The sequence below is a fragment of the Bradyrhizobium sp. Arg237L genome, assembly GCF_029990105.1.
Classification (GTDB): domain Bacteria; phylum Pseudomonadota; class Alphaproteobacteria; order Rhizobiales; family Xanthobacteraceae; genus Bradyrhizobium.
On the sequence record NZ_JAQMIL010000009.1, the window covers coordinates 57,013 to 114,001 of the forward strand.

Genomic DNA, 56,989 nt, shown 5'->3' on the forward strand with positions numbered 1-56,989 from the left:
GGGTGGACCGGAACGCGTAACCCGGGACGCCTGTGTCCGCATTGTGAGCGGCCCCGGGTTACGCTTTCGCTTCACCCGGGCTACGGCAGCGGCGGCTTCACGCCACCTTCGGATCGAGCTCGCCCTTGGCGTAGCGTTTGGCCATTTCCGCCGTGGTCAGCACCTTCTTGATCTTGCTGGCCTGGCCGGCGGTATTGAACTCCTGCAGCCGCTGCTTGCACAGCTTGGTCATCGCTTCCATCGCGGGCTTCAAATATTTGCGCGGGTCGAACTCTTCCGGGTGTTCCTTGAACACCTTGCGGATCTGCCCGGTCATCGCCATGCGGTTGTCGGTGTCGATGTTGATCTTGCGCACGCCGTTCTTGATGCCGCGCTGGATCTCGGAGACAGGCACGCCCCAGGTCGGCTTCATCTTGCCGCCAAACTCGTTGATGATGTCCTGCAGGTCCTGCGGCACCGAGGAGGAGCCGTGCATCACCAGATGCGTGTTCGGCAGCTTGCGGTGGATCTCCTCGATCACCTTCATGGCGAGGATGTCGCCGTCCGGCTTGCGGGTGAACTTGTAGGCGCCGTGCGAGGTGCCCATCGCGATCGCGAGCGCGTCGACCTTGGTCTCCTTCACGAACTTTACGGCCTCGTCCGGATTGGTGAGGAGCTGGTCGTGGGAGAGCTTGCCTTCGGCGCCGTGGCCGTCTTCCTTGTCGCCCATGCCGGTCTCGAGCGAGCCGAGCACGCCGAGTTCGCCTTCAACCGAAATGCCGCCGAGATGGGCCATGTTCGTGACCGTCCTGGTCACGCCGACATTGTAGTCCCAGTCGCCGGGCGTCTTGCCGTCGGCTTTCAGCGAGCCGTCCATCATGACAGAGGTGAAGCCGGCCTGGATCGCGGTCATGCAGGTGGCGGGCTCGTTGCCGTGATCGAGATGCACGCAGACCGGGATCTGCGGGTAGATCTCGGTGAGGGCGTCCATCATGTGCTTGAGCATCACGTCATTGGCATAGGCGCGGGCGCCGCGGGAGGCCTGGATGATGACGGGCGCGTCCACGCTCGAGGCGGCCTCCATGATCGCCAGCGCCTGCTCCATATTGTTGATGTTGAAGGCCGGCACCCCGTAATCGTGCTCAGCCGCATGGTCGAGCAGTTGCCGCAAGGTAATGCGAGCCATCCGGATTCTCCCTGTATTGACAGCGCCTGCGCGCCGGCTCCGATAAAATTAGCGGATCTTCAAGACTTCGACGCCCGGCAGCGGCTTGCCTTCCATCCATTCAAGAAACGCGCCGCCGGCGGTCGAGACATAGGTGAAATCGTGCGCCACGCCGGCCTGGTTCAGCGCCGCGACGGTGTCGCCGCCGCCTGCGACCGAAATCAGCTTCTTGGCTTTGGTGCGTTCGGCGGCGTGCTTGGCGGCCACCATGGTGCCGCGATCGAACGGGGTCAGCTCGAAGGCGCCGAGGGGGCCGTTCCACACCAGCGTCGCCGCATCGTCGATCGCGGCATGGATGCGCGCGATCGATTGCGGGCCGACGTCGAGGATCATGCCCTCGGCTGGGATCGCGTCCAGGCCATAGGCATGCGACGGCGAATTGGCCGCGAAGTGGAAGGCGACGACGGCGTCGACGGGAAGGATGATCGCGCAATTGGCGGCCGCGGCCTTGTCCAGGATGCGCAGCGCCGTCGCGGCGAGATCCTTCTCCGCCAGCGACTTGCCGATGCCCACGCCCTGCGCGTGCAGGAAGGTGTTGGCCATGCCGCCGCCGATCACCAGCGCATCGACCTTGGTCACGAGATTTTCGAGGAGGTCGATCTTGGTGGAAACCTTGGCGCCGCCGATGATCGCGATCACCGGCTTGGTCGGCGCTTCCAGCGCCTTGCCGAGCGCGTCGAGCTCGGCCTGCATGGTGCGTCCGGCATAGGCCGGCAGCTTGTGGCCGAGGCCTTCGGTGGAGGCATGGGCGCGGTGCGCCGCCGAGAACGCGTCATTGACCCAGATGTCGCCGAGGTTTGCCAATTCCGCGACGAAGGCCGGATCGTTCTTCTCTTCCTCCTTGTGGAAGCGGGTATTCTCCAGACAAAGGATCTCACCGTCATTCATCGCTGCCACGGCCTTTGCCGCGGGCTCGCCGATGCAGTCGTCGGCGAAAGCGACCGGCTTCTTGATCACCTTCGAAAGCGCCTCGGCGACCGGCTGCAGCGATTCCTTGGGATCGCGTCCCTTGGGGCGGCCGAAATGTGCGAGCAGGATGACCTTGCCGCCCTTGTCGGAAAGCTCGGTGATCGTCGGCGCGACACGCTCGAGCCGTGTAGTATCGGTGACGCGGCCGTTTTCCGTGGGCACGTTGAGGTCGACGCGGAGCAGCACGCGCTTGCCCTTCACATCGACGTCGTCGAGGGTGCGGAATTTGTTCATGGCAGGGCTTTCTCCGTCATGGCCGGGCATAGCCGTCCAAAGGACGGCGTCGCTTTCGCTCGCCTATGTCCCGGCCATCCACAAAGGCGTGGATGCCCGGCTCAAGGCCGGGCATGACGACAAACAAATAGTTACAGCAGCTTTCCGATCGCGACCGCGGTGTCGGCCATGCGGTTGGAGAAGCCCCACTCGTTGTCGTACCACGACATCACGCGCACCAGCGTGCCGTTCAGCACCTTGGTCTGGTCCATGTGGAAAGTCGACGAATGCGGATCGTGGTTGAAGTCGATCGAGACGTTGGGCGCGGTGGTGTAGCCCAGGATGCCCTTGAGCTGCTGCTCCGAGGCACGCTTCATTGCCTCGTTGATTTCCTTGGCGTCGGTCGCGCGCTTGGCGACGATCTTCAGGTCCACCACCGAGACGTTCGGGGTCGGCACGCGGATCGCGACGCCGTCGAGCTTGCCTTTCAGTTCGGGCAGCACCAGTCCGATCGCCTTGGCTGCGCCCGTGGAGGTCGGGATCATCGACATCGCCGCCGCGCGGCCGCGGTAGAGATCCTTGTGCAGCGCGTCCAGCGTCGGCTGATCGCCGGTATAGGCATGGATCGTGGTCATGAAGCCGGTCTCGATGCCGACGGTGTCGTTCAGCACCTTCGCCACCGGAGCGAGGCAGTTGGTGGTGCAGGAGCCGTTGGAGATGACCAGGTGATCCTTGGTCAGCGTGTCATGGTTGACGCCGTAGACGATGGTGGCATCGGCGCCGTCGGCCGGCGCGGAGACCAGCACGCGCTTGGCGCCGGCGGTCAGATGCGCGGACGCCTTGTCCTTGGCCGTGAAGATACCGGTGCATTCCAGCGCGACGTCGACGCCGAGTTCTTTCCAGGGCAGCTTGGACGGATCGCGCTCGGCCGACACCTTGATCTTGCCGCTGCCGACGCTGATCGAGTCGCCATCGACGGTAACGGTGCCGGGGAAACGGCCGTGCACGGAGTCGAAACGGAGCAGATGGGCGTTGGTCTCGACCGGGCCGAGATCGTTGATGCCCACCACTTCGATATCCTTGCGGCCGGACTCGGCGATGGCTCGAAGCACATTGCGGCCGATGCGGCCGAACCCGTTGATCGCGACCCGGATTGCCATGCTGTTTCTCTCCTCTAATAGCTGATGCCATCCCCGCTGGCGCGCGCCCAGCGGAGGTGTTACGGCGGATCGCCCGGTTCGGCCGGACGAGAGCGGACTATATGAGGGATTACCTAGTCCTTTTTGCGGATAAGCTCAACCGCTAGCCAACGCGCTTCAGGGCAGCGTTAACGGCGGCCTCGGCGGTAATTCCGAAGTGCTTGAAAAGGTCCTTCGCCGGCGCGCTGGCGCCGAAACCGTGCATGCCGATGAATTCGCCGTCTTGGCCGATCACGGCATCCCAGCCCCAGCGCACGGCCGCCTCGATCGCGATCTTGACCGGCGCGTTGCCGATGATGGCCTTTTTCCGATCTTCCGGCTGCGCCAGCAACAATTCGAGCGAGGGTACCGACACCACCCGCGACGGGACGCCGCGTTCCGCGAGCTGTTTCTGCGCGTCGACGGCGATCTCGACCTCGGAACCGGACGCGAAGAATGACACTTTTGCGTCACCTTGGGCCGCGACCAGCTCATAGGCACCATGGCTGCACGGATTATCGGCGGGCGTGGTGGTTCGAAGCTGCGGCAGGTTCTGTCGCGTCAGCGCCAGCACTGTCGGGCCGTCGATCCGGTTCAGCGCGAGCTCCCAGCATTCTGCAACCTCGACGGCATCGCAGGGGCGGAACACGCGCATGTTGGGAATGGCGCGCAGCGCCGAGAGATGCTCCACCGGCTGGTGTGTCGGGCCGTCTTCGCCGAGCCCGATCGAGTCGTGCGTCATGACGTAGACGACGCCGGTGCCCATCAACGCCGCAAGTCGCATCGCCGGCCGTGCATAGTCGGTGAACACCAGGAAGGTGGCGCCGTTCGGCGCAAAGCCACCGTGCAGGAAGATGCCGTTCATCGCCGCCGCCATGCCGTGCTCGCGGATGCCGTAGTGGATGAAGCGTCCCTTCGGCGTCTTGGCGGAGAAGTTGGTCGCCGATTTCGCCTTGTTGTTGTTGGAGCCGGTGAGGTCGGCCGAGCCGGCCAGAAACTCCATCGGCATCGCGGCGGCGATCACCTCGATCGCGGCCTCCGATGATTTGCGGGTCGCAACGTTGAGTGGGTTTTCGAGCAGCGCCTTCTTGTGCCCCTTCAGCGCCTTTGCCAGTGAAGCCGGCCGCTCGTGCCGCAGCCGGCGCTCGAATTCGGCGCGCTTGCGGCTGCCGAGCTCGGCGAAGCGCGCTTCCCATTCCTGGCGCTCCGCGGCGCCGCGTGCGCCGGCGTCACGCCAGGCCTTCAGCACGTCATCTGGCACCGAGAACGGTTCGAGCGAGATGCCGAGCTTTTCCTTGGCACCTTTCAGCTCGTCGGCGCCGAGCGCCTCGCCATGGACCTTATTGGTGCCCGCCTTGGTCGGCGCGCCGTAGCCGATCGTGGTCTTGCAGGCGATCAGCGTTGGCTTGCTCGATTTCTGCGCGCGCGTGATTGCATCCGCGATCGCTTTCTGGTCCTGGCCGTTGATGAGCTCAGCGGCCCAGCCCGCCGACTTGAATCGCTTCACCTGGTCGACGGAGTCGGCAAGCGACGTCGGGCCATCGATCGAGATGCCGTTGTCGTCATAGAGCACGATCATTTTGTTGAGCCGCCAGTGGCCGGCGAGCGCGATCGCTTCCTGCGACACGCCTTCCATCAGGTCGCCGTCGGAGGCGAGCACGTAGGTGTGGTGGTTGACGATCTTCTTGCCGAACTCGGCGGCCAGCATCTTCTCCGCCACCGCCATGCCGACCGCGGTCGAGATGCCCTGGCCGAGCGGGCCGGTGGTGGTCTCGATGCCCTTGGTGTGGAAGTTCTCAGGATGTCCTGGCGTCAGCGAGCCCAATTGACGGAAGTGCTTGAGCTGGTCGAGCGTCATGTCCTTGTTGCTGCCGGTGAGGTACAACAGCGAATAGAGCAGCATCGAGCCGTGGCCGGCCGAAAGCACGAAGCGGTCACGATCCGGCCAGGCGGGGTCGGCCGCATCGAATTTCAGGAACTGTGTAAACAGGACGGTCGCGACGTCGGCCGCACCCATCGGCAGCCCGGGATGGCCGGATTTCGCCTTCTCGACCGCATCCATTGCGAGCCCACGAATGGCGTTGGCCATACGGGTGTGATCGACCTGCGTCATGATGAAAATCCGTCTGAAATGAGAGGCTTGGCTTGCATGCGCGCCGCCCGGAGGGCCGCCATATGCGGGTGGTAGGCACGGAGAAGGGCTGGATAGCACCTCAATTCCGGAAGTCCAAGGGAAGTCCAAGGCAAGGAAACGCGCTTTCGGCCGCAAAGTTGCCTCCGGTGTGTCCGGCCGACCGGGGCCTGAACCCGCGCGAGCCGCCGGTTTCCCGAGCGGAAGGGGAGAAAGGACCCTTGGGTAAACCGACAGGTGCGGGGCCCGGGGAGGCTCCATCTATCGGTGCATAGTTTACCGGCGGCGTTGCGCCGGCCTCGCTCACCACGTAAATTTCATCGCCTAAGCGCTTGCCGAACCGCAAGGATTCGCGGACGGCCACGCCATCGAGGATGTACCTTGTCTCGTATGAGCGATCGTTCCACCAACGCGGCTGCCAGTGTTGAGCCCGCTATCGCCGACGTCGACGCCGCCACACGACGGCTGATGGCGGCGCTCGATGCTCTGGAAAGCGCCGTTGAGCGGCGGCGCGAGGCTGACCGCGACGAGAACGAACTGGCGAGCCGGATCCAGGCGCTCGGTGCTGATCGCTCGCGGCTTGCGGACGAGCTCGATAACTCATTGGTGAAGACGCGCAAGCTCGAGCGCACCAATCGCGAGATCGCCGAGAAGCTGGATACGGCGATCGGCACCATCCGCGCCGTGCTTGATGGCGAGGAGAACACGCGATGAGTCACATCAACGTCACCATCAACGGCCGGCAATACCGGATGGCGTGCGAAGAGGGGCAGGAGGTTCGTCTCTTGAAGCTCGCGGAGAACCTGGAAACGCGCATCGAATCGCTGCGCGGCAAGTTCGGCGAGATTGGCGACGCCCGTTTGACGGTGATGGCGGCGCTCACCGCCTGCGACGAACTGGTCGACGCTGGCGCACGCATCCGCAGCCTGGAAGAGGAAGTCGAATCCTTACGCAACTCCGGAGCCGCCGCGGTCGATCGCGCCCGCGCCACGCAAGTCGCGATCTCGAACGCACTCAACGCCGCCGCCGAGCGGATCGAAAAAACCACGCAGGTGCTCAACCGCACCATCGGCGGCGGTATCGCGATCGGTTAGCTCGCTGTCTCACCCTCTGAAAGGGGAGGGTCGACGCGAATGAAATGAGCGGCGGGGAGGGGTCACAGTCTCTCCGTTAAGACGGTGCCGAGTGGAGAGAGTTGACCCCTCCCCGTTTCGCATTTCGCTTCGCTACATGCGAACCGACCCTCCCCTTTCAGGTGAGGGTAAAGTCCACCCGAAATCCATTCCCGCTGGCGGAACGCCGCAGTCGTCGCTACATTACCCCTGCGAAGCTGCGTTGCGCGTCAGGAGCTATATATCCCCGGGGCCTTATCGATCCTTTAGGGAACTGTCCCTGGCCGGGTCCGTGGACCCGGACATATGGTGCCCACCTACTTTCGTAGGGAACTCCGGGATCGAACGCTTCAACGGCCTCTGCGGCTTCGCGCTCTGTTTTTTACTGTTGATGCCGGCCGTCGTGTCGCGGCGGTTAGGTTGTGTATTGATGTCATCACTCCGCGAAGGCGGGGTATCCAGTACGCTGCGGCCTCGCCGTCAAAGTACCAACGTCTCTGGAATACTGGATCATCCGCCTGCGCGGATGATGACAGCGCAACAGGGGTAATCGCATGCGCGCCATCTCTCCGAAGGCTGAGCTCCGCAGCGCTGCGCTCACCCGACGTGATGCGCTGAGCGAAGAGGAGCGGACTGCGGCCGCTGCGAAGATCGCCAAGCGCGGCCTGCCGTTTGAGATCGCCCCGGGCACGGTCGTCTCCGGCTATTCACCGATCCGCAGCGAGATCGATCCGATGCCGCTGATGCTTGCGCTTGCCGCGCAGGGCGCGCAGCTTGCGCTGCCGGCGGTCACCGCGCGCGGCCACTCCCTGCTATTCCGCACCTGGGCCAAAGGCGACCGGCTGACGCTTGGCGCGCTCGGCATCCCCGAGCCGTCGCCGGCCGCGGCCGAGCTGGTCCCCGACATCATGCTGGTGCCGCTCGCCGCCTTCGACCGGGTCGGCCACCGGATCGGCTATGGTGCCGGCTATTTCGACTTCACCTTCACCCATCTGCGCAAGGCCAAGCACGTGATCGGCATCGGGCTTGCCTTCGCAGTGCAGGAAATCAAGGCGGTTCCGGCTTTGTCGCACGACGTCGCGCTTGATTATGTGCTAACGGAGCGCAAGACGTTCGATTTCCGGGAGTAGCCTGATTTGCGTATTCTCTTCGTCGGTGATGTGGTCGGCAAGACCGGCCGCACCGCCATCTCAGAACATCTTCCCCGCATGATCCGTGACTGGTCGCTCGATCTCGTCATCGTCAATGGCGAGAATGCCGCCGGCGGCTTCGGCATCACCGAGGCGATCTACCAGGACTTGCTGGATGCCGGGGCGGACGCCATCACGCTCGGCAACCATGCGTGGAATCAGAAGGAAGCGCTGGTGTTCATCGAGCGCGCCCCGCGCCTGATTCGCCCGTTGAATTTTCCGCGCCACGCGCCGGGCCGCGGCGCCACGCTGGTCGACACAAAGAACGGCAAGCGTGCGCTCGTCATCAACGCGATCGGCCGCATCTTCATGGAGCCCTCCAACGATCCCTTCGCCGCGGTCGAGCGCGAACTCGAGGCCTGTCCGCTGCGGCAGGCGGCGGATGCGATCGTGGTGGATTTCCACGGCGAGGCCACCTCCGAGAAGCAGGGCATGGGCTTCTTCTGCGATGGCCGCGTCAGCCTCGTGGTCGGTACCCACACCCATGTGCCCACCGCCGATCACCAGGTGCTTCCCGGCGGCACCGCCTATATGACCGACGCCGGCATGACCGGCGATTACGATTCCATCATCGGCATGCAGAAGGAAGAGCCGCTGCAGCGTTTCCAGACCGGCATCCCCTCCGGCCGCTTCGAGCCGGCCGCCGGCGAAGCGACGCTGAGCGGGGTTGCGGTCGAGACCGACGACGCCACCGGCCTCGCGCTCCGCGTTGCGCCGGTGCGCGCCGGTGGTCGGCTCGAGCCGGCCGTGCCGGGGTTTTGGGTGAGCTAGTTCAGGAACGCGCGTCGACTGCGAACGGGTCGCGCTGACGTGCGCGATACCGCCTCTTCGACCTGATTTCGTTTGTACGATCTCACCCGAAATGTTGCATCCGAATTGATGGCTCGGCTTTTCACGCATACGGCGTGACATTGCCTCACGGTCGGGAGGGGTCCGTCGCATTGCGCGGAGCGATCCCGGCCAGGGAGGCGACTATGAAGTTCGATTGGATGTCGGACAGCATCCGGCTGCATGATCAGCCGCTCCATTATCCCTGGGATGATGGAGATGGCAGCAGCTATGGTACCAAGTTCTCGCCGGCTCGTTTGCATCATCTCGCGACCGATGGCCATGACGACGCCGGCGGCTCCTCGTTCGGCTCGCCCTCTCATGCGTCCGTCACGTCTCTCGATTCGACTGGAGATGGAGGCGGCAGCCTTCATGGCAACGCGGATGTCCACCAGCCCAACAAGGCGCAGGCCGATCAGCTCGGCGGCAATGGCGGCGGCGACAACGCGGCGGGCGGCGGCATTCCCGCACACCAATCCAATTCCGGCAAAAGCGACATCGGGACAATCGATACGGGGGCGAACGAGGCCGGCAACGGCGGAGACGGATTTTTTTATGGCGGCATCATTCATGCCTCCCTGGTGATCTATCAGCCGATCAACATCGCGGTATCCGTGGGATATGGTTCAATCGCCATCGCTGAGCAGACCAACGATGTGAATATCAACCAGTCCGCCCTGCAGATGGCCGGCATCGGTGGACATGGCGGCGACGACAACATTGCCGCCGGCGGAAACGTCGACCTCTCTTCCTCCGGCTCCGGCGGGATCACGACAGGCGACAATCACGCCGGTAACGGCGGCGACGGTCATTTCCTTGGAACGCTGCTGGACGCGCCCGTTGTCATCTACCATCCCGTCAACTTCGCGTTTGCGGCTCCCGGTGGCAGCGCGCACGCCAGCCAGTCGAACACGGTCGAGATCGATCAGTCCGCCGTGCAGATCGCGGGGGTCGGCGGGCAGGGCGGAAACGGCAATGCCGCAAGCGGCGGCGACGTATCCGTTCACGGTCAATCCAGCGGCGGTGGAAGCGGCGCGAACCAGATCGACACCGGCGGCAATCAGGCCGGCAACGGCGGCGACGGGCAATTTCATGGTGACCTCGTCCACAAGTCCGTCGCCGTCTATGATCCCGTCAACATCTCGGTCGCGGGATATAATTCCACCAGCCAGGTGTACCAGCTCAACGACGTGCATCTGGATCAGTCCTCGTTCCAGATGGCCGGTGTCGGGGGCGACGGCGGCAGTGGCAATGTCGCGGCGGGCGGCAGCGCCGGGATCATCTCTGCACTCCTCGGCGGTGGTTCCGATGCGATCGCAACCGGACACAACAGCGCGGGCAATGGAGGCAGCGGCCACTTCTCCGGCAGTCTCATCGACGTCAGCGTCGCGATCTATGCTCCGATCAACATCGCCATCGCCGGGCCGCATTCGACAGCCGAGGCGGACCAGATCAACAATGTCCATATCGATCAGAGCACGGTTCAGATCGCTGGAATCGGCGGGAACGGCGGTCACGACAATCTTGCGCTGGGCGGCGATGTCGCGATGCATCTGTTGTCCGATCTCCATTTAATCGGATAGGGCGCCGAATTTCGACAGGGCATGTAATCCTTTCGGGCGTAGTCTGCTGAACCGAATGACATCCCATTTGGCATCTATCGCGCGCACGTCGACGGGAGACAAACTCGCATCGCGCATCCGCTTCCAGGACAGGGAGGAATGTCGCGCGAGGTAAACTCACCACGGAGGCTCAAATGTCGAAAGGCAAGGGATTTTTCAAGGTGTCCGATTCGATCGATTTCAAGTCGATCGACACGGGCGGTCAGAGCGTCGGAAACGGCGGCGACGGCTATTTCAAGGGAAGCATCAGCAATTCACCATCGATCAAGTTCGATCCATCGAACAAGGCTGAAGGCTCTGACGTGCACGTCAAGACCGGCGATTACGTCAGTCAAAAGGCATCCTGGGATGCCGACGCCGGCGACGCGAAGGCGTCGAAGTACTCGAAGGCTTATGGCGGAGACGCTAAGTCGAACGGCGATCAGAGCTCGTCCAGCGGGTACGACACCTCCAAGGTGTATGCCAACACGACGGCGCATCAGTCGAACTACCTGAAGGCGGACATGCATCAGGAAGTCGCCGCGGGCATCGGCGGCGATGGCGGGAGTGACAACCTCGGCATGGGCGGCGACGTTGACGTCCATATTGGTTAGTACGTTCTGATCAGCGGCCTCATTGAGGCGGCTGAGGCCGGCGGTCCGTGCCGCCGGCCTCAGATCTCCCGCAAAACGATCCGCGCAAAAGGTCAAGCCTTGAAGCTCTGGCGGTGACGATCATGCTGGTGCCGCTGCTTCGGTTAAGTCTGCTGCAGACGCCCTGGACGCCGTTGCAGGCGGCGCTGCGGACCTGCGCAGGCTCGCTCGGGATCGTGTTCGCCTATAGCTGCAGTTACAATCTGCTGCTGTTCGCTCCCTCGATCTATCTGCTCCAGATCTACGACCGCGTGCTCCCGAGCCGGAGCAATGAAACGCTCCTGTTGCTCACTTTGATCGTTGCGCTCACGGTCGTGGTGGGCGGGGTGCTTGACGCGCTACGTCGCTCCGTATTGGGGCGCTTGGGTGCCTGGCTGGAAGAGCGGCTTCGTCCCACCGTGCTCTCCGCCTGCCTCGACCATGCTTTCCGCAACGATTCAGCGCGCGCTTCGGATGCCTATCGCGATCTCACGGCCGTGCGTCAGTTCGTTGAATCCGGCGCGTCCCTGACGCTGCTCGATGCGCTCTGGATCCCGCCGTTCCTCGCCGTGCTGTTTTTCGTGCATCCCCTGCTTGGAGGCATTGGCGCCTGCAGCGTGTTGTTTCTGTTCGGCCTCACGGTTGTCGGCGATCTCCTCACCGAAAACGCGCTGGCGAAATCCGCGATTGCCCTGTCCAGAAGCTACGGCCGCCTTGCGACGGTGGTCGGCAGCGTTCACCTGATCCGCAGCATGGGAATGCTCGACGACGTGGCACGCCGCGTCTACCTGGATGCGCGCCATGCGCAAAGCGAGTACGACCTGGCACAGCGGCGGAACGAGATCATCATGCTGATCGCCAAGCCGACGCGTTCGCTGGCGCAGGTCCTCATCATGGGCGCCGCCGCGTGGCTCGTCCTCGACCACGGCAAGAGCGCGGCGATCATCTTTGTCGCGATGCTGATGTTCAGCCGCGCGCTGGCGCCGGTCGAAGGCGCCGTTGCAAGCTGGAAGGCGCTGAAGAGAGCGCTGGATGCCTATCAGCGGCTGACCAATGTCCTTGCCGCCGTTCCACCTACGACAGAAAACACGGACTGTCCGCCGGAACAGCCGAGGGGCGATCTTATCATCGACAATATCGGCGCGAAGGTTTCGGAAGGCGCGTGGTTTCCCATCAAGACCGTCTCGTTCCGTCTCGCGCGCGGAGAGTGCCTCGGCATCATCGGTCCGTCCGGCTCCGGCAAGTCCACGCTCGCAGGCATCATTGCCGGAATCCTGTTGCCGGGGCAGGGGCGCGTCCTCCTCGGTGAGACCGACATCTCGGTCCTGCGCGGAGGGCGGCAGGGCCGTTACCTCGGCTATCTGCCTCAGGATATCGATCTCGTCGGAGAAACGATCAAGGATATCATCGCGCGGCTGGACGACGCCGATCTGCCAAAGGTCATGCATGCCGCCAAGCTCGCCGGGATCCATGAGAGCATCCTGCGGCTGCCGCTGGGATACGACACGGTTGTCACCAATGGTGGGAGCGTATTCTCGCGCGGATTTCGCCAGCGCCTGGGGCTCGCGCGGGCATTTTTCGGAGAGCCACGGCTGGTCGTGCTGGATGAGCCGAATGCCAGCCTGGACTACACCGGCGAGCGCGTGCTGTTGGATGCCATCGAACAACTGAAGATCGCCAGCGTCACGGTGGTCATCGTCACGCACCGGATGGGCATCCTCGCGGCGACGGACAAGATCGCTATCATGCAGGACGGCGCCGTCACGGCGTTCGGTGAGAGCGACGACATCTTCGAGCGGCATTTGAGCCGGCCGCAAGTGGCTTCTCAAGTAGCTTCGCAGGAGACGGCTGTCCCGTGATCGCAAATCTACGAGCCCTCGTGCGGTTACCACCCGCCATCCTGCCGAAGCGCGAGACCGGGGTGGTGATCACAGCGATTGACGAATTCGAGCGGCGGCAGTTTCCGTGGTGCGCGGAGCCGACGCAGGCCTCGCCGCGCTACAGGCTCGGCCGCGTCACCCTGGCAGGCAATCTATTGGTCGTCGGCTTTGTGCTGGGTCTGGGAATCTGGTCGGCCTTTGCTCCGCTTGAAAGCGCGGCGATCGCGTCCGGCGTGGTCGAATCGGAATCGAGCCGGAAGACGATCCAGCACCTCGAGGGCGGCATCATCAGGAAAATTTTGGTTGCCGACGGCGATGCCGTGAGTGCGGGACAGACGCTGATCGCGCTCGAGGACACCAGGGCTCGCGCCGAGGTGCAAAGCCTGCAGGGGCAGTTGTGGGATGCGGCCGCGCGTGAGGCAAGGCTTCTGGCCGAGCAGCAGGGGCAGGAGCTGATCTCGTTTCCGGTCTGGCTCGACAGGATCCGAAGCACGAGCGGTTCGGTCGATTCCGTCCTGACCGCACAGCAAAACATCTTTGAAACACGCCGGCAGGTGTTCCAGTCCCAGGCGACCATCCTCAGGGAAAAACGGCTTCAGGTCGCAAAGGAGATCGAGGGGCTCAAGGCGCAGGAGGACGCGGTGGCGCAGCGCGCCGCGATCGTGCGCGAAGAGCTCGACATGGTGACTATCCTGGTCAACAAGGGACTCGAGCGCCGTCCGCGCCTGTTGAACCTTGAGCGGGAGCTGGCCGATATCGAGGGACGGCGGGGCGAGATCATTGCGCATATTTCGCGCGCCAAACAGGTGATCAGCGAATCGCAGGCGACGCTCCTGAAGCTGGAAAGCGACCGGCAGAACGAGATCGCACAGTCATTGCGCGAGGCGCAGAACCAGGGATTTCAACTGCGCGAAAAATTGCTGGCGGCGCAGGACCAATTGGCCCGAACGGAGGTCAAGGCACCCGAGGACGGGGTGATAACCGACCTGCGGGTTCATACGCCGGGCGGTGTTGTCGGGGCCGGCGCTCCGCTGATGGATCTGGTGCCCCGGCAGGACAGGCTGGTCGTGATCGCACGCCTCAAGCCGGAGGATATCGACGTGGTTCATCCGGGGCTGAACGCCGACGTGCATCTCTTGCCCTACAATCAGCGTCGCGTCCCGCGTCTCAAGGGAACGGTGATGCATGTATCGGCCGACCGCCTGCTCGACAAGCGCACCGACCAGCCCTACTACGCGACGAAAATCCGCGTCCAGGATTCCAAGATCGTCGAGAATGGCTTGAAGATCATTCCGGGAATGCCGGCCCAGGTGTTCATAACAACCGGGCGCGGCACCGTGGCGATCTACGCTTTGAGGCCCCTGCTCGACAGCTTCCACACCGCCTTCAGCGAAGATTGAGCTGCGGGACAGCCAAATCAGGATGACGAGAATGCACCGGGCTCCGGTCCACGGTGACCGGTCGATCTTGCGCGCCAGCGCAGCACTGCCTCGGTGCGATTGCGAGCGGCACATTTCCGCATGATGTGGTGAATGTGCATCTTCACCGTGTTTTCCGAAAGCTTCAGTTTGGCGGCGATCAGCTTGTTGGGCAGGCCGAGTTCCAATTCCGCCAGCACGTGTTGCTCGCGAGGGGTGAATTCGATCTGCTCCTTGTTCGCCAGATATATCGGCGCCAACGGGCCAGGGTAGATCGGCTCGCAGCTAGAGGACCCGTCCTGCCCTTCAATTGAAAGCGGCCTGTAGACCCCGCCGGCGAGAACAAGACGCAAGCCGGCGACAGCGAGCTCGACCGGGATCGAGGTTGGAAAGAAGCCTCTGATGCCCCGATGCAGGGCCGCGAGCGCGGTGGCTTCGTCGTCCCGGTTACAGAAGATGCCGATCGAGGCGTTGGGGCAGCAATCGGCGAGAAGCGCGAGATCGCCGGCGACGGAGGGATCAGCCACCGACTTGTCCCCGATGCTGAGCGTCGCCAGCCGAACGTCTCGTCCCGTCGCGCAGCCGAGAGTGTCGGTCGTGGCCATTTCGACGATTTCGAATCCGATCAGCTCCTGCCTGAGAATGTGCAGAATGCAGGTCCGCGCCAGCGTGAGCGGATCGATGATGAGCAGGACCGGCAACGGCAGCGATCCGTTGAGCCGCTCTGCAGCAGAGACAAGGTCGTCCATAATATCCCCAATTGAAGGAATTGCTGCCCTACCCCAATCATTTCCATGCCAATGACTAGAGCATGATCCGGAAAAGTGGAAACCGGTTTTCCCCCGCGACAAACGCGAAGCGTTTGCGCAGGAAGATCATGCTCAAACAAGAGATGAGATCATGATCCGATTCCGTCTAATCGGGTCATGATCTAGCGTCGCGCAACCGGCCCATGGCATAAGCCTTTCGCCGATCGAGCGCGCATGTAGGTCACCGGTATCCGCTTTCCCGGTGTCACGCCTCAGTTACAAATATTCCGATATGCGATCGCCGCGGCTGAGTCCGCTTTGCCGTCGACGACGTAGACGTCATCCTCCTTCACGAGATACAGAAATGGCTTCTCCCCGGTGTCCTCGCCCGACGCCTTTTTTCCCCTGACATGACCGCAGATCGTGTCCACCCGCCGCCCCAGCGTATTCTTCCTGATTGCCCGCTTCGCGTCGGTGAACTCGGCCGACTCCGGATTTTCCATTTTTGCGGCGACCGACATCTTCGCCTTGCCCAGGACGGCCTCGGACGTCTCAGCAGCGGGGGCGCGGTCCGCCATCGCCTTCGGCGGCGGGTTCTTGCCACGCGCGACCCGTGTGTCCCGGCGGGGTGGTGATCGCTTGTCGGGCTTCGTCGCCGTTGCAGCCTTCGTTGTCTTCGCCACAGCATTGGGCGTGGGCGCGCTCGCCTTCGGCTCCGTTGCAGGAGGCGCGCTCCCATCGAAACAGATTTTCGACCCGCACATCTGCAAGTTCGCCTGGGTGGACACAGGCATGCCATAGCCGATCAGCATTCCTGCCACCAAGCCAATGAGAAGCAGTCCCATGCAATCCCCCTCCTCGGGGTAGGGCAGACTTCCACTCGCACTTCTTGCGACTTGATTTTGCGCTGATCCTCTATGTGTCCCGCAAAAGCGTTAAGCGCGCATTAAGCGTCGAACCATTGTTCAGCCGCGCTCCTGCATGGTTAACGCGGCGAGGACATATGTCCGGAGCGAGCAGGCACAAAGCGCATGATCTGCTGCACAAGATCCGTGGGACGTTTGATCAGGATCTGCGCTCTGGGCGCTGGGCCCGTGATGCTGTAAAGCCGATCGTCATGCCAGACCTTGCTCAACTCGCCCTCTACTTCGCCGCGGCATTAGTGCTCGCCGTCACGCCCGGTCCGGGCATCTTCTACGTCGCTGCACGCACGCTCGCCGGCGGCCGTGCGGAAGGCGTGGCCTCCAGCGTTGGCACCGGGTTGGGTGGCATGGTCCACGTCGTCGCGGGCAGCTTGGGCGTTTCTGCCATCGTGCTGGCGAGCGCGGAACTGTTCACCGCGCTGAAGCTGATCGGTGCCGCCTATCTGATCTGGATAGGCCTTCGCACTTTCCTGTCCGCCCGCCGGGACACGTCGGCGGGTTTGAACGGTGGAACCGTCGCACCGCCGATCGGACCGCGGCGGGCGTTTCGTGAAGGCGTGCTGGTCGAGGCGCTGAACCCGAAGACAGCAGCCTTCTTCCTTGCCTTCGTTCCGCAGTTCGTGGACCCGGCCGAAGGCCACGTCGCTGTGCAGTTCGTCGTGCTTGGCTTCGTGTCGGTTGCGCTCAACACCCTCGCCGATATCGTGGTCGCCTTTGCGGCGAGCCGCATCCGCGAAGGCGCAGCAACACGTCCCGCGTTGATCCGCCGCCTGCGAGAGGCGTCGGGAGCTGCGATGATCGCTCTCGGCATCGGCCTCGTTCTGGCGAAGCGCCCAGCCGACTGATTGCCGGGCTGCGCTGCTTTCACGACCTGCCACCGCTCGATGGTCTTGTAGCGCTTCCTGGTCTAGCATGAAGCCCGGGGCGGGATCTCATCCCGTGGACGGTGATCGTGCGGTCCGACCGTGAAGCTCCAGCGCATACAAGGGGCGGAGCCATCTCCCTCGGCGGCGTCGGGTCCCCGTGGCGGCCATGGGCCGTGCTGGCGTGGGCCGCGCTGCTCTCCGCGCTGTTCTTGGCAATTCTCGTGTCGTTCAGACCGGCGGTCCCGGTCATCTGGGGCGACACGCCGCCCTTCGTGGAATCCGCGCTGCGCACGCTCGAGGCAGGACAGCCGACCGTGGCGGGTGGGCGCGATCCGGGCTACCCGACATTCCTGGCCATGACGTTCGCGTTCGGAGGCGACCTCGGAACAGTGGTGCGTCTGCAGCAGGCGGCCTGGGCCGCTCTGATGCTGGCGCTTGCGATAACCGCGCAGACGGCGACGCGCAGCGCCGTCGGGCTGGTGCCGATCATCCTGGTCGCGATCTATCCGGGCCTGCTGCTGTTCACGAACGTTCTCACCGCGGACCTTCTCTTCGCGGTCTTCCTCAATCTGGCAACGGCCGGATTGCTCGTTGCCGCCTGCGTCGATGGAGCGGCGCGATGCTGCGCGGTCGTTGCTTCCATCCTGTGCGCGGCGGTCGCGGCGTGCCTGAGATCGCAGGGACTCCTCGTTCCGATCGCTGCCATCCTGGTAGGCGTGCCTCTCGCGCGGCCGGCCACGCCCGCGCGCCTTGCGGTGATGGCCGTCTCCGTCGCCGCAGCGCTGGCGCTCCTCCTCGCCGGCTCCCGGTTCGGAGCTTCCAACTCCGACCAGGCCTCGGCCGTGTTCGTCCCCAAGACACTGTTCTGCAATCACCTGAACATCGTGCTTGCAAGCGACGCCGCGCGACGCGAGATCGTATCGGCGGCGGGCGACCGCGCCGATGCCACGATGGAGCGGCTTGCCGCCGACTTCGCCGCGGAGCCGGGCCGCTGGCCCGTGCTCGGGTTCTTCGGCGACGCGTGCCTCTTCGACACCGAACCGGATCGGGATCTCGCCGATAACACCGGAAATGCGGTCAGTGCGGCGGCAGCCTATTGGCGCATCTTCCTGGCCGCCCTGCGCGACCGGCCGCTGGCCTACGCAGGCAAGTTCGTCCGTCAGATGGCCTATGGCCTCGCGTCGGCATGGCCGCCTTATGCACTCGAGCCTGTCATACCGGTGTCCAGCGACGACGTGCCGCACGTGTCCGAGATCATGGCGCGGCACGGCCGGGCGCCCGAGCAAATCGATCTGCAAGGCGGATCAGTTCGGATCAGCCTGTTGTCCGATTTCCCGGGCATCGCCACCTATCTGTTCAAGGCATTGTCCGCTGCCTTCGTTATCGCCGTCATATTCTGGACGGTAGCCGCCGTGCGGCGTCGGTGCCCAGCTTTCGTGACGCGCGCAGGCATCGTGGTCGTGATGGGGGCGGCTTCGATCGCGACCGCCGCCGCCGCTCACACTCTCGACGTCTCGCGATATCTGATTCCCGCAGTGCCGATGGTGGGCCTCATGCTGTCCCTTTTCGCCGTCGAACTGACCGAGACGATAGGAGCTGATCACGCGGCCTCTGTTCGCGGATTCCCGTAGCCCGGGTGGAGCGAAGCGCAACCCGGGGCATCTCTATCAACATCTACCGGCGGTCCCGGGTTACGCTGGCGCTTCACCCGGGCTACGGCACAAGGCTTATTGCGCCGTCTGCTGGCGCAGCTCCGCGACATCCTTCGCGGTGAGCTTCGAGCCCTTGGCGCCGAAACGGGCAGTGACATAGTTGGCAACCGCCGCGATCTCGTCATCCGAATAGGCGTTGCCGAACGCCGGCATCGAGAGCGCGCCGTCGGGCGTGGTGCGCTTGGTGCCTGACAGCACGATCTGCGCGACGTTGGTGGCCGCCGGATCGTTGACCGCCCACGAACCGGTCAGCGTCGCCGTCGGCGACACCAGGCTCTCGCCGGTCCAGCCGTGGCAGCTTACGCAGGCGCCCTCGAACACGATTTTGCCGCGGGCATCCGCGGTCACGCCTTCCTTGTGCGAGGCGGGCGCGGCAGGCGCCGTGGTCGCGGGCAGGTCGGGCGAGGGCTGCGGCGGCACGCTGCGCAGGTAGACGGCGATGGCGCGGACGTCTTCCGGCGCGAGCTGGCTCAGGCTGTTGTCGACTGCTTCGCCCATCGGCCCGGAAGCGGCGCCGTGGCCGAGCGCATGGCCGGTCGAGAGGTAGGAGACGAGCGCCTCATCGCTCCAATTGCCGAGGCCGGTGGCCTTGTCGGAGGAGATGTTGAAGGCGCGCCAGCCCGCCGTCACGGCGCCGGCAAATTTCTTGCGGTTGTCGAGCGCGAAGCCGAGATTGCGCGGCGTGTGGCACTCGCCGCAATGGGCGAGCGCCTCGGCGAGGTAGGCGCCCCGATTCCATTCCGGGCTCTTTGAGGTGTCGGGCGCAAAGCGCGTGTCCGGGTTGAACACCGCCGACCAGAACAGCATCACCCAGCGCTGGTTGAACGGGAACGCCAGCGTATTCTCCGGCGCCGGCGCACGCACCGGCGGCAGGCTGAACAGATAGGCCTTCACCGCTAGCACGTCCGCATCCGTCATGTAGGTGTAGGACGCATAGGGCATCGCTGGATAGAGCATCGCGCCGTCATGGCGCTTGCCGCGCTGGACCGCGTTCAGGAAATCCTGGTCGCTGTAATTGCCGATGCCGGTTTCCTTATCGGGGGTGATGTTGGTCGAATAGAGCGTGCCGAACGGCAGCTTGAAGGCCAGCCCGCCGGCATATTCCTTCTCGCCCGGCTTGGTGTGGCAGACCATGCAGTCCGCCGCCTTGGCCAGATATTCGCCGCGCTCAACCTGGCTCGCTTTCTCCAGCGCCACTGGCGCGCCGGTCGGCTTGCCGGCGCGGTAGTCGGCGACGGCCACCTTGTTGCCACCGGAGAAATCAAGCGGGCCAGGACCACGGACGATCCAGACGCCGACCGCCACCGCCGCGATGACGATCACGGCAAGGCTCAACAGGATACGCATTGCCGGCCTCATGCCTTCTTCCCCACGGCGATCAGCGAACGGTCGATCGGCATCCGCCGCAGCGCTACGCCAGTTGCGGCAAGAATCGCGTTGCGCAACGCGGGCGGTCCGGCATTGACACCGGTCTCGCCGATGCCGCCGGGCGGCTCACCGCTCTTGACCACGTGCACCTCGATCTTCGGCATCTGGTCGATGCGCAGCATGCGGTAGTCATGGAAGTTGGACTGCTGCACGCGGCCCTTGTCGATGGTGATCTCGCCATAGAGCGCTGCCGTCAGCCCGAAGATCAATCCGCCCTCGAGCTGCGCCTTCACGGTATCAGGATTGACGGCGATGCCGGTATCGACCACCGAGACGACACGGCGCAGCCCCACTTCGCCCATCTCGTCGATCTCGGCCTCGACCACGGTCGCGATGAAGGTCTCGAACGACGGCTGCAGGCAGACGCCGCGGCCGACGCGCGGCGGCAGCGGCTGGTCCCAATTAGCTTTCTCCGCGGCGGAGTTGAGGACCGCAAGTGCCCGCGGCTTGCTCGTCAGCATGGCGCGGCGGAATTCGACCGGGTCTTTGCCGGCCTTGCGCGCCAGCTCATCCATCGCGCATTCGACCGCGAACACGTTGTTGTTCGGGCCGACGCCACGCCAGAAGCCGGTCGGCACCGCCGGCGGCTCGACACGGACATATTCGACACGAAAATTCGGGATGTCATAGGGCGCATCGACGGCGGCATCGATCGCGTCGATGTCGATGCCCTTCTGGAATGCCGGCGGTAGCCAGCGCGCCAGCACCGCCGAGCCGGCGACCTTGTATTTCCATGCCGCCACCTTGCCATCGACCAACGTCGCGGTGACGGTGTCGCGATAAACAGGGCGATAGACGTCGTGCTGGATGTCCTCCTCGCGGGTCCACACCACCTTCACAGGGTAATCGACCTGCTTGGCGATCCTCACCGCGGCAACGACCATGTCCGGCTCCAGCTTGCGGCCGAAGCCGCCGCCGAGCAGGTGGTTGTTGACTATCACCTTCTCGACCGGAAGGCCGGCGGCCTTCGCTGCTTCCGACTGCACCCGGCTCACGATCTGCGTGCCGGTCCAGACCTCGCAAGAATCCGGCTTGACATGGACGGTGGCGTTGATCGGCTCCATCGACGCATGCGCCAGGAACGGCATCTCGAAGCTGGCTTCGAACTTGTCACCGGTCGCAAGCCCCTTGGCGATGTCGCCGACCGATTTCGCAACCGCGCCGTCCTTCTCGCTGGCGGCGCGCAGATGCTGCCAGATTTCCTTCGAGCCGATCTTGGCGTTCGGCCCTTCGTCCCATTCGATCTTGAGCGCTTCGAGGCCCTTCTTCGCCGCCCACATGTGATCGCCGATCACGGCGACCATATCGTCGAGCACCACGATCTTGCGCACACCGGGGACTTTCGTCGCGGCGGTATCGTCGACCTTGGCGACCTTGCCGCCGAACACCGGGCAGGCGGCGACGGTCGCAAACTTCATGTCCGGCAGCAGCGCATCGATGCCATAGACAGCCTTGCCGTTGACCTTCTCCGGCGTATCCAGCCGCTTCAAGGGCTGGCCGATATAGACGAAATCCTTGGGGTCCTTGAGCGGGACGTCCTTTGGCGGCGTCTGGCCCTGCGCGGCGAGCGCCAGCGCGCCATAGCCGAGCTTGCGGCCGCTGGCGGCATGGGTGACCTCGCCCTTGGACGCCGTGCAGCTTGCAGGATCGACCTGCCATTCCGCGGCCGCGGCCTGCACCAGCATGGCGCGCGCAGTGGCGCCAGCGGTGCGCAACGGCTTCCACCAGGCGCGGATCGAGTTGGAGTTGCCGGTCACCTGCAGGCCGAAGGTGGGGTTGCCGTAGAGCTTGTCGTTCGGCGGCGCGTGCAGCAGTGCGACCTTGGTCCAATCGGCATCGAGCTCCTCGGCGAGGACCATCGAAATCGAGGTGTAGGTGCCCTGGCCCATCTCGACCTGCGGCATGATCAGCGTGGTATTGCCGGTCTCGTCGATGCGGATGAACGCATTCGGCGCGAACTTGCCCGCGGTTACATCAGGCGGCTGCACCGGCTCGTTCATGGCATAGCTCGCCGCGCGCAGCGGCAGATGGAAAGCGAGCAAAAAGCCTGTGGTGAGCCCACCGGTGAGGAGCGCGCGGCGCGAGACGCCGCCGGTGCTGTTTTCCTGGTGGAGTTTCTCTGCTGTCAGCATGATGAGCCTCCTACGACTGGCGGCCGGAAGCGGCTTGCTTGATCGCCTCGCGGATCCGTACATAGGTGCCGCAGCGGCAGATGTTGCCGGCCATCGCCGCATCGATATCGGAATCGTCGGGGTTCGGCGTCGCGGCCAAGAGCGCGGCTGCCGCCATGATCTGGCCCGACTGGCAATAGCCGCACTGGATCACTTCGAGATCGAGCCAGGCCTTCTGCACCTTCGCGCCGGCAGGCGAATTGCCGACCGCCTCGATCGTGGTCACCGCGCGGTCGCGCACCGCGCTCACCGGCAACACGCAGGAGCGCACCGCCTTGCCGTCGATATGCACCGTGCAGGCGCCGCATTGCGCGATGCCGCAGCCGAACTTGGTGCCGGTCATCCCTAAGATGTCACGCAGCACCCAGAGCAGCGGCATTTCGGGCGGCGCATCGAAGGATTTCTGTTCGCCATTGATGGTGAGTATCGTTGCCATAAGCATACCCCAAATTCAGCGGCCGCGGACAGCGGACGCGTCAACGAAACCGTATCGCATCGCGACGAGCTAGGAAGCGAAGACATATTCCGCAATGCTAATTCGCGCTGACGATATATAAAATGACGGTCGTCATCACATAATCGCGTGCGTCATTCTAGGGGATGGAGGCGACAATCGATCCGGGCCGCACGAAAGAACCGTGCGTTTTGAAAAGACTGCGTGAAGTTCCGGGCAGTGCAGTGACTGCCCAGAAAAGCGGCCGTCAGAGCTTGTACGCCGTGCGGAAGCCGCCCCAGTGCCGGCCGCGCACGCGGACAGGCACGTCGATCTCGCGCATCATCACCGTGGTGCCGTTGCCCATGTCGCGGGCGTAACTCTGGATCAGATAGGCGCGCTGGTTGCGCCCGGCGGCGAGCCCCGCTGCATCGTTGAAGATGCGACGGTTGCGGCTGTTGGCGGCGTTGAAGGCGACATCGCCCGGCCGCTGCGGGTGCGAATAGATCTTGTTGTGCACCGGCAGATAGCCGTTGCGGTCGATCATGGCGCAGAACGCCAGCCGCGGATCCTTGGCGAGGAAAGCCTCCTGAAACGGCGGCAGCGCGCGGTCGGCCCAGTCCAATATTCTTGTGCGGTACTGCACCGGATTGGTGCCGGACATCTCGACATAGTCGGTGTCGAACATGTCCTCGATCGTGATGGCGCCGCTCGCGATCCCGTTCTCGAAAATCCTGGTCAGCGCCACGCCGGCTTCCATCGCGCGCATCACGAACTCGGTGTTCTCGTCGCGGATCGCCCACAATTTGTCTTCGATCTTTTCGAGCAGCCCCAAGGTCAGCGCCTCGAAGCGCGCCTGCGCGCCGGCCTTGGTCTTGTCGGCGATCCGGATCTTGACCGCGCCGACATCTTCAAGCGTGGCGGCAAGGCTCTGGTGCAGTTGCAGCCGTTCGGCCTCCGGTCCTGAGATCAGGATGCCGTCCATGGATATCTCATAGACCGGCGCGGTGATGATGCTGCCGCGCGCTTGCATCTCGAGCTTGAGGCTACAGGGCAGCCGCTCGCCCTTGCGCGGGTCCTCGCGCTCGCCCTGCCGCAGCAGCACCGCGCAGCGCGATTTCAGTTTTTGCGCAAAGCTGGTCACCGCCCGGCCCGCTTGGGCGACATCCTTGCCATGCGCTTCGGCTTCCCTGGTTGCATGATCGATCTCGGCGGCGCCGTCGCCGACCGCGACGATGAAGCTCGAGGCGGAGGAGGCATTCTGCGCGATCTCGCCGGTGGTCTTGCGCTGCTCGGTCACCGCGCCGCGGACATGCTCGAACACCGGGCGGATCGCCTCGATCGACTGCGCGATGCGGTGCACGGCATCGGCCGAGCCGGCGGCATCCCTCTGCAGCGCCTCGATCTTCCTGGTGATCTCTTCGGTCGCGCCCTGGGTCTGCACCGCCAGCGCCTTCACTTCGGTCGCAACCACCGCAAATCCCTTGCCGGCGGCGCCGGCGCGCGCGGCCTCGATGGTCGAGTTGAGGGCGAGCAGGGTGGTCTGCCGCGCGATCTGCGCGATCAGGTTGACGACATTGCCGATCGCGGCGGAGGATTCGCGGAGGCGGTCGACATTGGCGCGGGCTTCGCGCGCCGCGGCTCCGGCCTCGTCGGCGAGCCGGCCGGCGTCGCGGACCTGCGCGCCGATCCCTTGCGCCGAATCGGTGAACTTGTCGGCGGCCCGCGAGAAGGTCTCGGCCGTGGTCTGCGCCGCGTTGGTGCGGCCGGTCAGCGCATCCGTGCGCTCGCGGATGGTGGCAAGCGTCGCCGCGGTCGCCTCGGCCCCGCCGGCCACCGATTGGGCGGCGCGCTCGAGCTGCCGGATCATGCCGCCGAGCTCGAGTTCGAGCAGTTCCAGGATCTCCTGGGCCGAGCCGGTATCGGGGGAGGTGTTATCCTCTGGCGCTGGCACCGTTGCGGCCGGAACTTTCGGTTCGACAGCCACCACCGGCTCCGGCACTCGCTTGCGAAACAAACCGAACGCCGCCATTTGGGTTCTCTTGCAAGTTGAAATGGACTGTCCGATTCTCTCATTCGTAGGTGAAGTCGTGGTTAACGGCTGCCTGATTTTCCGGCAGACGGCACGGCCGGCATGCCAGATCACGCCGCAAGTCTTTGATTTTGGCCTGTCGGGGGCCTATAACGCCGCGCCTCATCCCCTTTTTCGAAAGACGATTCCCAAGGGACCTCGCATGGCCGGCCATTCCCAATTCAAGAACATCATGCACCGCAAGGGCCGGCAGGATGCCCAGAAGTCGAAGCTGTTCGGCAAACTGGCCCGCGAAATCACCGTCGCGGCCAAGCTCGGCACCCCCGACCCCGCCATGAACCCCCGGCTGCGCGCCGCGATCGTTGCCGCGCGGGCGGAAAACATGCCGAAGGACAATATCGAGCGCGCCATCAAGAAGGCCGCCGGCAATGAGGGCGAGAATTATGACGAGATCCGCTACGAGGGCTATGGCCCCGGCGGCGTCGCCGTGATCGTCGAGGCCCTGACCGACAACCGCAACCGTGCCGCCTCCGACATCCGCTCCTACTTCACGAAGTCCGGCGGCAATCTCGGCGAAACCGGCTCGGTCGCCTTCATGTTCGACCGCACCGGCATCATCGAATATGACCACAAAGTCGCCTCGGACGACGCGATGCTGGATGCCGCGATCGAAGCCGGCGCCGACGACGTGGTGTCGAGCGAAAGCGGCCACGAGGTCTACGCTTCGCAGGAATCCTTCCGCGAGGTCGCCAAGGCGCTGGAAGGGAAATTCGGCGAGCCGCGCAAGGCGGCGCTGACCTGGAAGCCGCAAAACACCATCGCCGTCGACGACGAGACCGGCGAGAAGCTGTTGAAGCTGATCGACCTGTTGAACGAGCACGACGACGTGCAGAACGTCTTCGTCAATTTCGAGATCTCGGACGCGCTGATGGCGAAGATGGGCGGCTAACTTCATCTCTCTCGTGATGCCGTCATGGCCGGGCTTGACCCGGCCATCCACGCGTTTCCACGCGTGCTGAAGGACGTGGATGCCCGGGACAAGCCCGGGCATGACGGGGTGGGTGTGGTCGTCGCTTTCCCCGTGCATGACCTCCCCGTTTGTGTTTCGTTCTCGAAACGCAGCGGTTATCACTACTCCATGACAGTCCAGCCGATTCGCAAGCCCACCCGCATCCTCGGCATCGACCCGGGCCTCCGCCGCACCGGCTGGGGCGTGATCGAAGTCGAGGGCAACCGGCTGGTTTTCGTCGGCTGTGGCTCGATCGAGCCGTCGGAACGGCTGCCATTGGCGAGCCGGCTGCTCGCGATCCATGAGGGGCTGGCTGCCGTGCTCGGCGACTACAGCCCCGAAGAGGCCGCGGTCGAGCAGACGTTTGTCAACAAGGACGGCGTCGCGACGCTGAAACTCGGCCAGGCCCGCGGCGTCGCCATGCTGGCGCCTGCAATGTTCGGCATCGAGGTCGCCGAATATGCGCCGAACCAGGTCAAGAAAACCGTCGTCGGCGCCGGACACGCCGAGAAGAACCAGATCGCCGTGATGCTGAAGATCCTGCTTCCCAAGGCCGAGCCGCAATCGCCCGACGCCGCCGATGCACTCGCGGTTGCGATCACGCATGCCCATCACCGCCAAAGCACCGCGCTGCGGCTGAGAGTAGCCAGCCTATGATCGGCAAATTGAAAGGCCTCATCGACTCCTACGGCGAGGACTACGTGATCCTCGATGTCGGCGGCGTCGGCTATCAGGTGCATTGCTCGGCGCGCACGCTGCAGGCGCTGCCCTCGCCGGGCGAGGCCGCGGTGCTCTCGATCGAGACCTATGTGCGCGAGGATCAGATCAAGCTGTTCGGCTTCCGCACCGACAACGAGCGCGAATGGTTTCGCCTGTTGCAGACCGTGCAGGGCGTCGGCGCCAAGGTCGCGCTCGCCGTGCTCGGCACGCTGCCGCCTTCCGACCTTGCGAACGCGATCGCGCTGCGTGACAAGGCGGCGGTGGCGCGCACGCCCGGCGTCGGCCCGAAGGTCGCTGAGCGCATCGTCAGCGAGTTGAAGGACAAGGCGCCTCAATTTGCCAATGTCGATCCCGCAGTGGTCCATCTCGCCGGCGCCATCGACAATGAGCGCGCGCCGCGTCCGGTGACGGACGCGATCTCTGCCCTCGTCAATCTCGGCTACGGCCAGCCGCAAGCCGCCGCCGCCATCGCCGCCGCCTCGCGCAGCGCAGGCGAGCACGCCGAGACCGCGCAACTGATCCGGCTAGGCCTGAAGGAGCTCGCGAAGTGAATGCTCAGACCGTAGGGTGGGCAAAGCGGAGCGTGCCCACCATCAACACTCCGCTCGTCATGGTGGGCACGCTTCCGCCTTCGCTCTTCGAGCTACGGCGGACAAGTCGCTTTGCCCACCCTACGATCGTCACGGAGCAGGCGACATGAACCCGCCCTCCCGCATCGTCACCCCTGAGCGTCGCGCCGATGATGTCGGCGACACGGCGCTGCGTCCGCAATCGCTGTCCGAATTCGTCGGCCAGGCGCAGGCGCGCAAGAATCTCTCGATCTTCATCGAGGCCGCGCGCAAGCGCGGCGAGGCGCTGGATCATGTACTGTTTGTCGGGCCCCCGGGTCTCGGCAAGACCACGCTGGCACAGATCGTCGCGCGCGAGCTCGGCGTCGGCTTTCGTGCCACCTCCGGCCCGGTGATTGCAAAAGCCGGCGATCTCGCCGCGCTTCTGACAAATCTCGAAGAGCGCGACGTCCTCTTCATCGACGAGATCCATCGCCTGAGCCCGGCGGTGGAAGAGGTGCTCTATCCGGCGATGGAGGATTTCCAGCTCGACCTCATCATCGGCGAGGGCCCGGCCGCGCGCTCGGTGAAGATCGAATTGGCGAAATTCACCCTCGTCGGCGCCACCACGCGCGCCGGCCTGCTCACCAATCCACTGCGCGACCGCTTCGGGATTCCAATCCGGCTGAATTTCTACACCGAGGAGGAGCTGGAGAAGATCGTCACCCGCGGCGCCCGCGTGCTCAACATCGGCATGAGTCCTGACGGTGCCAACGAGATCGCCCGCCGCGCCCGCGGCACGCCACGCATCGCCGGCCGCCTGCTGCGCCGGGTCCGCGATTTTGCGTCCGCAGCCGACGCCACGTCGGTCGACCGCGCTATTGCCGATCACGCGCTCTCCGCGCTTGAGGTCGATGCCGCCGGCCTGGATGCGATGGACCGCCGCTACCTCAGCACCATCGCGATGAACTATGGCGGCGGGCCGGTCGGGGTCGAGACGATGGCGGCGGCGCTGTCGGAGCCGCGCGATGCGATCGAGGACATCATCGAGCCCTATCTGATCCAGTGCGGCTACCTGCAGCGCACGCCGCGCGGCCGTCTCCTCACCTCGCACGCCTTCCGCCATCTCGGCCTCGCCGAGCCCTCGCGCGATCCCTCGCAGTTCGGCCTGTTCGGCAACGACGACGATTGATTTTGCATTCCCGTAGCCCGGGTGGAGCGGAAGCGTAACCCGGGGCCGCTCGTAAACGTTGGCGCAGGAGTCCCGGGTTGCGCTGCGCTCCACCCGGGCTACGGAATCGCGCGTTCACATCCTCGTGCAGGACAACCCCTGACAATCTGCACAAACGCACCGCAATTCCGCTCCAATCGGACCCCATCAACGAGGGGCATCACCGATCATCCCCATGTTCTCACGGCGTCAATTTTTCAGATCCATCGGCGGCCTCACCGCCCTCACTGCATCGACCTCGGCCTATGGCTTTGGCGTCGAGCCGGTATTGCGGCTCCGCGTCACGCGTTATCATCTCACCCCACCGCGATGGCCGGCGGATTTCCCGCTGAAGATCGCCGTGATCGCCGACCTGCACGCCTGCGATCCCTGGATGTCGCTGGAGCGCATCGAGACGATCGTCGCGCGCACCAACGCACTTGAGCCCGACATCATCGTCATGCTCGGGGACTACGTCGCCGGCCACCGCCATGTTACGCGCTTCATTCCAGCAAGCGAATGGGCCGCGGTGCTGGCGAACCTCAAGGCGCCGCTCGGCGTGCACGCGATCCTCGGTAACCACGATTACTGGGACGACAAGACCGTGCAGCGCGAGGGGCAGGGGCTGACGGTGGCCCATCGCGCGCTCGAAGCGAACGGCATTCCGGTCTACGAGAACGATGCAAAGCGCCTGACCAAGGCCGGCCGCCCGTTCTGGCTCGCCGGCCTCGGCGATCAGCTCGCCTATATGCCGGCACGGCGTTTCCGCCCCGTGCGCCGTATCGGCGTCGATGATCTCGGCGCGACGCTCGCGAAAGTCACCGACGATGCGCCGGTCATCCTGCTGGCACACGAGCCTGACGTCGCGCTGCGCGTCCCCTCACGCGTGGCGCTGCAATTGTCCGGCCATACCCATGGCGGCCAGGTCCGCCTGCTCGGCTGGTCGCCCGCGGTGCCGCTGCGGCAGGGCGTCGAGCTCGCCTACGGCCACCTGCGCACCAATTGCGACGTCATCGTCTCCGGCGGCCTCGGCTGCAGCATCATGCCGTTCCGCATCGGCGTTCCCCCGGAGATCGTGCTGGTGACGCTCGGCAAGGCCGGACCGGCGGTGGCGTAAGCTTATATTGGTTGGTCCCTGTGCAGTTGTGACGCAAGCTGCTAGCATTGGCGTCATGAGTTTGACTGGCGAAGACACCGAGAAGCTCCGCGCTCTCCGAGCGGCGATCGACGAAGGGATGGCCGACGTCGAGGCTGGACGGGTTGTCCCCTGGGATTTGGAGGAGTTTCTGGAGCAGGCTCGCGAACGCGCGGCGTCGAGTTCAAAATGAACGTTTCCCTCGACGGCGAGGTCCGCGACGGCCGCCATCACATGCAGGTCCGCGTCTATTACGAGGACACGGATTTCCCTGACTGGACGTTGTCGTATTAGGCAGTACTCATCGTTCCTGTTTTGTGGCGGTCTCCTGAGAAAAGCTTCATGCTGAAAAGGGCAGCGGCATTCAGGTACCGTGTGTATTCGTAGGGCATCCGCTTGCGCACCGGATGCACTATAATGCAGTCGACCAAGTTACGGAAAGCGTCCCTCATCTCGGCCATCATCACCAGGACCGCACCCGACGGACCGATCACCGGCTCGCCTTCAGCGCCTGGACGATCGACGCAATCATCGTTGGGTCCGCACCACGACCGGCCAGAGTTTCTAAGGTAGCGCGCATGACCGTCCGTTCCCGACGCGAAGTCGTCACCTTCAAGAACTCTTTCCGGATCAGGGGCATCGATAGACTGTTGCCCGCCGGCGCCTATGAGGTCGTCATCGACGAGGAGACGATCGAGGGGCTATCGTTCGAGGCGTTCCGCCCCGTCGCCACCATGATCAAGGTGCCGGTGGAAGGCTCGCGCGGGTTGGCGATGCAGGTGGTCTCGATCGGCTCTGTCGATCTGGCCGACGCCCAACGCATCGACGCGAGCGCATCCGATGGCTGACGAACCGCTCGATCTCGACAGTCACCGCGGCGTGACGGCGCAAAAGGCAACCGACATCCGCCGTGCGCTCGCGGAGGTCGAGACCCATGCACGGGAACTGCGCGAGCGCCGGGCCGAGGTGGAGGACCATCTGTTGTCAATTCCCGCCGCGTCATGGCCGGAGGCGGCCGCCAAGGCGCGCTATATACTCAAGCTGTAGCCGCGGGCCTGCCGCCCGAAGACACAAGGCACCGCGATCTCGTCGCAGCCGTGCTTGAGGATTTTGTCCGGCTTGCCGAGCAGAGCTGAGTCGGGTACCGCGGCACGCTTATGAAGGAGTGGCTGACATGACGCTCACGCACGGTCGCTTCATCGCTTACGAATACGACAGGATGGTCGTTCTGTTCTCGATGCTCGACGGCGAGAAGGAGATTCCCTGCGCGGTCTCGACCTCCGCCATGGATGAACTGGAAGGTGTGGTGCGCGCGAGAGCGGGGTCAGCGTGAGGCACAGGAGGCTGAATACCGAATACTCGGTCGGATGCTCCGCGACGCAGCCAGGCACGAGAAATATGCCACGATCGTGGACATCTCTCGCCAGCTCGCGCTGACCGGCTGTCGACGCAGCGAGATGATCGGCTTGAAATGGACGGAAGCGGACACCGAGTCGAGTTGCTTGCGGTTGGACGACAGTAAGGAGGGTGAATCCATCCGCCCCATAGGGCTGCCAGTCGTCGAATATCTCGAGCGACGGCGCCCGGACAATGTCTGCACACACGTCTTCCCGGGGCAGGGCGAGGACAACGCATTCGGCAGCTTCCCGAACCATTGGAAGCATCTCTTCGAGGACTCCCCGCTATCCGATATTACTCCTCACGTCCTACGCCACAGCTTCGCGAGCATCGCCAACGATCTCGGCTTACCGAGGTGACCATCGCGGCGCTGGTCGGCCATGCCAAGGGTTTGGTGACAAGCAAGTACATCCATACGCTTGACACGGCGCTCATCATGGCTGCGGATACGATCTCTGGCTATATTCAAGGGCTCCTTGACGGCATCGAGTTCAAGCAAACCGCCTACGCGTTGGACCGCGATTCGCGAAAGGCCGCGCTGGCTCGCTTTCTGAAGAGGGCTTCGGGCGCCGATTCGATCGAGGCCGAAGAGGCGGGCCGCTTGGCTGCCTAGGTGCCGTTGGCCAACATCAACCATGACGCAATCGCTTTGAGGCGGCGAGTATCTTCGGCCGCTAAGGGGAATACCATATGGTGGCCCATCTCTAGCCCGTCGCGTAGCGCAGTGCTGTCATCAAATCCGGGAGGGCTGACCGGATGCGTGAAGAGCGGCTACGCGTCAGAGTGCGAGCGCGTCCTCATTCGGCGGTGTAGTCAAGAGCGGACGTCGCCGGAGATCCCAGAAGGACTAAACGGCGAGATGTCAGGCACACACGTCAAGGTCGACCTTGGCAGCTACGAACCGTGGACGCGCGCGCCGCTGTAGCGACTGGTCAGTGGAAATGGAGTCTTATCACCGACCGAGATTTAGAAGCCACAGTCTCTGTAGTCCCTTCTGGCAAGCCGGAAATGCGAGCCGACAGCAATGAAGTCAACATCCAGACATTGATTTCCTCGACGATATTGGCCCAAACCGTCGCATCGAAGGTATTCGAGATTGATCCGCCAGCGCTTCTCGTGCGGAGAGTAGGTTGCAAAATCATTCTGGGCGCTCGGAGGCCCCTTGCAGATGGCCGCGATATATTGTCGAACTTCGGCAGGTAGATCGTCGATATGATGAGGATTCCAAGGATCATTCTTGGTGACGGCGCTGCCCATGGAAGCAGCCGTCGCCACACTGCAAAGCAGAAGGAAAAGGGCCAACAACGAGGTTCGCATTGTCATTCGGCACTCCTCTGTGAGTGGCTAACAATCCGACCGAGGCAAATGGGCTGGTCTACTACTCTGACCGTGCGGTCTATTGCTCCCTGAGATCACGCGTCCTCGGCATAGACAATCCTCATCCCGACGAAACTATGGATCTCGCCGCAGGCGTCAGCGCGCGAAAGCGACCGGTGCGAGATAGCTATCGCGCGCTCCGGGCTTCTCGGCCGGGAAGGGCGGGAAGGGACTGGCGCGATGAAGCAGTTCGAGCGCCTCCCGGTCGAGCACTGTATTGCCTGACGATTTGGATATTTCGCTTGCGATCACTTCCCCCGCACGATTCAGGCCGAACCGCAGCACCGTCGTTCCCGAGGCACCATGCGCCGCCGCCGGGTACCTTTTGAAGCGTTGTAGATGACCGAACACGAGGGCGTTATAGGCCTTCGCGCTTGCCTGTGAGAACTGACCGACATGCTCCGTCTTCGGCGGCGCGCGCGTCTCGGGCGCGGGCGGCTGTACCTGCGGCTTTGGCTCCTCGATTTGCTTTGGCGTCTCTTGAGGCAGGGTGACTTCGGCCTGTGCTTGCGGAGGTGGCGGCTGTTCGACCTTCTCGACTGGCTGCTCCTGCTTGGGCTGCTCCTTGGGCGTCTCCTCCGCCTGTTGCATGGTCGGGCCGACCGCGATGTCCTGGTTCTGGACCTCGGGCGAACTAGCTTCGATTGGGGCGAGGGTCACGCTTATCGCAGGAATGATGTTTGGCTCGACGGGCCTGCGGGAATACCACAGTGCAATGGCGGCCACGATTGCGGCATGCGCGAGCAGGATTGCCAGCGCCGCTAGCATCCAACGTGATAGGCCGCGATTGTCAGGCAGATGCAGGGCGTGGGCGTTCATGGCTTCGTCGCCGGCGCTTCAAGCCCAACCAGGGCAAGCTTGAGATAGCCGGCGTCCCGTAAGGTGTTCATAACCTCGATCAGCTCGCCATAGCTCAGCGACTTGTCGGCTCGGACGAAGATCGTTTCGTCCTTGTGGTTGTTGGTGGCAGTATCCAGCGCACGAGCGAGGGCTTCGCGCGCCACAACGTTTTCGCCGACGGCAATGGTCTGGTCCGTTTTGATCGTGACGAAAACCGGCTTGTCCGGGCGAGGCTGCTCGGGTGCCGTGCTCGCGGGAAGGTTTACGCCGATGTCGACGGTCGCAAGCGGCGCGGCTACCATGAAGATGATAAGCAGCACCAGGATCACGTCGATAAAGGGCGTGACGTTGATCTCGTGCTGGATCTCGAGATCATCGCCGTTCGAACGAGAACCAAGACGGACGGCCATGGCGATCACTCCGCAGCGCGTGGCAGGACCACATCGCGGGGCTGCCCGCGGCTGATCAGAAGCAGGAGCTGCGCCGAGGCGTCACTCAGGAGCGCGCGATAGCCGGCGATCACGCGGGCGAGATGGTTGTAGATCACGACGGCCGGGATAGCGGCCACAAGCCCGAGCGCGGTGGCGAGCAGCGCCTCGGCAATGCCGGGCGCAACCACCGCCAGGTTCGTGGTATGGGATTCCGAAATGCCGATGAAAGAGTTCATGATCCCCCAAACCGTGCCGAACAGGCCGACAAAGGGGGCCGTCGCGCCGATGGTGGCAAGAATGCCAATGCCGCGCGAAATCTCTCGCGTCATCGCCGCTTCCACACGTTCCAGCCGAAGCGCGACACGCTCCTTGAAGCCGTCGTCGACGATACCGTCGGACAGTTCCGCCTCGCGCGCCGTCGAGAGGATCAGCTGCGCGACAGCATCGCGGTCGCCATTGCATTCATGCGCCGCCTCCGTGAGGCCGCCGCCTTCCTCCAGCATTCTCACCCGCCGCAGCGCGCGGCCCCTCCCGACGCGCAGTTCGATGGTCTTGGCAAGCCAGACCGTCCAGGTCACGAGCGAGGCGAAGGCGAGCCCGATCATGACAGCCTTCACGACGATATCGGCGTTGAGGAACATTCCCCACGGCGACAGATTCCGCGGCAGCAGGGAATCCGGAACTTGCGCGACCGCAGGCTGCGAGTGGATGGCGAGGGCCGCAAGAATGAGGCCACTCGGCAGCAGCCGGAGCCAAATTCTGCGCTGAGGCTTTGTTTTGCTGTATTTCATCTCGTTCTTTCTCGTCTCAATCGGCCCCCACTTTTGCCCCTACCTGTGGGCCTGCTCGCGCTAACCAGTCGCTAAAGCAATCCCTCAAGGTGATAATTCACGCCGGCTTTGACTTGGTTGACCTCGGTCTTGACAGTCACGTTCGTGCCGAACGAATTGACGAACTCGAGCCCTTTGCTGCCGAAGTCGAGATGGTCGTACTCGAGCTTCGCCGACCAGTGTGATCCCAGCATGTATTCCAGGCCACCGCCCGCGATCCATCCGGGACGGGTGGCGTGAGCAACAGTGAGACCGTCGAGCCCGCTATTCACCTCCATACGATAATCGGCGTTCATCAACGCGGCGCCGCCCTTTGCGTAGAGCATTAGCGGCCCGGTGACATAGCCGATCCTGCCGGTGAGGGTGTCATACCAGTTGTGGTCGCTGGTGATCGAGAGCGCCGCCGTGCCGGCGGGATCAACGAAATTGGCTTTACCCTGAGCTGACGTCCAGGCGAGTTCGCCTTCGATCCCGACCAGCCAGTTCGGAGCCACCAGAAAATTGTAGCCGGCCTGCAAGCCACCGAGCGCGCCCGCCGGATTGGTTCTGTCGGTGCCGATCGGCGTGGCCACGTGCTCGCCGCCGCTGAAGGCGCCACCGAAGTTGGCGCCGACGTAGGGACCGGCCCAATAGTAAGCTGTCGGTGCCGAGTTACGGACCTTGGTGTAGAAGCCAGGCAGAACGCCGGCAACCTTCTCCGGAGCCCCGAGCTTCTGCGAAATGCCAAAGTAGTATCCGCGCCGCGGTCCGTATTGAGGCGCAAACACACCGATGCCGGCACCGTTGCGGATCTGGTAAATGTAGTCGGTCAGGTTTACCACGTCGAAACGAACCGTAACCGGCAATCCGTTCCAGCCATGGGCGAACTCGTGCGACACGCCGGTATTGATCTGCCAATAGGATGGCAGGTGGTCGCAGTTGGGGCAGACTACCCCTGGCGGCAAATTCGGGGGGTCCGTGCGCAAGCCGCTACCGTAGATGAACGTTGCGCTCGCGGTGGTGCCGTCCAACCAGCTGTTGGTGTCGGTCCACCGGTATGCGACCCTTCCAGAACCTGTATAGGTTTGATCGTGGTCGGTGTGGATCCAATTGTTCTGGATGTAGACTAGGTCGTCTGGACTAAACAGGGTCTGATTTGACACGACAGTGTGTGCGTGCTGGACCCCCCACGCCCAACTGGTGTCAGCAGAGAAGCCGCCATACCTGAATCTTAGTTTCAGTTCGGCACCGTAATTCTCGGCTTTGTCATAGTTGAACGCGGTGAGCACGTAGGCCTGGCCGAACTGGCCATCGTCGAGGAGGTCCCTGGCGGTCTTGTAGTAGATGCTGCCGCCGAGTTCGAGGGTCGGACAGTTTGCGGCTGCGACCGGCGCTTTGGAGGGTGTTGCGCCTGGTGTCGTCGGACATTGCGGCAGCAGTTGCTGCGTGAAGCCCGCGTCGTACACATTCGCCCGTTCGGGTTGGATCGCACCGACATTCTGGAGAGGAAAGCCGGCCACCTGGCCGGGCAGCACGGCCGCCTGATCGGGGGTGATGATTGGGGTGCCCGCGGTAGTGCCATTAAAGATCTGGGTCGGAATCGTTCGACCAAGCACTTGTTGTGGCGGTTCGAACGTTCGCATGTAACCGATGTGCAGGACGGTCGACCACCATGGCTTGTAGGTCAGGCTCGCGCGCGGGCTGAGCTGGTTCGCGTCGACGTACTGGTAGATTTGATCGAACCGCAGGCCGTAATTTAACGTGAGTTCGTGGGTCAGCCGCCATTCGTCCTGGGCGTAGGCCCCGAGCTGCCAGCCAAACAATTTGCTGCTATCGAGAATGTTGAAGGGCCTGTCGATCGCCGTCAGGCCGCTCGGATCGTTCGGGTCTAGCGGCTCGACGGTGCTTACGGTTGCGATCTGGCTCTGCTCGCCGTTGGTGTAGAAGCCGGCGCGAAGAGTGTGCGCATCGTTCAAGCGGTACGCGAAATCGCCCGACACGCCGTTCAGGAAGGAATTGCGATAAACATCGGATGCGACATTGTTGATGAAGAGATCGCCCACCGGGTCGGGAACGAAGTGAACATCGCTATAACGCGAATAATACGCGAGCTGGGCATCGAAATTGCCCTCCGACTTCTGCCAGGCAATGACGTTGTAGGCGTTCTTCTCATATTGATTTTCATTGAGGGTGGCCGAATCGAAGCTACTTTTGCCGAAGGCTGTATAGGGGGGAGCATTCGGGTTGGGGATGCCATCCGGGTTGAGGCAGGGGTTCGCGGGATCGAAAGGACCGCCGCAAAAGCCTCCCACATTACCCGGCTGTCCGGGATTGTTGGGAATCTGATAACGGGTCTCTCCGAACCCCGAAATGGTGACCACCCGCACCGTTGGATCGAGCACCGTGGACGTATAGGCGAAGAACCTGCCCTGTTCGGAATGATCGTGAATTGCGTTGAGGGTCGCAATGGGATTCTGAAGGCCGAGGCTGGTGCTCAAATAGCGGCCGGTGACGTAGTAGTCGGTGTTGCCCTCAACCCCGCCATATTCGAAGCTCGGTGTAATGGTCTGGCGGCTGCCGCCGTAGATACTGACGCTGCCGCCGGAGAGCGCGGCTCCGCTCTTGGTCGTGATGTCGAGGATGCCGGCGGTATGCAGGCCATACTGCGCCGGCAGCGCACCGGTGAGCAGCCCTATGCTGCCGATGAAAGAGGTCTCAAGAAGCTGCGAGAAGCCGGACACGCCGTCGGGCAGTAGGATCCCATTGATCCGGTACTGAACGTTGGCGTGCTCGTTGCGAACGTGAAAATCGCCCGAGCTCGTCGAATCCTGATAGACGCCCGGAAATTGCAGCACGACATCTTTGAGCGGCGCGGCGTTTCCCTGCGGGAGGTTCTCGATATCCCTCTGGCTAAGTTGATAGTTCGTCGTGCCAACCTTGGGCATGATGACGTTGTCGCGCCGCTGGTCGAAGGTCTGGGTCTGCTGGACGACTTGGCGATTCGCCGCAGCTTGGGCCTGTTCCGCGCTTGGCACGGCCGTCGCTGTCGACGGTGGATTACGCACGACCTGCCTTGGCGGCGGCGTTCGCGGCCGCCGCCGCTCGACAGGCGCGGCGACCCGGGTCTCGGGCAGAACGTTGGCTCCCGGAGGCGCGGCCTGCACGGCCGGCGTTGATTGCGGGGTCGGCGAATTGGCCGGTGACTCTGAGGGCGCCGGCGTGGCCGAGCTTTCCGGCTGCGGCGAAGGTTGCGCGGACGGGGCACTCGGCTGCGGCGTCGAACTCGTCCCCTGGGGGGCCGGGCTGGGGGCTTGGGCGAGCGCGGCTGCACCCGATGCCACCACGAGCGTGAGCGACGATGCCGACAGCAAAATGCCGCGGAAGGTGCGAAAGAGAAACGGAGTGCCCATGAAGGAATGTTTCCTGACTGAACGCCTGCCCGCGACGCAAAAGCGTCGTCGTACGGAAGGAGCTTCGGCCCCGGCTCGCGGCGCGCCCCCATGGCGCGGCGCCAGCGGGATCGAAGCAGCGATGTCAGGAAATCGGAGGTCCGCGTGATTCAAACGCTGCCCGCGGCGGTTGTAGCAAGAAGCGGAAATGATCGATCGGATGATCGATCCTCGCATCAGCAAATTCCACGAGCAGCGCTGGCGGAGTTGGCGCTAGGCCGTTGCCCATGACCGCAGTGGCCATGCAGATTGGACAGAGATAGTCGGGATGGCTGTCTGACGGTCTATGACGATTCTGGCCGTCATCGGCGCCCGCTATGGCGGCAATCAGCACGCCGGAGCGCTCGGGCACTTTCCCGGCGAAGCCGTGAACGTGACCGAAGGCCAGCGTCAGGTTGATGACGAGCGCGATCAGCGCAAGCCATGAACCATGCCTATTATGTTTCCGAAACCAACGCATCCGGAAGCAATTGCCCTTCGCTCGAAGCCGATCTTATCCAAGCTTGTCGTAACATCAAAGGGTCGAAAATTGGCCTTGCGGTCGAAAATCGACCAGCCGTCGGGCGAAGACCTAAGTTATTCGACGGGGACCGGTGATGATCGTCTCCGGACCGCCTAATTAGCGCGACCTCAGGAAAAGAATCACATCTCGCGGACTTGGCACCCGAGCCTGGCAGCGGTGTTGTCTGTGCCCGCGTAGCGACATCGGTTTCCAACTTCACAGGTGGAAGTCGGGGTACTTGCGCCGGCCAGCGTCTAAACCAGCGGGCCCTCTTGAGCTGTCGCAGTTATGCCGGAGATTTGCGGGATAGCCAGTGCGAGCGACAAGGCACAAGCGAGAAGATTTCACTGTGCCTTGCAAATCGGCGTTGGCCGTTGCGCTGGTGCCGGATGATCCTTCTTGTATCGAGCCAGGATCGGCTCGAGGGTTTCCTTTGGCCAAAATTTTGGAGCCCGGATTTCGTTCAAACAGGAGGCGTTCCAATATAGTCCCACGCCGGATAGCGACCGGCCGGCCGCAACTGCTCGCGCGACGGCTTCGATGTCGGCAGAGTCAGGATAGATGTAAAGCGTCGTCGGATTATCCTTCACCATCGCGATGATTTGGCCGGCGTCCGATGGCGACCAACTGGTGCAGCCGTTGCTGCGGCCGCCAGCGTAATCCTCTAGTGTTCCAAGGGAACGTAACCGTCGTGGTTTGCGTACGGACTGCGTGGATCCTTTCGAAGACAGACGTTCCTCAACAACTCGGCCGGATGCCCGCCGATCTCGCGCTGTCGGGCATTTGCCGTCTCGCCCGCGCCATCAAACTGAACAAACGAGCGTATCAGAACCGCGTCTTGTTTCGCCGAAACACGGTAGTAGCCTTTGAAGGACATCGTCGTCTCGCCTGTTACATAGGCCCCGCCAGTCGTCAGAGTTGAATCCATCGCGTTGCCGAAGTTCTTCGCGCAGCGTCTTCCGTTCGCGAAATCCGCGACGCCTTTCAAATCGCGACCGCCGCCGTGACCCGCCGAAATTGCACGAAACGATCGCTCGGATTCGCAGATAACGTAGAACCGACGCCCCAATTTGCCGTCACCTAAATCGTTGGGACGCGTCGCGTCCATCGCGAAATAGCAGGGATTCTTAACCGCGCCTTGGCTCACTTTTTGCTGGTAAAGCGCACGCGCCCTCTGCAAGACCACTTCTGCGATTTGACCTTCGCCTTCGCCGACATGTGCCCTCAGCCAAGCCGGAACGTCCGACGGTTGCTGCGCGGCAAAAGACTGCGGCGACGCCAATAAGGCGAATACGATGATCAAGAGGCTGAAGATCTGAAGGATGGATCTTAACCGCACCGGATCAATTCTCTGTTTCCAAGCGCCTTTCACGCAAGTTCATGCATCGCAGTGTATCCAACCGTTAGCGCGGGATCTCGCGGCCGGACAGCAAGCTACTGCACGGTCCCTTGCGTCTTCTCCCGATCACACGTAATGTTATAACATGACGTTTCGGGTCGCAATGAGCTCAGGGTGGCATTTCGCATCAAGTTGCTAACGCCTCCTTCCGCTCGATCCCGGCCCGAACCCGACCATGCGCAGATCAGCGATCGACGATATGGCGAAATGCGCCGCCGCCCACGAAGCGCGAGGAGAAAACAACACCATGGCCGATGCTGCACCCCAGATTCCCGTCACTGTTCTGACCGGCTATCTCGGCTCTGGGAAGACCACGCTGCTGAACCGCATTCTATCCGAGACGCACGGCAAGCGCTTTGCGGTGATCGTGAACGAATTCGGAGAGGTCGGCATCGACAACGATCTCATCGTCGACGTGGACGAGGAGATTTTCGAGATGAACAACGGCTGCATCTGCTGCACGGTCCGCGGCGACCTCATTCGCGTTATCGCGGGGTTGATGCGGCGCAGCCGCGGCTTCGACGGCATTGTGATCGAGACCACGGGGCTCGCAGATCCCGCGCCGGTGGCGCAGACCTTCTTTGTCGACGAGGATGTCCGCCGCAAGACGAAGCTCGACGCCATCATCACCGTCGCGGATGCCAGGCATGTCCTCGAACAGATTGGCCGAGCGCCGGAAGCGCAGGAGCAACTTGCGTTCGCCGACATCGTTCTCGTCAACAAGGTCGACCTTGTCGATGCGGGCGGCCTCGCAACGGTCGAACGTCGCATCCAAAAGATCAACCCGTATGCAAAGATTCACCGAACCGAGCGCTGTGATATCGATCTCGCTCAGATATTGGGGCGAGACGCCTTCAATCTCGAACGCATCCTCGAAGTCGAGCCGGCATTCCTCTCCGAAGCGCACGAGCACGAACACGACGACGGGATCGGCAGCATCTCCCTAGTCGCCGATCGACCGATGAAGCCCGGCAGGTTCGTGTCCTGGATTCAAGATGTCACCCAGCGCTACGGAACGGACATCCTGCGCATGAAGGGCATCGCATCCATGGAGGATGACGATCGTCGGTTTGTCGTTCAGGGCGTGCACATGCTCATTGAAGGCGGAAGTCAGCGTCCCTGGAAGGAGCAGGAGCCGCGCCAGACACGCCTTGTTTTCATCGGGCGTGACCTTCCGAAGGACCTGCTCAGGCAAGGCTTTGAGGCTTGCTACGCCTAAAGGGAGTGCAGATGGGCAAGATCGTAGGATTCGTTTCGAAATCCGAACTCGAGCGGCTTCGCCTCATTCGTGAAGCCCGCGCGATATATGAGAGCATCTTTCCACCGGCCGATGCGGTTGACGCGTGGCCCAATGACCGAGCCGGCAAGGGTAAGGCGACCGGGTTGAAAGGGTCCTCGAGCAGAAATAATGCGTATGACCGGCCGTTCATAGCCGCTCGATAGCCATGTTTTCCTCGTCCATTGCAGAATGATCGCCAAACGACGCGGCCATTGCGCGTTCGGCCGATGGCTGTAGTTTCTGGCTAGGAACGCGAGAAGGGGAACGGCTCCTTGGCAGGGGCGAAATCGATCTCGGCGCGGGCCTTCACCCCGCCATGCGGAGCCTGTCTCGCGCTGGCGGCGCTGATGCTGCAGTTCGCGTTGTCGTTCGCGCACGTCCACAAGCACGATCTCGCCTTTTCAGGCTTCGGCCGCACCAATGTCGAGAGCCTCAGGCACGCTGGGCCACCACGGCAAGCCGTAACGCAGCTGCCGGCGCGGCTGGCCGATCACGATGACAATTCCAATCTGCTTCTCGGGCTTGCTGCTGTCGAACTCTTCATTACCGGATGCTTCGGTAAATCCGCATCTGCCGCAATTCGCTGAGACTGATCGTGCGTTCAATCCAGTTTCCGATCGGGTGTTGCAACAGCGTCACGCGGCATTCCTGGCCCTCGCGCCCCCGCCGTCTGAGGCCTTTGCCGCCCCTTCCGTCTTTGCCGCAGGACATGTCTTGCGTAGCGCGGCGCAAGGCGCATGCGTCACCTGGTGCGCGACCGCGCTCCGAGCGCGTTTGAGACCGCCGTCCCCGCTTTCTTCGGGGCGCCTCATTCCTCGATTCCGCAGATAGACCATGATCAAACGCATATGTTGCGGCTGCGCGATCCTTCTCTTGTTGTCCGTTAACCTCGCAGAGGCGCATCCCCATGTCTGGGTCACCTTCCACAGCGAAGTCCTTTACGCCGCTGACGGCACCATGACGGGTGTCCGCCACGCCTGGACCTTCGATGACATGTTTTCGGCCTATGCGATTCAGGGCATCTCTCATGCGAGCAAGGGTCAGTACACGCGGGAAGAGCTCGCCCCCTCGCCCAGGTCAATGTCGATTCGCTGAAGGAGTAGGGCTATTTCACCTTTGCGCGCGCCGACAGCAAGAAAGTGAAGTTTTCGGATCCAGTCGACTATTGGCTGGAATACAAGAACGCCGCCCTCACTCTCCATTTCACCTTGCCTTTGAAAGCGGCCGCCACGGCAAAGGTCATGCAGATTGAGGTCTACGATCCCACGATCTTCGTGGATTTCGAATTTGCCAAGGATAAGCCGGTTTCCTTGAGCGGCGCGCCGCAATGCAATCTGACTTACGATCTGCCGCACCAGCCGACGCCGGCGGAACAGTTGCGGCTCACTCAACTCGATAGCGATCCGCTCGATGCCTCCAGCACCTACGGAGAAACTTTCGCGAACAAGATGCTGGTGAAGTGCCCATGACCAGACCGCGCGCCGTCTCCGCCACTGCCCTCGTGGCGATCCTTATCGCATTTGCAGGCGGCATCGTGTCGGTCTGGAGCGCGCCGTTTGGTGCGCCGCATCCTGCAGCAGCGGCATCTCCGCTTCGGGCGTCAGCGGCTGGATTTTCGCCGAGCAGGCCGCCTTCTACCGTTTGCTGTCGGGCTTCATCCGGGCGAGCAAGGAAGATGAAGCCGCGATGTGGGGTCTGTTCGGCATCTCGTTTCTCTATGGCGTCTTTCATGCTGTGGGCCCAGGACACGGCAAGGCCGTCATTTCTTCCTATCTCGTCGCCAATGAAGAGACTTGGCGCCGCGGCGTTGTCCTGTCATTCGCGTCCGCTGGCATCCAATCCGTTGTTGCCATTCTTGTCGTGGCCATAGCCGCGGCTCTACTTGGCGCGACGGCCAAGGTGATCGGCCTCGCCGTCCACGTCGTCGAGATCGTCAGCTATGGCCTCGTCATCCTGATCGGCCTGCGGCTTCTCTAGGTCAAAAGCCGTGGTTTTCTCATCGCCTTCCGCGAACTGAGGTGGGCCGATGCGTCTGTCCTAAGCGTCGCCTCGGGTTATGGCGGCAAGACCTTCCAGCTTGGCGCTCCGCGCCTTGGCGCGATCGCCATGCGCGGCGGCCAATGCATGCTCGATGGATGCAAGTCGCATCGCCCGGACGCGGGCCGGGCCCGGCATGCTCGCGATGCGCGCGATCGAGGCCGGCGCCGCAGCACTTATCGTCGCTTTTGGGACATTGCTCCTGCCGGGTTACATGGCCAGCGAGCGACTCTGGATGTTCACCGGGTAGAGTGCGCCGCAAGCACCTGGAGCTGTCGCTCATCGGCGTGCTTGCATTCCGCAATGATAGTCTCCGTCATCGCGCCGATCCCCGAGGTGACGCCTCTGCTATCCACCCCGCGTCGGTCTAAGTGCCAGCCTGTGAGCACATTGGGCGACGATTTGATCGAATTGCTTACTCGAGCAAGTGAGGCCGAGTTACAGTTTCGGTGCGGACGCGCATATCGCGCTGTAAAATAAAGCAAAATTGGCGCGACACGGCCGATGAAGATGGGCACTATTGTTTCGCCGCACGATGATGGAGCGGCACAAGCATGCGCTGCGGCCAGCGAATGCATTCATTCGCGGACCGCAGACGCTATGGCTATCGTGGTGCCATTCCTTACTCAGGCCGCGAAGATGAAGCGTGTCCCCGTATAGGAGCGCAGCAGCTTGTTCGGCATCTCGGCTTTGGCCATTTCGTAGAATGGCTCACCAGTGCAGTGCAGTGGAATTACGTACTCGATTTCCATGCTCTTCAGCGCAGCGATCGTGTCGCGCACATAGTCTTCCTTGTAAGGCGCAAGGTGGAACCCGCCAATCACGGCATAAACCTTGTTGATGCCCGAAGCCGCCTGTGCCTGCTTGATCGCGTTGATCACCCCGCGATGACTGCAGGACGTCAATACGATCAATCCGCGGCCTTTTAGATTGAATGCTGTCGCGATCTCATGCCGGAACTGGTCCGGGATGACTGCCTTCGTCCGTTCGTCCTCCGGAAGCCGCTCGGCATAGCAGCCAAAGCCGTGGTCGACGCCGATCTTCATGGCGCTGGGCGACAGCAATTTCTCAAAGCTCGCCTGGCCGATGTGGCCGGTGGTGAAGCCGTGGTCGGCGATGAGGGCCGGTTCTTCTGCGTATGTGACCGCAACATTGGCGTCTTCCAGTGCCTTGCGATCCAAGGCTCCGAAGTCGCCGCGTACCGGCGGAGCTGTCCATTCGCGCGAGCAGAATGCCTCCTCGCCGCCGACGTAAATCGGCAGCTTGGCTTTCAGCTTGCTGTTGTTTTGCCGTAAAAAGCCGGCGAGGCCGCCAAAATGATCGTAATGACCGTGGCTCAAGACAAGGGCGTCAAGCGCGGCCGGATCGATGCCTACGAGATTGGCGTTGTTGACCAGCGCGTCCGGTGTGAAGCCGAAATCCATCAGGACATTTCGTGTTTCAGTGCCGCGCTGCGACTCGACGTGCATCGACAGTCCGAACTCACTGATCAGCGTTTTGCCCGGCGGCTTGCCACCGCCGATGCCCCAGCCGAAGTGTTCGATCTCGACATCAGAAACCTTCCGGCTCGGCGCGACAGCGAATTGATAGCTGTCGACCACCACGCATACCGCCACACGGTCAATCTCGGGCACCTTGCCGGCAATCGTTTCCGCGCGCACTGGCTTCGCGCCGCCCATCAACGTCGCCACAATAGCGCTGAACAGGACAGCACCGCCACCGCACACCACGTCGCGTCGATGAATCGCATTGCACTGGCAAATTAACATGATCAAATCCTCCCCTGCGTGACCTCTGCTGCCGCAAGGCGTCACGTGGAAACGCACTCCAGGGCGGAGGCGTTGGGGTGCCGAACACACCAGCGTCTGGCAGCCCGCACACCGAGGATTAGGGGCATCCTATCCCGCGCTTGCCACCGTGGCGAGTCTCATTCTGCCTCGGCGAGGCCAAGCGCAGTTTCGACTTGCTGCAAATAGACAGTCACCAATCAGGATAGCGAGATGCAATCGCACGGAGCCGCGCAAGGTCGTAATGCGCGCCTTAGAACTCAAGAACATGCGGATCTTGTTGTGTCGCCGTGTCGAACTCGGACGAGCGTGAGCGGCGGCCTGCGAGCGCTACTCCGACCGCTTATCGAAACGATCGCTGGGCTTAGACTGGCGAACTTCCGACTGACGTCGTCAGCTGCCAAGCTATCTGAACTTGCCGACGATTTTCCTTCACATCTGCTTACTGGCTCGAACGTGGCAAAGCTGGAGTTTCGGTTCGCGCGCGCATATCGCGCTGTAAAAATAGAGGAAATTGGCGCGCCACGAAGAAATCACCTGCAAACACTAGCTTTGCTCGTCTTGGCTAGCAAATTCGTACTACGTAGCCAGTTTCGGGATCTCGCGTTCAATCAATCGCAGGAATCGGGTGTTGCGCCTCCGGGATTCGAACCTACTCGCGTGCCATTCCTCGCGGCGAGGGATTGCGTACGAACGGCGGCTCTTGACGAACTACCGAGGGTCCACGTCTCGAGTTAGGCTGCCCTTCGGTAGGAAAACAAGACTTCGGAAATAGTGGGTCTCGCGGTGTAGCGGACCCCCGCTACCATGCGTGACCCATTATAGTGACCCCTCGGGAAACACGTTCCCGACGGTCCCGGGCTCGCCCTTTGTTCCCTGCTTCGAGGACAGCTCAAGCCTGCGGAATCCAGCTCCGCAGCGCGGACAAGTTGTGTCGCCTTTTTTCATGGCATGCCCAATCTCGTCTCGATGGAAGCCGAGTTTAACGTGGACTGAGTGACGGAACTAGGGCAATCGTTCCGCACTCGCGGTCCTTTGAAGCGTATGACTTGTCTTCGAATCGTCATCCCGCTTTGTCTTGTTTGAGTATTGCTCGAAGCTATCGGCTAGGTTTTGCCGCGACTCGGCTTTTCCGGCGGTCGCCTCGATTTACTTACACAAGCGACTGTGGCCGTTAGCGTTCAGGCCCTTCATGTCGCTCGAACAGGATGCGCTGGGCTGCGCCTTCGAGGTCGTCATATTGGCCGCTCTTCAGCGTCCACATGAAGGAGGCGAGACCAGCGAGACCGAGACCAATGGCGATCGGCACGAGAAAGAAGAAGTCGATCATTTCAATGCCCCGAGTATGAAAGGCGCTTCCGGGCGGCGGATGTCTCTTCGCTCGCGTCGTTTCGACACCCGGACATCGAGACGCAACGCATTGGCCACGACCGTGACTGATGACAGCGACATTGCGACGGCCGCCAGCAGCGGCGTAACTCCGCCGAACACGGCGAGCGGGATCGCCACGATGTTATAGGCGATCGCAAGCATGAAATTTTGCCGAACCAGCGCACCGGTCGCGCGGGAAATCGCGATCGCCTGCGGGACGGACTGAAGGCTGTCGCGCAGGAACACGAGGTCGGCGGCGTTGCGGCCGATATCTGATGCCGACGCCGGCGCCATCGAGACGTCGGCCGCCCGCAGCGCGGGCGCGTCGTTCAGACCGTCGCCGACCATCAGTACCTTGTTGCCGGCCTGCTTCAGTGCTGAAATGTGCTGGATCTTGTCTTCCGGTCGGGCATCAGCGGTCCAGGTCAGGCCCAGCCGCTTGGCGATTCCTCGTACGCGCTGGTCCCTGTCGCCAGACAGGATTTCCACAAAAGCTCCTGATTTCCTCAGTTCGGCGACAGTTTCTTCTGCGCCAGGGCGCAATGTGTCGTCGAGGCAGAAATAGGTCATGCCTTTACCGTTGATCGCGAGCGCGATGGCTGCATCGTGGTGTCTCTCGCAGGAACGTCTGTCCGCAACTGCCCACTCGGGCCGTCCCAATCGGTAGACATCGGTACCGCGCCGCGCTTCGAGACCGAAGCCCGGATGCTCTGACACCGCATCGAAGGTGATCTGCCGGCGATCGTTCCCCAGGGCGGCCAACGCCTGCGAATAGGGATGGCGAGAGTGCATGGCGAGTGCGGCGGCCAGGGCGAGCCTATCGGGTGCAGTGTCGCCCTTTGTCGTGAGCCGTGGCTGGCCGGCGGTCAACGTCCCCGTCTTGTCGAAGACCACAACGTCGACGTCGGCAAGCTTTTCCAGCGCACTGCCGTCCTTGATCATGATGCCCTTGTCGAACAGCCGCCGGGCGGCAACGACATGGACCATCGGAACAGCAAGGCCAAGCGCGCAGGGGCAGGTGATAATCAAGACGGCGATCGCGATGGTGATAGCGCGGTGGGCGTCGCCGGAGGCGATCATCCAGCCAAGGAACGTCAGAAACGCGACGGAGTGAACGAGCGGCGCATAGAGTTGCGCGGCGCGGTCGGCGATCCGGCGATAGGCCGATCGGCCGGTTTCCGCCGCTTCCATCATCCGCTTCATCTCGGCGAGGAACGACTGATCCATCGTCGCGGTCGCGACGATGGTCAGCGGCCCGGTCAGATTGAGGATGCCGGCCTGCAGTTCTGTGCCTTCGGCCGCGGGCTGCGGCGCGCTCTCGCCCGACACCAGGGAGTGGTCGAGCTCGGACGTACCCTTGATCACGCGTGCATTGACGGGGACGCGTTCGCCGGCGGCGAGCAGGATCGTCATTCCCGGCACAATCTGCTCGATCGCCAGATAGGCTTGTGTGCCGTCCGGCCGCAAAACCAGTGCGCCGCGCGCCGACAAACGCGCCAGTCCGCCGACCGCCTGCCGCGCCCGCTCTCGCATCACATAGTCCAGCGTCCGGCCGATCAGAAGGAAGAACAGAAGCGACACCGCAGCGTCGAAATAAGCGTAGGGACCATGATGGATGGTTTCGTACAGGCTCATAGCGAAGGTGAGCAGGACGCCGATCGAGATCGGGACGTCCATATTGGTCCGGCCCTGCTTCAGGCTGCGCCAGGCCGAGCGGAAGAAAATCCGGCCGGAATAGATGAGCGTCGGAAAGGCGATCAACGCCGAAATCCAGTGGAAGAGATCGCGAGTTTGCGCTTCCGCGCCAGCCCAGACCGATACCGACAGGAGCATGATGTTGCTGGAGGCGAAGCCTGTGACCGCCAGCGCGCGCAGCAGGTGGACCAACACCGCGTCCTTTTTGCCAGCGCCGACATCGTGGACGTGAGCCTTATAGCCGATGGCGTTCAGCGCCCGTATGATTGGTGGAGGGGAGTCTCCGCGCCAAAGGACGGTGACCCGCCGTGTCGACAGATTGGCCCGCGCTTTCGCTACGCCCTCGAGCTTGCTGAGCGCCACCTCGATCTGCTGCAGGCATCCGCCGCAATGGATTTCGGGCACCGACAAGTCGGTCTGACGCAGCCCGTCGTGGACCGCCTGGCTCGCGAGCAGGATCTCGTCATCCGGGGTTATGACCTGATGCAGATAGAGTTCGGCGCCGGGTGCGCAGCAACTCATGGGATCGGCTCCGTCGTTCCGCGGGAAGTCACTCCGTTTCCGGTTGCGCGGCGCGATAGGCGTGCCAGGTGGCGTGACCGAGCAGCGGATAGATCATGACGAGCCCCAGCATGCCTGTGGCAAGGCTTGCCAGAAACAAAGCAAGCACGATGGCCGCCCAGATCAAGAGGACCCGCAAATTGTTCCAGACCAGCGCCATGCTGGAGCCCATCGCGGTGAACGCATCGATGCGCTGGTCGAGCAGCATCGGAATCGAAAAGGCGCTGATCGCGAAGGAGAACGCCGCGAACAGGCCGCCGACGGCGGTACCGACGATCAGCATCGCCCAGCCGATGCCGGTGGTGAACAGCATCGACGCGATGCGATCGAGGCCCGGAAATGCCACCATGCCGAAGAACAGGGCATAGATCAGCACGGCCGCACGGATCCACACGATCATCAACAGGCAGAGCAATACGCCGGTGAACAGGATCTGACCGCCGGAACGCGGCCTGACGAAGAAGATGTTTTGCCAACGTAGCGGCAGGCCTTCTTCGATCCGGCGACTCTTCTCGTAGAGCCCGACGGCCAGGATCGGGCCGATCACCATGAAGCCCGCAAAGAGCGGAAACAGGATGTAGTCGCGCTTGAGGGCAACCAGGCCCGCCACCAGCCCGACCGAGATCGCAAGAATGATCACCCCATAGGCTAGGCTCAGCGGCATCTGCGTCAAGAAATCCCGCCAGCCTTGCGCCAACCATTTGAAAGGATCGGCCGTCGTCAATGGTCGGACCCATGGGTTGCCCATCGAGAGCGGCGGCGCGACCGAAGGAAGCATCGTCATCGCTCGTGTCCTTCTGCAGATGTGCGGATGGCGGGCGGCGAGCAGGACGATTTGGCCGCGTAGTACAGGTCGGGCGCATCACGGGCGTCGCCCTGACGGAGATGGCTGACGCAGGCCGGCTGCGAGGTCGATGCGACATAGATGAGGTGGGTGTTGGCGGCCAGGACGGCGATCACGCCGCACACGACTACAACCCACACGCAGATGTTCGCCCTGCTGGCACTGCGTCGGTCGATGGCGAGTTCGTTCATTGGCCAGCCATCCTCTTGTCGACGAGGTAGAGCGTCAGGATCTTGCGATCGAGTTTGGACAATCGGTTTTCCCAGGTCGGCATGTGTCCCTGGCGGCCGCCCCAGACCGTGCTATGGATGGTTTCGAAATCGCCGCCATAGATCCAGAAACTGTCGGTCAGGTTGGGCGCGCCGACCTCCGGATTGCCCTTGGCATCAGGACCGTGACAGGCGACGCAATTGGCGGAGAAGATCGCTTTGCCAGCCTCTACCTTCGCGGGATCGACGTCCTTCGCGCCTGGATGCGACAAGAAATAGACAAAGCTGACCACATTGACGACGTCCTGGCGAGGCAGCATCTGATCGCGGCCGAAGGCCGGCATTTGCGAGACATGTGTGTCGGGGTGAGCCGAGTTGATGCCGACGCGAATGGTATTGAAGATATCTTCGGGCTTGTCGCCCCATAACCAAGAGCTCGTCGTCAGGTTCGGAAAGCCCGGGCCTCCCTTGGCGTCAACGCCGTGGCATACGGCGCAATTGTTGCCGAAGAGGGCGCGACCGGTGCCCCGTACGATCTCCATCAGAGGCGGATCGGACTGGATCGCCGCAAAATCCTCAGTCTCGATCCTCTTCGTCCAGACGCTGCGTTCGACCGCGGCCTCCTGCAAGGAGGCTGCGACAAGCTTTCGCTGATCGATGCCGAGCAGCCCCTTGGTGTAGGTCACGCCGAGCGGCCAGGCCGGCATCAGCACCCAGTAGCCGACCGAGAACAGGAAAGCCAAACTCAGGAAGAAATACAGCACGCGCGGGACCGGCGTGTTCAACTCCCTCAAGCCGTTCCATTCATGGCCGGTCGTGAGATAGCCAGTATAGCTGTCGCGATCTGGTTGCTCTACCGCCATGGTCCCGCCTCATCGCGAAAGATGGATTGCGCGGCATCATCGAAACGCTTCTTGTTCGACGGCCACATCGCATAAATCACCACCGCGACTGACAGCGCGATCAGGTAGAACAGCCCGAACGATTTTGAGATGCCGACGAGCAATGCATGTTCGACGATCATTGGCCTGCCCCTGCTTGTGCAACCGATTTATGCGCAGCGTCAGTCAGCCGGCCGAGGACCTGAAGATAGGCAACGAGCGCGTCCATTTCGGTCAGGTAGCTGGGTCGGCCGTCGAATGCGCGCATCGTGGTGGCCTTGCCGTACCGCTTGGTCACGCCGTCCGCTAACGGCGAATCCGGATTGGACTGCGCGTAGGCGTCAAGCGCGGCATTGGCGATCATCTCTTCGGTGTAGGGTACGCCGACCGCGCGCTGGGCTTTCAGGTGAAGGCCGAGATCGTCAATGCGCAGTTCGGTCATGAGCAACCATCCGTAGGCCGGCATCACCGAGACCGGCACCACGTCGCGCGGATTGTTGAGGTGAGCGACGTGCCACTGGTCGGAATATTTCTCTCCGACCCGCGCCAAGTCCGGCCCGGTGCGCTTCGAACCCCACAACATCGGATGGTCGTACTTGGATTCGACCGCGAGCGAATACGGGCCGTAGCGGTCGACCTCGTCACGAAGCGTGCGGATCATCTGCGAATGGCAGGCGTAGCAGCCTTCGCGGATGTAGATATTGCGGCCGGCGAGCTCGAGCGGCGTGTAGAGCCGCATGTCGGGAGCGTCTTCCACGGTCTGGTGAATGGTGAAGAGCGGCGCAATCTCGACCAGACCGCCGATGCTCGCGACGACGATGATACCGAGCGTCAGACCGATCGCCTTGCTTTCCAGCCGGTAATGCAATCCGAAGAACGACATGGCGTTTCACTCCGCGGCCCGCAGGGCGCCGCCGCCGACCACGGCCGGTTGCGGAATGTCGGCGGCTAGGTCCGTCACCGCGCTGGGCACCTTGATGGTCATCCAGATGTTGTAGGCGCCGACGCAGCCGCCCATCAGGAACAACAGGCCGCCGACCGCGCGCGCGATGTAGTACGGATGCATAGCGACCAGCGTGTCGATGAAGGAAAAGGCGAGCGTGCCGCTCTCATTGTAGGTCCGCCACATCAGTCCCTGGACGATGCCCGAATTCCACATCGCGAACACGTAGATGACGGTCCCGGCCAGCGCGAGCCAGAAATGCGCTTCGACGAGCTTTGGCGAATACATCTGCTCGCGTTTCCAGAGCCAGGGTACCGTGGCATAGATCGATCCGAAGGTGATCATCGCGACCCAGCCAAGCGCGCCGGCGTGGACATGGCCGATGGTCCAGTCGGTGTAGTGCGAGAGCGAATTCACCGAGCGGATCGCCATGAACGATCCTTCGAGGGTGGTGAGGCCGTAGAACACTCCCGCCACCATCATGAAGCGCAGCGTGGCGTCGTCGCGCACCTTGTCCCAGGCGCCGTTCAGCGTCAGCAGCACGTTGCCGGCGGACGCCCATGAGGGGATGAGGAGCATCAGCGAAAAGGTCATGCCGAGCGTCTGCACCCACTGCGGCAGCGCAGTGTAGTGCAGGTGATGCGATCCGGCCCACATGTAGAAGAATGTGATGCCCCAGAAGCTGATGATGGACATCCGGTAGGAGAAGATCGGACGACCCGCCCGCATCGGGAGGAAGTAGTACATCATGCCGAGGAAGCCGGCGGTAAGGAAGAATGCGACGGCGTTGTGTCCGTACCACCATTGCGTCATGGCGTCCTGAACACCCGAAAAAGCCGAGTAGCTCTTGGCGTGGCCGAGCGAGACCGGAACAGCCAGATTGTTGACGATGTGCAGGATCGCCACCACCAGGATGAACGCCATGTAGTACCAGTTGGAGACGTAGATGTGCGGCTCCTTGCGCCGCGCCAGCGTGCGCAAGTAGACCAGGAAGTACACGACCCACACCACTACCAGCCAAAGGTCGGTGTACCATTCAGGCTCGGCGTATTCTTTGGACTGGGTGATACCCATCATGTAGCCGGTGACGGCGAGCAGGCAGAACAGGTTGTAGCCGTACACCACGAACCACGGGCTCACCTGGTCCGGGAGGCGGGCGCGTGAGGTGCGCTGCAGCACGTAGAACGACGTCGCGATCAGCGCGTTGCCGCCGAAGCCGAAGATCACGGACGTGGTGTGGACCGGCCGCAGCCGGCCAAAGCTCGACCAGGCGACCCCAAACGTCAGGTCGGGCTCGACAAGCTGCCAGGCGACCCAGTCGCCGACCGCAAGCCCAACCACGGCCCAGATCATCGCAAGGACGATGGCGACCTTGCTGGGATCATCGTAGTAGTGCGCAAGCCGCTCGTCGGATGGCGCCGGCGCGAAGTAGCTTTCGCCGATGCGAAAGATCGTGAGAATGCCCGCAAGGAAAACAAGGGCGCCGTGAATGCCCATCGCGTCATCGCGTCCGACCAGGATCATCAGGGCGCCACAGACCGCCACGGCCGCGCTGATCATGATCGCGTACTGCCGTTCGATTAAGGTAAGCTGGGCGATCATGGCGGCTGCCCCCGCGCAGTTCTTGAGGAAGATGCGCCACGAATTTGGCTGACGTGACCGCCGGTTTCGCGAAGCCGCTTGCCGATTCGAGAACGTCTTTGCTGCGTTCTGCCGACACGAGAACGCGCAACGAGCGGTCATTCACGCCCAGAAGCCTTACGGCAGTGGATCGCGGCAAGCGACTCTTCGGAGAGCCCAAAACGTGTGGGTTCGGCGTTGTTGGTGCGTAGCAGCAAAAGTGGATTGTCGGGAGGATGACGCTGGCCGTCGTCCCGCAAAGGGAGCAAGATCGGTGAAGACCTCTGCCGGAGATAACGGCAGACTGTCCGGTTCAGACCCGGTCGATGGCCGTTTCGGACCTTCACAAATGCCGAGCGTCACGCGACGCTTCAGGCCAATGTCACGCGTGAACGGTCGCGCAGCAAACGGCAGACCCGGCGATCCGCGCGATCGAAAGAGCGGACGTCGCAAGGGCCGAAGGGAGAAGCAAGCTCGAGGGAGGCCGCCATGGTCGGAAGGCTGATTCAGGTCGCTAAATCCGCCTATCAATATCCGCTCATCTTCAAGCAGTTATGGCACACGCCGCTACTGCAGTCGCCGGATCAGGAGATCGTTTATTGCGACCGAAGGCGTCTCACCTATCGACAGGTCGGCGAGCGGGTCAGCCGGCTCGCCTCGGCCCTGAGCAAGCTAGGCGTCAAGCCGGGCGACACGGTCGGCGTTCTCGACTGGGACAGCAACCGTTTCCTGGAAGCCTTCTTTGCGATCCCGATGATGGGGGCGGTGCTGCAGACGGTCAATGTCCGTCTCTCGCCCGAACAGGTTGCCTATACGATCAATCACGCCGGCGCCTCGACGCTCCTCGTCAATGACGACTTCGTCGGCCTCCTCGAAGGCCTGATGCCGCAGTTGCCGAGGGTCAACACGCTGGTCGTGATGTCGGACCGGCGCGCGCCGGAAACAGGGAGCCTTACTTTTGTCGGGGAATATGAGGACCTGTTGGCCGCGGCCTCGCCGGACTACGACTTTCCGGATTTCGACGAGAATACCCAGGCGACCACCTTCTACACGACCGGCACGACCGGGTTGCCGAAGGGAGTCTATTACAGCCATCGGCAGCTTGTGCTGCATTCGCTCTGTGAACTTGCGTTCTTTGGCATGGCGACCCGTCAGGGCCGGTTCTCGCGCGACGATGTCTACATGCCGATCACACCGATGTTCCACGTGCATGCCTGGGGGTTCCCATGGGCGGCGACGGTTGCGGGCGTCAAGCAGGTCTATCCCGGACGTTATGATCCGGCGATGCTGCTGAAGCTGATCAAGAGCGAAGGCGTTACCTTCACCCATGGCGTCCCCACGATCCTGCAAATGCTGCTCAACGCCGCGGCGGCGGCGAAGACCGATCTTGCGGGCCTGAAGATGGTCGTGGGCGGCTCGGCCTTGCCGAAGGCGTTGGCCAAACAGGCTATGGCCGCGGGGGTCGATATCTTTGCCGGCTACGGCATGTCCGAGACCGGCCCGATTGCCGCGGTGGCTCACGTCATGTCGAGAGACCTCAGCGGCGATCCGGACCAGGAGATAGAGTTCCGGACCAAGGCGGGAATGGCGGCGCCGCTGGTCAACCTTCGTATCGTCGATGAGGACATGAAGGATGTCCCCCATGACGGGAAGTCGGCGGGAGAGATCGTGCTTCGCTCTCCCTGGCTGACGCAGGGCTATTTCGACAATCCCGAAGGTTCCGAGCAGCTTTGGGCCGGTGGCTATCTGCATACCAACGACATCGCCGTGGTGAGCCCCGGTGGCTATGTGCACATCACCGACCGCCTCAAGGACGTCATCAAGACCGGCGGTGAATGGGTGTCGTCTCTGCAGATCGAAGACTTGATCACGCAGTGTCCCGGCGTCTTGGAGGCCGCCGTGATCGGCGTCAAGGATGACCGCTGGGGTGAGCGGCCGCTGGCCCTGGTGGTGAAGGAAACAACCGGTGCAGGCGGGGCGACGGATGTTGCCGTGAAGGCCCACCTGAAGGTGTTCGCCGACAGGGGCGTCATCTCGAAATATGGAATCCCCGAGAAGATCCTTTTCATCAACAGCATTCCCAAGACGAGTGTCGGCAAGATCGACAAGAAGGTGCTGCGCGAGAAGTACGGCGACATGTAACCGCTCGGCATCCATGAGCGCATCGAGGAGTTGACAGATGAGCAACCTCACACTTGCCGCTCTCGGCGAACGCGTTGGACAGGAGCTTGGTCTTTCCGATTGGGTCACGATTGATCAGGCACGGATCGATACCTTTGCATCCTGTACCGGCGATAATCAGTGGATCCATGTCGACGTCGAGAGGGCGAGGCAGGAAAGTCCCTTCCGCGGTCCGATCGCGCACGGCTATCTGACGCTCTCGATGGTCGCTCCGCTGGCGATGGAGGTCGGTGTCATCCCGAAGGATGCTGCCGCCGGCCTGAACTACGGCATCGACAAGGTCCGCTTTCTCGCGCCGGTGCCCGCCGGCGCGCGCGTCAGGCTGCGCGTCGTTCTCGCCGGGATCGAGCCGAGAGAGGGTGGGCAGGTGATCATGAAGACTCAAAACACGCTGGAAGTGGAGGGATCGGAGAAGCCGGCCCTGATTGCCGAGACGCTGGCGCTACTGATTCCCGCGAAGGGAGCAGGACAACAATGAGTGCGGAGAAGCGCGAGCAGATATCGCCGACGCCGGGGATATCCGAGGAAGCGTCCAGAAATACGCTGGCGCTCAATCCCCTTGTTGGCATTCAGGGGCAGGATCTGGTCGAAAGCGCGGGTATCCTGTTCAAGGCGGTTGTCAACGAGCCGAAAGTCGCCACCGAACAGTGGCTTTCCTTCCTGGGTGAGCTGGGCTCGATCGTCGCCGGCAAATCCGAGCGGACGCCGAAGGCGGGCGACAGGCGGTTCTCTGATCCCACCTGGAAGGAGAGTGCGCTGCATAGCGGACTACTGAGGGCCTATCTTGCCTGGGGTGACGCGGTCAACGGCTTCGTCGACAAGACGAGCCTCAGCCAGATCGACAAGGCGCGGGCACATTTGATCACGGAGATCCTGGTTGACGCCGTCGCTCCGACCAACGCAATCCTGACCAATCCGGCGGCAGTTCGAAAATTCGTCGATACCGGCGGCCAAAGCCTATTGCACGGGCTGAAGAACTATCTCGATGACCTCGCCAGGAATGGCGGCATGCCGTCGATGGTGGATCAAACCGCCTTCGAGGTTGGCAAAAACCTCGCGACGACGCCGGGCGCGGTCATATTCCGCAACGACTTGCTGGAGCTCATCCAGTACGCGCCGACAACAGAGAAGGTCTGGAAGCGACCGCTGGTCGTCACCCCTCCACAGATCAACAAATATTACGCGCTCGATCTTTCGCCCGACAAGAGCATGGTTCGCTTCCTGCTCGAGAGCGGAATTCAAACCTTCTGCGTAAGCTGGCGCAATCCGACCGCGGCCAACCGCGACTGGGGTCTGGACACCTATGTGGCCGCGCTTGACGGAGCTGTTGACGCAGCGCGCGAGGTCACCGGCTGCGACGATATCTCGATGATGGGATCCTGCTCCGGCGGGATCACCGCGACGGCGTATCTTGCGACGCTGGGCAGCGCGGCGGAGCTGAAAATCAGGAACATGGTCCTGGCAGTCTGCCTGCTCGATCCGAACACCGCCGAGGAGAGTGCGTTCGGTTGCCTGATGACGCCGGAGACGATGCGGGCCGCCAAGGAGAGCTCCCGCCTTCGCGGAATCGTCGACGGCCACGATCTCGCGCGGATGTTCGCCTGGATGCGGCCCAACGACCTGATCTGGAATTACTGGGTGAACAATTACCTGCTGGGCAACCAGCCGCCGGCCTTCGATATCCTGTACTGGAATGCTGATACAACCCGTCTTCCAGCCCGCCTGCACCGTGATTACCTCGATCTCTATTTCACCAATCCGTTCGTCAGCGCCGGCAAGCTCACGCTGAGCGGCAAGACCATCGACATGAGCAAGGTGAAGGCCGACAGCTACGTCATCGCTGGAGTGACTGACCACATCACGCCGTGGAAGGGGGTCCACAGGACCGCGCAGATCATGGGCGACGCGACAACCTTCGTGCTGTCGAACAGCGGTCATCTGCAGAGCCTGCTCAATCCCCCGACCAATCCGAAGGCTTCATTCATGATCGGGCCGGTCAATCCGGCCGGCCCTGACGCTTTCCTTGCGACGGCCGAGAAGCGGAAGGGAAGCTGGTGGCTCGATTGGCGGGACTGGCTCCATCC

At 62.8% G+C, this 56,989-nt stretch carries 50 protein-coding genes, 1 other RNA gene and 6 pseudogenes (1 of these 57 cut by a window edge); 32 read left to right on the forward strand and 25 right to left on the reverse strand.

All coding sequences use genetic code 11. The annotated features are described in order from the left end of the window. Positions 1–97: 97 nt before the first annotated feature. The 4 genes from fba to tkt form a co-directional block, all read right to left on the reverse strand. Complete coding sequence (fba, locus tag OZ411_RS07635; protein WP_282527441.1) at positions 98–1,165, reverse strand: class II fructose-bisphosphate aldolase; 1,068 nt, start codon at positions 1,163–1,165, stop codon at positions 98–100. Positions 1,166–1,213: 48 nt separating this feature from the next. Next, a complete protein-coding gene (locus OZ411_RS07640) occupies positions 1,214–2,407 on the reverse strand; it encodes a phosphoglycerate kinase (RefSeq protein ID WP_282527442.1) in 1,194 nt (397 codons plus the stop codon). Between the two features lie 131 nt (positions 2,408–2,538). Continuing rightward, a complete protein-coding gene (gene gap, locus OZ411_RS07645) occupies positions 2,539–3,546 on the reverse strand; it encodes a type I glyceraldehyde-3-phosphate dehydrogenase (RefSeq protein ID WP_282527443.1) in 1,008 nt (335 codons plus the stop codon). A 142-nt stretch (positions 3,547–3,688) separates the two neighbouring features. Beyond that, positions 3,689–5,677, reverse strand: a complete 1,989-nt coding sequence (gene tkt, locus OZ411_RS07650; protein WP_282527444.1) for a transketolase — start codon at positions 5,675–5,677, stop codon at positions 3,689–3,691. Between the two features lie 408 nt (positions 5,678–6,085). On the opposite strand from tkt, the gene OZ411_RS07655 reads away from it, so the two are divergent. The 9 genes from OZ411_RS07655 (at position 6,086) to OZ411_RS07695 (ending at position 14,338) form a co-directional block, all read left to right on the forward strand. Then, the gene (locus tag OZ411_RS07655) at positions 6,086–6,409 is read left to right on the forward strand and encodes a DUF4164 domain-containing protein (protein WP_282527445.1); all 324 of its coding nucleotides are present in this window, start codon (positions 6,086–6,088) and stop codon (positions 6,407–6,409) included. After that, on the forward strand, positions 6,406–6,789 hold the full coding sequence (locus OZ411_RS07660; RefSeq protein WP_130579002.1) for a cell division protein ZapA: 384 nt from the start codon (positions 6,406–6,408) through the stop codon (positions 6,787–6,789). Before OZ411_RS07655 ends, OZ411_RS07660 begins: the two co-directional genes overlap by 4 nt. A 230-nt stretch (positions 6,790–7,019) precedes the next feature. Then, positions 7,020–7,180, forward strand: a non-coding RNA gene (ssrS, locus tag OZ411_RS07665) — 6S RNA. A gap of 181 nt (positions 7,181–7,361) precedes the next feature. Further along, positions 7,362–7,937: a 5-formyltetrahydrofolate cyclo-ligase gene (locus OZ411_RS07670; protein ID WP_282527446.1), complete on the forward strand. Its 576-nt coding sequence runs from the start codon at positions 7,362–7,364 to the stop codon at positions 7,935–7,937. A gap of 6 nt (positions 7,938–7,943) precedes the next feature. Beyond that, positions 7,944–8,768, forward strand: coding sequence for a TIGR00282 family metallophosphoesterase (locus tag OZ411_RS07675; RefSeq protein ID WP_282527447.1), 825 nt, complete (start codon positions 7,944–7,946; stop codon positions 8,766–8,768). Between the two features lie 203 nt (positions 8,769–8,971). Then, a complete protein-coding gene (locus OZ411_RS07680) occupies positions 8,972–10,408 on the forward strand; it encodes a hypothetical protein (RefSeq protein WP_282527448.1) in 1,437 nt (478 codons plus the stop codon). A 173-nt stretch (positions 10,409–10,581) separates the two neighbouring features. After that, positions 10,582–11,040, forward strand: coding sequence for a hypothetical protein (locus OZ411_RS07685; protein ID WP_130579356.1), 459 nt, complete (start codon positions 10,582–10,584; stop codon positions 11,038–11,040). Between the two features lie 122 nt (positions 11,041–11,162). Further along, positions 11,163–12,917 (forward strand): ATP-binding cassette domain-containing protein, encoded by a 1,755-nt coding sequence (locus tag OZ411_RS07690; RefSeq protein ID WP_282527514.1) that lies wholly within the window; start codon positions 11,163–11,165, stop codon positions 12,915–12,917. A gap of 20 nt (positions 12,918–12,937) precedes the next feature. Then, positions 12,938–14,338, forward strand: a complete 1,401-nt coding sequence (locus tag OZ411_RS07695) for an HlyD family type I secretion periplasmic adaptor subunit (protein WP_245476176.1) — start codon at positions 12,938–12,940, stop codon at positions 14,336–14,338. A gap of 17 nt (positions 14,339–14,355) precedes the next feature. Here the strand turns inward: OZ411_RS07695 and OZ411_RS07700 are convergent, their stop codons facing one another. Continuing rightward, positions 14,356–15,105 (reverse strand): response regulator transcription factor, encoded by a 750-nt coding sequence (locus OZ411_RS07700; RefSeq protein ID WP_130579350.1) that lies wholly within the window; start codon positions 15,103–15,105, stop codon positions 14,356–14,358. A gap of 272 nt (positions 15,106–15,377) precedes the next feature. After that, on the reverse strand, positions 15,378–15,950 hold the full coding sequence (locus OZ411_RS07705) for a hypothetical protein (protein ID WP_245476174.1): 573 nt from the start codon (positions 15,948–15,950) through the stop codon (positions 15,378–15,380). A 272-nt stretch (positions 15,951–16,222) separates the two neighbouring features. Between OZ411_RS07705 and OZ411_RS07710 the strand changes: the two genes are divergently transcribed. Together OZ411_RS07710 and OZ411_RS07715 are read left to right on the forward strand one after the other, a co-directional pair. After that, the gene (locus tag OZ411_RS07710; RefSeq protein WP_130579348.1) at positions 16,223–16,873 is read left to right on the forward strand and encodes a LysE family translocator; all 651 of its coding nucleotides are present in this window, start codon (positions 16,223–16,225) and stop codon (positions 16,871–16,873) included. 194 nt (positions 16,874–17,067) lie between these two features. Continuing rightward, entirely contained in the window at positions 17,068–18,525 is a 1,458-nt protein-coding gene (locus tag OZ411_RS07715; RefSeq protein ID WP_282527449.1) for a hypothetical protein, read from the forward strand. 96 nt (positions 18,526–18,621) lie between these two features. Here the strand turns inward: OZ411_RS07715 and OZ411_RS07720 are convergent, their stop codons facing one another. From OZ411_RS07720 to OZ411_RS07735, 4 genes are all read right to left on the reverse strand, one after another. Continuing rightward, positions 18,622–19,965: a cytochrome c gene (locus OZ411_RS07720; RefSeq protein WP_282527450.1), complete on the reverse strand. Its 1,344-nt coding sequence runs from the start codon at positions 19,963–19,965 to the stop codon at positions 18,622–18,624. Beyond that, on the reverse strand, positions 19,962–22,166 hold the full coding sequence (locus OZ411_RS07725) for a xanthine dehydrogenase family protein molybdopterin-binding subunit (protein ID WP_282527451.1): 2,205 nt from the start codon (positions 22,164–22,166) through the stop codon (positions 19,962–19,964). The genes OZ411_RS07720 and OZ411_RS07725 overlap by 4 nt, the downstream gene beginning before the upstream one ends. Before the next feature lie 10 nt (positions 22,167–22,176). Continuing rightward, the gene (locus tag OZ411_RS07730) at positions 22,177–22,641 is read right to left on the reverse strand and encodes a (2Fe-2S)-binding protein (protein ID WP_207234478.1); all 465 of its coding nucleotides are present in this window, start codon (positions 22,639–22,641) and stop codon (positions 22,177–22,179) included. 265 nt (positions 22,642–22,906) lie between these two features. Next, complete coding sequence (locus OZ411_RS07735) at positions 22,907–24,670, reverse strand: methyl-accepting chemotaxis protein (protein WP_282527452.1); 1,764 nt, start codon at positions 24,668–24,670, stop codon at positions 22,907–22,909. 202 nt (positions 24,671–24,872) lie between these two features. On the opposite strand from OZ411_RS07735, the gene OZ411_RS07740 reads away from it, so the two are divergent. The 11 genes and pseudogenes from OZ411_RS07740 to OZ411_RS07790 all read left to right on the forward strand — a co-directional run. After that, complete coding sequence (locus tag OZ411_RS07740; RefSeq protein WP_282527453.1) at positions 24,873–25,619, forward strand: YebC/PmpR family DNA-binding transcriptional regulator; 747 nt, start codon at positions 24,873–24,875, stop codon at positions 25,617–25,619. A gap of 189 nt (positions 25,620–25,808) precedes the next feature. Beyond that, a complete protein-coding gene (gene ruvC, locus OZ411_RS07745; protein WP_130579366.1) occupies positions 25,809–26,336 on the forward strand; it encodes a crossover junction endodeoxyribonuclease RuvC in 528 nt (175 codons plus the stop codon). Continuing rightward, positions 26,333–26,950 (forward strand): Holliday junction branch migration protein RuvA, encoded by a 618-nt coding sequence (gene ruvA / locus OZ411_RS07750; RefSeq protein WP_282527454.1) that lies wholly within the window; start codon positions 26,333–26,335, stop codon positions 26,948–26,950. Before ruvC ends, ruvA begins: the two co-directional genes overlap by 4 nt. A 145-nt stretch (positions 26,951–27,095) precedes the next feature. Next, positions 27,096–28,139 (forward strand): Holliday junction branch migration DNA helicase RuvB, encoded by a 1,044-nt coding sequence (gene ruvB / locus OZ411_RS07755; RefSeq protein WP_130579333.1) that lies wholly within the window; start codon positions 27,096–27,098, stop codon positions 28,137–28,139. A gap of 214 nt (positions 28,140–28,353) precedes the next feature. Then, on the forward strand, positions 28,354–29,274 hold the full coding sequence (locus OZ411_RS07760; RefSeq protein ID WP_282527455.1) for a metallophosphoesterase: 921 nt from the start codon (positions 28,354–28,356) through the stop codon (positions 29,272–29,274). Between the two features lie 55 nt (positions 29,275–29,329). After that, positions 29,330–29,485, forward strand: coding sequence for a hypothetical protein (locus OZ411_RS07765; RefSeq protein WP_282527456.1), 156 nt, complete (start codon positions 29,330–29,332; stop codon positions 29,483–29,485). Further along, positions 29,482–29,562: pseudogene (locus OZ411_RS07770) on the forward strand (acyl-CoA thioester hydrolase); the annotation flags it as partial. The gene OZ411_RS07765 and the pseudogene OZ411_RS07770, both read left to right, overlap by 4 nt. 308 nt (positions 29,563–29,870) lie before the next feature. Continuing rightward, a complete protein-coding gene (locus OZ411_RS07775; RefSeq protein ID WP_282527457.1) occupies positions 29,871–30,140 on the forward strand; it encodes a hypothetical protein in 270 nt (89 codons plus the stop codon). Next, positions 30,133–30,428: pseudogene (locus OZ411_RS07780) on the forward strand (hypothetical protein). The gene OZ411_RS07775 and the pseudogene OZ411_RS07780 overlap by 8 nt, the downstream one beginning before the upstream one ends. A gap of 38 nt (positions 30,429–30,466) precedes the next feature. After that, positions 30,467–30,610: pseudogene (locus OZ411_RS07785) on the forward strand (DUF1488 domain-containing protein); the annotation flags it as partial. A 22-nt stretch (positions 30,611–30,632) separates the two neighbouring features. Beyond that, positions 30,633–31,303 (forward strand): annotated as a pseudogene (locus OZ411_RS07790) (tyrosine-type recombinase/integrase); the annotation flags it as partial. 353 nt (positions 31,304–31,656) lie between these two features. Here OZ411_RS07790 and OZ411_RS07795 read toward each other — a convergent pair. The 5 genes from OZ411_RS07795 to OZ411_RS07815 form a co-directional block, all read right to left on the reverse strand. Next, positions 31,657–32,013 (reverse strand): hypothetical protein, encoded by a 357-nt coding sequence (locus OZ411_RS07795; RefSeq protein ID WP_130579323.1) that lies wholly within the window; start codon positions 32,011–32,013, stop codon positions 31,657–31,659. Positions 32,014–32,163: 150 nt separating this feature from the next. Beyond that, positions 32,164–32,886, reverse strand: coding sequence for an energy transducer TonB (locus tag OZ411_RS07800; RefSeq protein WP_282527458.1), 723 nt, complete (start codon positions 32,884–32,886; stop codon positions 32,164–32,166). Beyond that, the gene (gene exbD / locus OZ411_RS07805) at positions 32,883–33,317 is read right to left on the reverse strand and encodes a TonB system transport protein ExbD (RefSeq protein ID WP_282527515.1); all 435 of its coding nucleotides are present in this window, start codon (positions 33,315–33,317) and stop codon (positions 32,883–32,885) included. Before exbD ends, OZ411_RS07800 begins: the two co-directional genes overlap by 4 nt. Positions 33,318–33,322: 5 nt before the next feature. Beyond that, on the reverse strand, positions 33,323–34,129 hold the full coding sequence (gene exbB / locus OZ411_RS07810) for a tonB-system energizer ExbB (protein ID WP_282527459.1): 807 nt from the start codon (positions 34,127–34,129) through the stop codon (positions 33,323–33,325). Between the two features lie 71 nt (positions 34,130–34,200). Beyond that, the gene (locus OZ411_RS07815) at positions 34,201–37,557 is read right to left on the reverse strand and encodes a TonB-dependent receptor (protein WP_282527460.1); all 3,357 of its coding nucleotides are present in this window, start codon (positions 37,555–37,557) and stop codon (positions 34,201–34,203) included. A gap of 325 nt (positions 37,558–37,882) precedes the next feature. On the opposite strand from OZ411_RS07815, the gene OZ411_RS07820 reads away from it, so the two are divergent. Next, positions 37,883–38,023 (forward strand): hypothetical protein, encoded by a 141-nt coding sequence (locus tag OZ411_RS07820; RefSeq protein WP_282527461.1) that lies wholly within the window; start codon positions 37,883–37,885, stop codon positions 38,021–38,023. 419 nt (positions 38,024–38,442) lie between these two features. Here OZ411_RS07820 and OZ411_RS07825 read toward each other — a convergent pair. Then, positions 38,443–39,437, reverse strand: a pseudogene (locus OZ411_RS07825) (hypothetical protein). Positions 39,438–39,744: 307 nt separating this feature from the next. Between OZ411_RS07825 and OZ411_RS07830 the strand changes: the two are divergent. From OZ411_RS07830 to OZ411_RS07855, 6 genes and pseudogenes are all read left to right on the forward strand, one after another. Continuing rightward, on the forward strand, positions 39,745–40,716 hold the full coding sequence (locus OZ411_RS07830) for a GTP-binding protein (protein ID WP_282527516.1): 972 nt from the start codon (positions 39,745–39,747) through the stop codon (positions 40,714–40,716). Positions 40,717–40,727: 11 nt separating this feature from the next. Then, positions 40,728–40,940, forward strand: a complete 213-nt coding sequence (locus OZ411_RS07835; protein ID WP_130577811.1) for a hypothetical protein — start codon at positions 40,728–40,730, stop codon at positions 40,938–40,940. 183 nt (positions 40,941–41,123) lie between these two features. Further along, positions 41,124–41,363 (forward strand): hypothetical protein, encoded by a 240-nt coding sequence (locus OZ411_RS07840; RefSeq protein ID WP_282527462.1) that lies wholly within the window; start codon positions 41,124–41,126, stop codon positions 41,361–41,363. 247 nt (positions 41,364–41,610) lie between these two features. Then, a pseudogene (locus OZ411_RS07845) lies at positions 41,611–42,245 on the forward strand (DUF1007 family protein). A gap of 172 nt (positions 42,246–42,417) precedes the next feature. Then, positions 42,418–42,753, forward strand: coding sequence for a hypothetical protein (locus OZ411_RS07850; protein ID WP_282527463.1), 336 nt, complete (start codon positions 42,418–42,420; stop codon positions 42,751–42,753). A gap of 154 nt (positions 42,754–42,907) precedes the next feature. Beyond that, positions 42,908–43,063, forward strand: a complete 156-nt coding sequence (locus OZ411_RS07855; protein WP_282527464.1) for a hypothetical protein — start codon at positions 42,908–42,910, stop codon at positions 43,061–43,063. Between the two features lie 376 nt (positions 43,064–43,439). Here the strand turns inward: OZ411_RS07855 and OZ411_RS07860 are convergent, their stop codons facing one another. From OZ411_RS07860 to ccoN, 9 genes are all read right to left on the reverse strand, one after another. Continuing rightward, the gene (locus OZ411_RS07860) at positions 43,440–44,627 is read right to left on the reverse strand and encodes an MBL fold metallo-hydrolase (protein ID WP_245475777.1); all 1,188 of its coding nucleotides are present in this window, start codon (positions 44,625–44,627) and stop codon (positions 43,440–43,442) included. A gap of 1,147 nt (positions 44,628–45,774) precedes the next feature. Further along, complete coding sequence (ccoS, locus tag OZ411_RS07865) at positions 45,775–45,930, reverse strand: cbb3-type cytochrome oxidase assembly protein CcoS (protein ID WP_282527465.1); 156 nt, start codon at positions 45,928–45,930, stop codon at positions 45,775–45,777. Continuing rightward, a complete protein-coding gene (locus tag OZ411_RS07870; protein ID WP_282527466.1) occupies positions 45,927–48,188 on the reverse strand; it encodes a cation-translocating P-type ATPase in 2,262 nt (753 codons plus the stop codon). Before OZ411_RS07870 ends, ccoS begins: the two co-directional genes overlap by 4 nt. Before the next feature lie 28 nt (positions 48,189–48,216). Beyond that, entirely contained in the window at positions 48,217–49,011 is a 795-nt protein-coding gene (locus OZ411_RS07875; RefSeq protein WP_282527467.1) for a DUF2189 domain-containing protein, read from the reverse strand. Continuing rightward, entirely contained in the window at positions 49,008–49,262 is a 255-nt protein-coding gene (locus OZ411_RS07880) for a hypothetical protein (protein ID WP_130577819.1), read from the reverse strand. The genes OZ411_RS07875 and OZ411_RS07880 overlap by 4 nt, the downstream gene beginning before the upstream one ends. After that, on the reverse strand, positions 49,259–50,143 hold the full coding sequence (gene ccoP / locus OZ411_RS07885) for a cytochrome-c oxidase, cbb3-type subunit III (RefSeq protein ID WP_282527468.1): 885 nt from the start codon (positions 50,141–50,143) through the stop codon (positions 49,259–49,261). Before ccoP ends, OZ411_RS07880 begins: the two co-directional genes overlap by 4 nt. Further along, complete coding sequence (locus OZ411_RS07890) at positions 50,134–50,304, reverse strand: cbb3-type cytochrome c oxidase subunit 3 (protein ID WP_130577820.1); 171 nt, start codon at positions 50,302–50,304, stop codon at positions 50,134–50,136. Before OZ411_RS07890 ends, ccoP begins: the two co-directional genes overlap by 10 nt. Next, a complete protein-coding gene (ccoO, locus tag OZ411_RS07895; RefSeq protein ID WP_282527469.1) occupies positions 50,301–51,044 on the reverse strand; it encodes a cytochrome-c oxidase, cbb3-type subunit II in 744 nt (247 codons plus the stop codon). Before ccoO ends, OZ411_RS07890 begins: the two co-directional genes overlap by 4 nt. A gap of 6 nt (positions 51,045–51,050) precedes the next feature. After that, positions 51,051–52,706 carry a cytochrome-c oxidase, cbb3-type subunit I gene (gene ccoN / locus OZ411_RS07900; protein ID WP_282527470.1) on the reverse strand — a complete coding sequence of 552 codons (1,656 nt, stop codon included), beginning with the start codon at positions 52,704–52,706 and terminating at the stop codon, positions 51,051–51,053. A gap of 507 nt (positions 52,707–53,213) precedes the next feature. Here ccoN and OZ411_RS07905 point away from each other — a divergent pair. The 3 genes in view from OZ411_RS07905 to OZ411_RS07915 are tightly spaced (at most 37 nt apart) and all read left to right on the forward strand, a layout consistent with a single transcriptional unit that may run on beyond the window. Next, on the forward strand, positions 53,214–54,866 hold the full coding sequence (locus OZ411_RS07905; protein WP_282527471.1) for a fatty acid--CoA ligase: 1,653 nt from the start codon (positions 53,214–53,216) through the stop codon (positions 54,864–54,866). A 37-nt stretch (positions 54,867–54,903) separates the two neighbouring features. Next, entirely contained in the window at positions 54,904–55,383 is a 480-nt protein-coding gene (locus OZ411_RS07910; protein WP_130577824.1) for a MaoC family dehydratase, read from the forward strand. Continuing rightward, on the forward strand, positions 55,380–56,989 hold the 5' portion of the coding sequence (locus OZ411_RS07915) for an alpha/beta fold hydrolase (RefSeq protein WP_282527472.1). Its footprint extends 94 nt past the window's final position; only the first 1,610 of its 1,704 coding nucleotides appear in the window; it begins with the start codon at positions 55,380–55,382; the stop codon falls past the right edge of the window. Before OZ411_RS07910 ends, OZ411_RS07915 begins: the two co-directional genes overlap by 4 nt.

Bases quoted from the DNA above. Each gene is read 5' to 3' on its own strand.
- fba (WP_282527441.1), bottom strand. From the start codon at position 1,165: ATGGCTCGCATTACCTTGCGGCAACTGCTCGACCATGCGGCTGAGCAC.
- OZ411_RS07640 (WP_282527442.1), bottom strand. From the start codon at position 2,407: ATGAACAAATTCCGCACCCTCGACGACGTCGATGTGAAGGGCAAGCGC.
- gap (WP_282527443.1), bottom strand. From the start codon at position 3,546: ATGGCAATCCGGGTCGCGATCAACGGGTTCGGCCGCATCGGCCGCAAT.
- tkt (WP_282527444.1), bottom strand. From the start codon at position 5,677: ATGACGCAGGTCGATCACACCCGTATGGCCAACGCCATTCGTGGGCTC.
- OZ411_RS07655 (WP_282527445.1), top strand. From the start codon at position 6,086: ATGAGCGATCGTTCCACCAACGCGGCTGCCAGTGTTGAGCCCGCTATC.
- OZ411_RS07660 (WP_130579002.1), top strand. From the start codon at position 6,406: ATGAGTCACATCAACGTCACCATCAACGGCCGGCAATACCGGATGGCG.
- OZ411_RS07670 (WP_282527446.1), top strand. From the start codon at position 7,362: ATGCGCGCCATCTCTCCGAAGGCTGAGCTCCGCAGCGCTGCGCTCACC.
- OZ411_RS07680 (WP_282527448.1), top strand. From the start codon at position 8,972: ATGAAGTTCGATTGGATGTCGGACAGCATCCGGCTGCATGATCAGCCG.
- OZ411_RS07685 (WP_130579356.1), top strand. From the start codon at position 10,582: ATGTCGAAAGGCAAGGGATTTTTCAAGGTGTCCGATTCGATCGATTTC.
- OZ411_RS07690 (WP_282527514.1), top strand. From the start codon at position 11,163: ATGCTGGTGCCGCTGCTTCGGTTAAGTCTGCTGCAGACGCCCTGGACG.
- OZ411_RS07700 (WP_130579350.1), bottom strand. From the start codon at position 15,105: ATGGACGACCTTGTCTCTGCTGCAGAGCGGCTCAACGGATCGCTGCCG.
- OZ411_RS07705 (WP_245476174.1), bottom strand. From the start codon at position 15,950: ATGGGACTGCTTCTCATTGGCTTGGTGGCAGGAATGCTGATCGGCTAT.
- OZ411_RS07710 (WP_130579348.1), top strand. From the start codon at position 16,223: ATGCCAGACCTTGCTCAACTCGCCCTCTACTTCGCCGCGGCATTAGTG.
- OZ411_RS07720 (WP_282527450.1), bottom strand. From the start codon at position 19,965: ATGAGGCCGGCAATGCGTATCCTGTTGAGCCTTGCCGTGATCGTCATC.
- OZ411_RS07725 (WP_282527451.1), bottom strand. From the start codon at position 22,166: ATGCTGACAGCAGAGAAACTCCACCAGGAAAACAGCACCGGCGGCGTC.
- OZ411_RS07730 (WP_207234478.1), bottom strand. From the start codon at position 22,641: ATGGCAACGATACTCACCATCAATGGCGAACAGAAATCCTTCGATGCG.
- OZ411_RS07735 (WP_282527452.1), bottom strand. From the start codon at position 24,670: ATGGCGGCGTTCGGTTTGTTTCGCAAGCGAGTGCCGGAGCCGGTGGTG.
- OZ411_RS07740 (WP_282527453.1), top strand. From the start codon at position 24,873: ATGGCCGGCCATTCCCAATTCAAGAACATCATGCACCGCAAGGGCCGG.
- ruvC (WP_130579366.1), top strand. From the start codon at position 25,809: ATGACAGTCCAGCCGATTCGCAAGCCCACCCGCATCCTCGGCATCGAC.
- ruvA (WP_282527454.1), top strand. From the start codon at position 26,333: ATGATCGGCAAATTGAAAGGCCTCATCGACTCCTACGGCGAGGACTAC.
- ruvB (WP_130579333.1), top strand. From the start codon at position 27,096: ATGAACCCGCCCTCCCGCATCGTCACCCCTGAGCGTCGCGCCGATGAT.
- OZ411_RS07760 (WP_282527455.1), top strand. From the start codon at position 28,354: ATGTTCTCACGGCGTCAATTTTTCAGATCCATCGGCGGCCTCACCGCC.
- OZ411_RS07765 (WP_282527456.1), top strand. From the start codon at position 29,330: ATGAGTTTGACTGGCGAAGACACCGAGAAGCTCCGCGCTCTCCGAGCG.
- OZ411_RS07775 (WP_282527457.1), top strand. From the start codon at position 29,871: ATGACCGTCCGTTCCCGACGCGAAGTCGTCACCTTCAAGAACTCTTTC.
- OZ411_RS07795 (WP_130579323.1), bottom strand. From the start codon at position 32,013: ATGACAATGCGAACCTCGTTGTTGGCCCTTTTCCTTCTGCTTTGCAGT.
- OZ411_RS07800 (WP_282527458.1), bottom strand. From the start codon at position 32,886: ATGAACGCCCACGCCCTGCATCTGCCTGACAATCGCGGCCTATCACGT.
- exbD (WP_282527515.1), bottom strand. From the start codon at position 33,317: ATGGCCGTCCGTCTTGGTTCTCGTTCGAACGGCGATGATCTCGAGATC.
- exbB (WP_282527459.1), bottom strand. From the start codon at position 34,129: ATGAAATACAGCAAAACAAAGCCTCAGCGCAGAATTTGGCTCCGGCTG.
- OZ411_RS07815 (WP_282527460.1), bottom strand. From the start codon at position 37,557: ATGGGCACTCCGTTTCTCTTTCGCACCTTCCGCGGCATTTTGCTGTCG.
- OZ411_RS07820 (WP_282527461.1), top strand. From the start codon at position 37,883: ATGACGATTCTGGCCGTCATCGGCGCCCGCTATGGCGGCAATCAGCAC.
- OZ411_RS07830 (WP_282527516.1), top strand. From the start codon at position 39,745: ATGGCCGATGCTGCACCCCAGATTCCCGTCACTGTTCTGACCGGCTAT.
- OZ411_RS07835 (WP_130577811.1), top strand. From the start codon at position 40,728: ATGGGCAAGATCGTAGGATTCGTTTCGAAATCCGAACTCGAGCGGCTT.
- OZ411_RS07840 (WP_282527462.1), top strand. From the start codon at position 41,124: ATGCTGCAGTTCGCGTTGTCGTTCGCGCACGTCCACAAGCACGATCTC.
- OZ411_RS07855 (WP_282527464.1), top strand. From the start codon at position 42,908: ATGGATGCAAGTCGCATCGCCCGGACGCGGGCCGGGCCCGGCATGCTC.
- ccoS (WP_282527465.1), bottom strand. From the start codon at position 45,930: ATGATCGACTTCTTCTTTCTCGTGCCGATCGCCATTGGTCTCGGTCTC.
- OZ411_RS07870 (WP_282527466.1), bottom strand. From the start codon at position 48,188: ATGAGTTGCTGCGCACCCGGCGCCGAACTCTATCTGCATCAGGTCATA.
- OZ411_RS07875 (WP_282527467.1), bottom strand. From the start codon at position 49,011: ATGACGATGCTTCCTTCGGTCGCGCCGCCGCTCTCGATGGGCAACCCA.
- OZ411_RS07880 (WP_130577819.1), bottom strand. From the start codon at position 49,262: ATGAACGAACTCGCCATCGACCGACGCAGTGCCAGCAGGGCGAACATC.
- ccoP (WP_282527468.1), bottom strand. From the start codon at position 50,143: ATGGCGGTAGAGCAACCAGATCGCGACAGCTATACTGGCTATCTCACG.
- OZ411_RS07890 (WP_130577820.1), bottom strand. From the start codon at position 50,304: ATGATCGTCGAACATGCATTGCTCGTCGGCATCTCAAAATCGTTCGGG.
- ccoO (WP_282527469.1), bottom strand. From the start codon at position 51,044: ATGTCGTTCTTCGGATTGCATTACCGGCTGGAAAGCAAGGCGATCGGT.
- ccoN (WP_282527470.1), bottom strand. From the start codon at position 52,706: ATGATCGCCCAGCTTACCTTAATCGAACGGCAGTACGCGATCATGATC.
- OZ411_RS07905 (WP_282527471.1), top strand. From the start codon at position 53,214: ATGGTCGGAAGGCTGATTCAGGTCGCTAAATCCGCCTATCAATATCCG.
- OZ411_RS07910 (WP_130577824.1), top strand. From the start codon at position 54,904: ATGAGCAACCTCACACTTGCCGCTCTCGGCGAACGCGTTGGACAGGAG.